This is a genomic window from Ponticoccus sp. (in: a-proteobacteria) (assembly GCF_048381735.1).
The window spans coordinates 169,943-225,564 of record NZ_JBLXGL010000005.1; the positions used below are offsets into that span (position 1 = coordinate 169,943).

Sequence of the window (55,622 nt, forward strand, 5' to 3'; positions counted from 1 at the left end):
GGTGAGTTCTGCCATGGGGCTGATTCCGTTCCTGCTTGCACCGCTGTTTAGCGGCGCGGGGCGCGGCGTCTGTGTCGGATTTCGACCCCTGCGGTGCCGCGAGCGACAGCAGGCCGCCCGAGGCCGGGCCCGCGACGGACCGCGTCCCGACATTGTTGGCCGGAACCAGGGAAATCGTAAGGGGGACGCCGCATTGTTCTGCGACAGCTGTCACCGGCGACGTCGCATGCCTCGCGCGTCAACGGCACCCCGCCCGGCCGGTCAGGCCCGACCCCGGCGGCACATTTTGCGCTGCTGTCGGCCTAATTTTCGGCCCTGCCGGCGGGGCGCCTTTACGGCTCTTGCGCGGTGCCGGTCGCCCGCGTATCGTGATCCACAAGTAGATATCGGAAAAGGCGCATCGTCATGGCGCCAGAGCGTCCCAAGGCAGCGGGCGCTTTCCCGAAACCGGTCGAGAGTCCCGCGCCTGAACGGCCCGATCCGAATGCGTTGTATGCCGCGCTGGATCTGGGCACCAACAGTTGTCGCATGCTGATTGCCCAACCCAAGGGCAGCCAGTTTCACGTGCTGGACAGTTTCTCGAAGTCGGTCCAGCTGGGCCAGGGGCTTGAGAAATACGGAAAACTCAGCCGCGCCTCGATGGGGCGGACGGTTTCCGCGCTGCGCGTCTGCCGGCAGAAGATCGAACGGCACAAGGTCTCGCGCATGCGGCTTGTGGCGACAGAAGCCTGCCGCCGGGCGCGCAATGCCCGCGAGTTCATCCGGCACGTCAAGGCCGAGACCGGCCTGAGCCTGGAAATTATCCAGCCCGAGGAAGAAGCGCGTCTTGCGATGATTTCCTGCGCGCCGCTGGTGTCCACCAAGACCGAGCAGCTGCTGGTTGTCGACATCGGCGGCGGGTCCACCGAGCTGGTGTGGATCGACCTCAGCCGGGTCGAGCCGCGCGAACGCCCGCGGGCGATCATGCGCCTGCATGCCGGGTTCCACCCGCCCGACAGCCCCTTTCCGACCGCGAAGGTGGTGGACTGGATCTCTGTGCCGCTGGGCGTGGCGACCCTGCGGGACCAGTTCTCGGATGTGGTGGACGACGCCGGGCGCTATGCGCTGATGAGCTGGTATTTCGAAGAAAACCTTGCGGAATTCAGCCCCTATCAGGATGAGCAGGCGCGGGAGGGGTTCCAGATCGTGGGCACCTCGGGCACCGTCACGACGGTCGCGGCCTCGCATCTGGGCCTGCGGCGCTACGACCGGACCAAGGTGGACGGGCTGCGCATGACCTCTGACCAGATCGAGGCGGTGATCCAGGGCTATCTTGAATTGGGTCCGGCCGGGCGGCGGCGGGATCCGCGCATCGGACCGGACCGGCACGCGCTGATCATGTCCGGCTCGGCGATCCTTCAGGCGCTTTTGCGGGTCTGGCCGACGGATCGGCTTTCGGTGGCCGACCGGGGGCTGCGCGAGGGACTTTTGTATGCGCAGATGTCGGCGGATGGCGTTCTGGAAGATGGGCCATTATAGAACGATTTTTCGGGGAAAATCGTACGGGGGGCGCTGCCCCCGTCCTTCGGACTCCCCCGGGATATTTTTGGACAGAAGAAACAGGGGGCCGGGATGGCAAAGGAGCCGAAGAACTCTTCGGGACGCGGGCAACGCGATCTGAAGGTCAAGGTCAAGACTGCGCGGGGGCGCAAGACCTCGTCGACGCGCTGGCTGCAAAGGCAGTTGAACGACCCCTATGTGAAGCGCGCGAGGCTTGAAGGGTATCGTGGAAGAGCGGCCTTCAAGATTCTGGAAATAGACGATAAATACAGGTTTTTGGTGCCCGGCGCCCGGGTGGTCGACCTGGGCTGCGCACCCGGCGGCTGGTGCCAGGTTGCGGTGCCGCGCGTCAATGCGCTTGGCGAGAAGAGCGGCAAGGCGCAGGGCTTTGTGCTTGGGGTTGACCTGCAGGCTGTCGATCCGATTGCCGGCGCCGAGCTGCATCAGCTCGACTTCATGGAGGACGGTGCCGACGACAAGGTGAAAGCCTGGCTTGGCGGGCGCGCGGATGTGGTGATGTCGGACATGGCGGCGGCCTCGTCGGGGCATAAGCAGACCGATCACCTGCGGATCATTTCGCTGTGCGAGGCGGCGGCGGAGCTGGCCTTCGACGTGCTCGAACCGGGCGGGACCTTCGTGGCCAAGGTGCTGGCGGGCGGCGCTGAAGGATCCCTGCAACAGATCCTCAAGCAGCGCTTCGCCAAGGTGGCGAATTACAAACCTCCTGCAAGCCGTTCCGATTCCTCGGAAAAGTTTGTCGTCGCCACGGGGTTCAGGGGCTGAGGGCCAGGGTCTTGACCCTTTGACCGGCGCGCGCTTCGGGCTGCGCGCCGCATTGGATCCCTGTGGCCCTGTGCTTTGCGACACCTTCGCGGCGCCGAAAAAGCCGCGCCGGGGATTGACCATTGCCCTGGCGGGCGGTCTGTTTCCGGCAGGCTGGTTGAGGAGAGGTTGGGTGGCGATGATAGCGATGCGGTGGTGGGCCTTCTGCGTCCTGACGGGATGCACCGCACTGGAGGCGCCGAATACCTCTATATCCGTTCCGGTGCGCAATCCGACCGCTTCGGTCGCGTCGCAATCCGACGTCACGGTCGGTCGGCTTTCCGGTTCCTGGTGGATCGTGCAGGGCGCCGGTGTGGCGCCGGGCGGCATGGTTCGGGTGGAGGCAGAGAGGATCGTTCTGGACGGCGTCGCCCTGCCGCTTCGCCCCTTGGGCGAAGGCCGGTTCCGCATGGGCGACGAGGTGGTCTGGGTGCATTGGCTGGACTTTGACAACCGGACGGCGGCCCTGGGCAACCCCGACGGCTCGCGGGTCTGGATCATGGATCGCATCGGTGATCCGGGGGAGAGGCTGGACGCCGCCCGCGACGTCCTGGCCTGGTACGGCTATGACGTGTCCCGGCTGGACGGGACGCCGCAATGAGAAAGCTGGCCTGCGTCATCGGCGGCGGCGTGATCGGGGGCGGCTGGGTGGCGCGTTTCGCCTTGATGGGCTGGGAGGTTCGGGTCTTCGATCCGGATCCGCGCGCCGCCGAGAGGATCGGCGCCGTCGTGAAAGGCGCAGAGCGGGCCTTGCCGATGCTGTTCGAGTCCCCCATGCCAAAGCCGGGAGGGGTGAGTTATCACGCGACGCTCGCCGAGGCGGTGCAGGGCGCCAGCTATATCCAGGAAAGTGTGCCCGAAGATCTGGACCTGAAAGTCAAAGTATTTCAGGAGGTTCAGCGCCATTGTTCATGTGATGCCGTCATTGCATCCTCGACAAGCGGTTTCCGACCGTCGCAGCTGCGCGAGGGGCTGGAGCGGCCCGGACAGCTTGTCGTGGCGCATCCCTTCAACCCGGTTTACCTTCTGCCACTGGTGGAGTTGGTTCAGGGCGCGAATGTCGATCCATACTTTGCTGATAAAGCAGAGGAAATTCTGACGGGTATCGGGATGTATCCGCTGCGGATCAGGTCCGAGATCGACGCTCATATCGCCGATCGGCTGCTGGAGGCGGTCTGGCGCGAGGCACTTTGGCTTGTGAAGGATGGTCTCGCCACGACGCAGGAGATCGACGACTCGATCCGCTATGGCTTCGGTCTGCGGTGGGCGCAGATGGGGCTGTTCGAGACCTATCGCATCGCCGGGGGCGAAGCCGGGATGGCGCATTTCCTGGAAAAGTTCGGTCCGGCCCTGAAATGGCCCTGGAGCAGGCTGACGGAGGTGCCGGACCTCGATGCGGACCTGGTGAAAACCATTGCGGATCAATCGGATGCGCAGTCCGGAAATCGGGGCATCCGGGATCTGGAACGCTTGCGAGACGACAACCTCGTGGCGATCCTGCGGGCGTTGAAGGGGCAGGGTGCGGCGGCGGGCAAGCTGTTGAAAGAGCAGGATGATCGCCTGCGTCGCCCGCTTGGCGACGGGGTGCCGCTGGTGACGGTGCGAAGAAAGGTGCCGGTCGACTGGACCGACAGCAACGGGCACATGAACGAGGGGCGCTACGGGCAGGTCTTCAGCGATGCCTCTGAGGCGCTGATGGCGCATGTCGGCGCCGATCAGGCCTATATTGCGGCGGGGAACAGCTATTTCACCGCTGAAACCAACATCAGGTATCGCGCGGAAACCCTTGCCGGAGAAGATATTATTGTCGAGACGCGTGTCGCGCTTGGTGCCGGGAAGAAGTTGCGCCTTTTGCATGAGATGAAGGGGGCCAATGGCGATCTGCGCGCCACCTGCGACCAGTTCCTGCTGCATGTATCGCTTCAGACGCGGCGCTCTTGCCCTCCACTGCCGGATGTCCGACAGAGGATAGAGGCCTTGGCCAGCCTGCATGACAGGGCGCGATGACCAAGGGGGAGCAACCGGTCAGAGCGGTGTTCTGGCCGGGCCGAAGGAGGAGACAACGACATGGATGACCGCGCCTTTCTGACGGGGCTGTTCGAGACGGCGGTTGCTGCCGCCGATCCGAAGAGGGCGCTGGCGCCCGTCTTGCCGGAAAAACCGAAGGGCCGCACCGTGGTCGTCGCGCTTGGCAAGGGCGCGGCGCAGCTGGCCGCGGCCTTCGAAGAGCTGTGGGAGGCGCCGGTCGAGGGGGTCGTCGTGACGCGCTACGGCTATGCGGCGCCCTGCCGCCACCTGCCGGTTCTGGAAGCGGCGCACCCGGTGCCGGACGCGGCGGGGGAAAAGGCGGCGCAGGCGGTTTTCGACGCGGTCGAGGGGCTGACGGAGGATGACCTTGTGGTCGCGCTGGTCTGCGGCGGCGGTTCGGCCCTGCTGCCCGCGCCGCCGGAGGGTCTGACGCTGGAGGACGAGCAGGCGCTGAACAAGGCCCTGCTGGCCTCGGGCGCGCCCATCGGCGTGATGAACGCGATCCGCAAGCATGTCAGCCGGATCAAGGGCGGGCGGCTGGCCGCCGCCTGTGCGCCGGCGCGGGTCGTCAGCCTTGTGGTCTCGGACGTGCCTGGGGACGATCCGGCGCAGGTGGCCTCGGGGCCGACGGTGCCGGATGCGGTGACCCGCGAGCATGCGCTGGCGCTGATCCGTGCCCGGGGCATTCGACTGCCAGAGCGGATCATGGCCCATATCGAGGGAGAAGGCGCCTCGGCCCCCTTGCCGGACGACCCGGTTTTTGCGCGCAACGAGGTCAGGGTCATTGCCTCGGCCCGGCTGTCGCTGGAGGCCGCGGCAGAGCGGGGCCGGGCGGCGGGGTTCGAGGCCGCGATCCTGTCGGACGCGATCGAGGGCGAGGCGGCGGATGTCGGCGCGGTCCATGCGGCCATCACGCGCGAGGTGGTCCTGCGCGACCGTCCCTTCACCAAGCCGGTGGTGATCCTGTCGGGCGGCGAGACCACGGTTACGCTGGGCGATACGCCGGGCCGGGGCGGGCGCAACACGGCCTTCCTGCTGGGCTTTGCCGAGGGCATCGAGGGGCTGGAGGGCATCACGGCGCTTGCGGCGGATACCGACGGGATCGACGGCAGCGAGGACAACGCCGGGGCCTTCGCCGACGGCGGGACGCTGGCGCGCATCCGGGAAAAAGGGCAGGATCCCCGGCGTTTCGTGCAGGATCAGGACCCTTACGGGGCATTCGATACCATTGGCGACATCTTCGCGCCCGGACCCACCGGGACCAATGTCAACGATTTCCGGGCGATCCTCGTGCGCGAGGCCTAGCCGTAGTCGTAGCCCAGTCGCGCCTCCAGCGTCAGGTCCAGCTGTGCGCGCAGAAAGGCTAGGTCATCCGCCGACAGCGTCTGCGGCGTCTCGGGGCGCTCTGCTACGGCGGGCCGGAACTTGGAGCCGAGGCGCCTGACGACCGGCCGGAAGGGCTGGGCCGGGGCGGGCAGGTCCAGGGCGGCGCTGACCGCATGGACAAAGCCCTCGGGGTTGGCCTGCGCCAGTTCCATCCGGCACAGCAGCACCGTGCAGCCGCGTTCCAGGTAGGACAGCAGCGCCTCCAGCTTGGTCCGGCGCAGGGCGAAGAGGTTGGCGAAGGCCTGCCCGGTCAGCGGGTGGCGGTCGTGTTGCAGGGGGCGCCCGGCGCCGCCCAGTGCGGCTACCTGCGGAAAATAGCGCGGATGGTCCGCGACCGTGGCCCATTCGGCGCGCAGGAACGCGTCAAAGGGCAGGCGCTGCATCGCCGCCGGGCAATGCCACGGCTTGGCGTGCATCGACAGGGCCCAGGCGCGGGCGTCGCGGAGGCAGGCCACCACCATGGTCTCTGCCGGGATCGCCGTCATCTGGGGAAAGCCGTGTTTCCAGCCAAGCTCTTCCGTCGGCTTCAGCGCCGTGTTGCGCCCCAGCAGGCGCTTGACCAGATTGGTGCCCGAAGACCGCTCTCCGAAGACCTGAAAGCGGGTCGGCGCGGTGTCCGTGCGCAGGATCTGAAGGCCTTGTTCCGCAAAGGCGGGGCTGAGGCGGCTGCTCATGTCGCGTCCTTTTTCGCGCAATCCTAGGTCTTCGCCGCATGGAAGGCGATTCCGTTCTGCGCTAGGCTGCGGCAAAACAAGGAGCCCTCGCATGCAATCCGACGTGGCCGCCGTGACCATGGTCCGCGACGATCCCTTCTTTCTGAAGGCCTGGCTGCGGCACTACGGCGGCCTGCTGGGTCGCGAGAACTGCACGGTCATCAACCACGGGCACGGCGCGGCGGTGGCGCGGCTGGCCGAGGGCTGCAACGTCATCGGCATACCCGGCGACCCGCATCCGAACTTCGACATGAAGCGGTGGCGGCTGCTGAACAATGTCGTGCAGGGGCTGCGCTGCTATTACCGGCACGTGATCGTGGGCGACGTCGACGAATTGGTGGTGGTCGATCCCGAGGACGGGCGCGACCTGCTGAGCTACCTGCGCGACACGCGTGGCAAGCGCATCCTGACGCCCTTGGGGCTGGAGGTGATCCACCGCACCGACCTTGAACCGGCGCCGGTGACGGACCGCATCCTGGGGCCGCGCCGCCACGTCCAGCTTGCGCCGCATTACTCGAAGCCCTGCATCGTCAGCCATGGCGCCAAGATCGCCCGGGGCGGGCATTTCACCCAGTACGACACGCTGCACACGCCGGTTGCGCTGTACCTGCTGCACCTGAAGTTCTGCGACTTCGACACCTATGTGCAGACCATGAACGCCCGCAACCGCGTCACCGAAGAGGTGGGGGCCAGCGTGCAGGAGGCCGCGATTGGGCGGCACTGGTTCGCCGAGGCGCGGGGCGAGGACCGGGCGGTGTTCGACGGGTTCCACGCGCAGGAGGTCCGCGAGGATTTTGACCTTGGCTGGGTGCGCAGGCGGATGCACCGATCCTGGGCGCCGCGCGGAGAGACCGGATACTGGGCCTTCAAGCGGCCCGATTACGCCGAACAATACCGTCTGCCCGAACGGTTCACCGGGTTGGTCTAGCGGCCGGAAGAGGCGACGAAGGACACCGTCTGGATACGGATGCCGGGGAGGGTGTCTTCCAGCGCGGCCCCGGCCTGCGACAGGACGGTCCGGGAATGCCCGTCCAGCATGCCAAAGCCCTGGGTCCAGAGGCTGGCTGGGGTGTAGAACAGCATCAAGGCGCCAAGCGCCCCAAGCAGGATGCCGCCCGAGTTTCGCTTCTTGTTGCCACCATGGAACAGCCAGCGCGCGATATGCAGCAGGATCATCACCGCCGAAGCGGCCAGAAGCACGGTCAGCCCGGCGAAGATCCACGGGTGATACTCTGTGGGCAGGCTGCCCTCTCGCAGCGATCCGGCGATGTGGTCTCGGCCGTTGGCGATTGCGGTGATCGTGTAGATCCAGCCGAAGCCCAGCAGCGTCGAGAGGGTGCGGCGGCGTGGCCTGCGGTCCTTCGCATAGGCCGCCTCGCCGTGGGTATGGAATTTCGGGTCCACGCGGCGCACGCGCAGCATGAAATCCGAGTGGGTCTGTTTCGTCAGGGTCCGTGCCATGCCCTTGGTCTAGGGGGCGATTCAGGCAAATTCAGGGTGGATCTGGGCGAAACCGCCGTAATCCACCGCCGCAATACGCAAAGTTTTAACCTTTTGCGCGTGACGCTGCGTGAGGCGCGGGCCGGATCGGGGTGAACACCCGACCCGGCCCGCCTGCGGTCAGGTGATCGCGTCCAGCACGCGCGCCCAGCTGCGAATGCCTTTCTGAAAGCTCTCGACGTCGTATTTCTCGTTCGGAGAGTGGATCTGGTCGTCGTCCTTGGCCCAGCCGACCAGCATGGTGTCCATGTCCAGGATGGTCTTGAAGTAGCCCGCCACCGGGATCGACCCGCCGCAGCCGGTGAAGGCGGCGTCGTGGCCCCATTCGGCGCCCAGCACCGCGCGCGCCTGTTCGAAGGCCGGGTGCTCGGTCGACATCTGCCCGGCCGGAGAGGCGCCGTGGCCGTGGAACTCTGCGGTCACATCCTCGGGCAGCTGCGCCTGCACCCAGGCGCGAAAGCTTTCGCGGATAGCGTGGGGATCCTGCTGGCCGACCAGCCGGAAGGACACCTTGGCCGAGGCCTTGGAGGGCAGCACCGTCTTGAAGCCGTCGCCGGTATAGCCGCCGATGATGCCGTTGACCTCTGCGGTGGGTCGCGACCAGATCATTTCCAGCGGGGTCTTGTCGGTCTCGCCCGCCGGTTGCGACAGGCCGACGCCGCCAAGGAAGGCGCCATGGTCGAAATTCAGCGCCTGCCACTGCTGCGCGATGTCCTCGGGCAGATCCGGCACGCCGTCATAGAAACCGGGCACCTGGATCCGGCCCGCCACGTCGTGCAGGTTGGCGAGGATCTTCGCCAGCACCCGGATCGGGTTGATCGCGGCGCCGCCGTACATGCCCGAATGCAGATCCTTGTCGGGGCCGGTCAGGGTGATCTCTTCGCCCAGAAGCCCGCGCAGCTGCGTCATGATCGCCGGCACGCGGGATTCAAAAAGGCCGGTGTCGCAGATCAGCGCGAGGTCGGCCTTCAGCTCTTCCGCGTTCTCCTTGAGGAAGGGGATCAGCGAGGGCGACCCGCTTTCTTCCTCGCCCTCGAAGAAGAAGGTGATGCGACAGGGCAGGGTGCCGTTGACCTCTTTCCAGGCGCGGCAGGCCTCGACGAAGGTCATCAGCTGGCCCTTGTCGTCGCTGGCGCCGCGTCCGCGGATCACCCGGCCCTTGGGCGTTTCCTCGATGGCGGGGTCGAAGGGATCGCGGTCCCACAGTGTCAGCGGGTCCACCGGCTGCACGTCGTAGTGGCCGTAGAACAGCACATGCGGGCCGTCCCCGGGCACATGGCCCACGACCATCGGGTGGCCGGGGGTCGGGCGCTTCTCGGCGGCGATCCCGAAAGAGGCAAGGTCGGCCACCAGCCAGTCTGCGGCGCGGTCGCATTCCGCCTTGTAGGCCGGGTCGGTCGAGATCGAGGGAATGCGCAACAGGGCCATCAGCCGGTCCAGCGCGGCGGGCATGTCGGCGTCGATACGCGAAAGGGTGGCGTCGAGGGTCATCATCTGCTCCGGCGTTTTTGGTTTGACCGGACCCTAACAGGGCGGCGCCTGCTGTCCAGTGGACGGACTGTTGACGGACCGGCGCTGCCGGTGCGCGGCGGGGAAACCCGCCGAGCGGCCCCGTGCCCATGCTGCGACAGCCCGGGTTTCCCGCCCGCGGCGCGGTGCCGGGCGGCGCGCGCCCTGCCGGGTGTCGCCGTCATTCGAATCGCGGCCTCCGGGGTGGCGGGGCAATCCTGTTTCCGATATGCGCCTTTTCGCGCGGACCCGCGCCAATGGTCGCAAGTCCGGCTCCAGGCACTTGACCTGGATCAAGGCTGCGACGGAAGGTCCGAGGGCAAAGAGGTGGACAGACAAAAGCCTTGGCTTTAGTTATTCACGAAGCTGAATGCGGATCAACCACCCGCAGGCAAAGGGCCATTGCAGCGCAGGGCCCGAAGAACTGGAAGGACGCGCGCGATGGACTATACGGCGAAGCTGGACGAGGCCCTGAACCGCCTGCACGAAGAAGGCCGCTATCGGACCTTCATCGACATCGAGCGGACCAAGGGTCAGTTTCCGCATGCCATCCGCCGCAAGTCCGACGGGACCGAGCAGCCGATCACCGTCTGGTGCGGCAACGACTACCTTGGCATGGGCCAGCACCCGGTTGTTCTGGAGGCCATGCACGAGGCCATCGACGCCACCGGCGCCGGGTCGGGCGGCACGCGCAACATCTCGGGCACCACGGTCTATCACAAGGGGCTGGAGGCAGAGCTTGCCGACCTGCACGGCAAGGAAGCCTCGCTGCTGTTCACCTCGGCCTACATCGCCAACGACGCGACGCTGTCGACCCTGCCGAAGCTGTTCCCCGGCCTGATCATCTATTCGGATGAGCTGAACCACGCCTCGATGATCGAGGGCATCAAGCGCAACGGCGGCGCCAAGCGCATCTTCAAGCACAACGATCTCGACGACCTGCGGGCCAAGCTGGAAGCCGACGATCCCGAGGCGCCCAAGCTGATCGCCTTCGAATCGATCTACTCGATGGACGGCGATTTCGCCCCGATCGAGGCGATCTGCGATATTGCCGATGAATTCGGTGCGCTGACCTATATCGACGAGGTGCACGCGGTGGGCATGTACGGCGCGCGCGGCGCCGGCGTGGCCGAGCGCGACCGCCTGATGCACCGGCTGGACATCATCAACGGCACGCTGGCCAAGGCCTATGGCGTGATGGGCGGCTATATCGCCGCCTCCGAGAAAATGTGTGACGCCGTGCGGTCTTATGCGCCGGGCTTCATCTTCTCGACCTCGCTGGCCCCGGCGCTGGCCGCCGGTGCGCAGGCCTCTGTCGCCTTCCTCAAGACCTCTGCCGGTGCCAAGCTGCGCGAGGAACACCAGACGCAGGCGAAGATCCTCAAGACCCGGCTGAAGGCCATGGGCCTGCCGATCGTCGATCATGGCAGCCATATCGTGCCGGTCATCGTGGGCGATCCCAAGCACACCAAGCTGATGTCCGACATGATGCTGGACGGCTACGGCATCTACGTGCAGCCGATCAACTTCCCCACCGTGCCGCGCGGTACGGAGCGTCTGCGCTTCACCCCGTCCCCGGTGCATGGCCCGAAAGAGATGGATCACCTGGTTCACGCGATGGATGAACTCTGGAGCCATTGTGCGCTGAATCGTGCCGAAATGGCGGGCTGACCCCTGTAAAACCTGTCATGAACCTTGCGGTGTGGTAAGCTTGTCGTAATAAGCGGGCTACGCGAGTCGCTGTCCGTGGACAAGAACACGGGCAGTCACGGAAGTTGGGGAAGATGGGGCAGTCTCGCATGATTGGGCGCATGACCCAAAAACGCACCGATCCGGAGGACACGTCACAGCAAAGCTTTGACGACTACACGATGCGTCTGGGCGATGTCATGCGCGGCGAGCGGGCGACGCTGGGCAAGTCTCTGCTGGACGTCCAGAGAGAGCTTCGGATCAAGGCCAGCTACATCGCCGCCATCGAGAACTGCGACCCCTCCGTCTTCGATACTCCCGGTTTCATTGCCGGTTACGTCCGCTCTTACGCGCGCTATCTGGGCATGGACCCGGACGAAGCCTTTGCGCATTTCTGCGCCGAAAGCGGCTTTGCCGTTGCGCATGGCATGTCGCAGAAGGCCTCGACCATCCGCAAGGCCGATGCCGCCGATGTGACAGAGCGCGGGGGCCGGGCGCGCAATCCGCTGAGCGAACCGCTCATGCCCTTCGCCCCGGCCTCGGACGGGTTTCTCGCGAATATCGAACCGCGTGCCATCGGCTCTTCGCTGGTGCTGATCGGGCTGATCGCCGGGATCGGCTACGGCGGCTACGCGGTGCTGCAAGAGGTCCAGCGCGTGCAGCTGGCCCCAGTGGACCAGACCCCCGTGGTCCTGAGCGAGCTGGACCCGCTGGATGCGGCGATCTCGCCCTCCGCCGCGCGCACAACCGAAGACGCCATGGCCGGTGTCTTCACGCCGCCCACGACAGAGGCCTTCGACCGGCTCTATCGCCCGCAGGCGCTGGACGTGCCGGTTCTGGTGGCCCGCGATGCGCCGATCTCGACGCTGGATCCCGAAGGCGTGGGTGTCTTCGGCGGCTCTGCCGCCGGTCTGCCGCGGGTTCAGGACAGCACCGTCGGCGCTGCTGCTCTGGCCGAGTCGCTGGTGGCGGGGGGCGCGCCGGGGGCCGGGGCGGCCGGTCCGCTGGCAGGGGCGCAGGGTGTCATGGTCGTGGCCGCGCGCCCGGCCTGGGTGCAGATCAAGGACGAAGGCGGCCGGGTCCTGTATTCCCGCGTCATGAATGCGGGCGACAGCTTTGCCGTGCCGCGCGACGCCCGCGCACCCGAGATCCGGGTGGGGGAATCCGGCGCCGTCTATTTCACCGTAAACGGCACCACCTACGGCCCGTCCGGTAGCCGGGGCACCGTGACCTCGGGCATCTCGCTGGCCGCCGCCGACCTGACGCAACGCTACCGGCCAGCAAGGCCCGGCGCCGACGACGATCTGATGTCGGCACTGGTTGCCCTTGATCTTCAGGCGCCGACCGCCGTTGCCGCGGCCCGGCCCGCGCCCGAACCGGTGCTGCGGATCAAGTCCCCGTCAGAGCCGTCGCCCGCGCTGCGCCCGCAGCATTTCGCGCAATACGCGCCGGCGGAACCGGTGGTCCCGGTTTCCCAGCCAGAGCCCGCGCCGACCGCTGCCATCGCGGCGGCACAGCGTCCGGTCAACCCGCTGCCGCAGGTCATGGGCACCCCGGGCCGGCAGGCCGCACCGCGGCCCGATGCCCCGGTGCAACAGGCCGACGCCCGTCGCGACGTCCCTGCACAGGTGGCAGAGGCACAGCCCGAACGTCAGGTGCCGCAGGTCACTGCCACACCGGCGCCGGGCATCACCGTCGTCGCCACCGCCGCCACATGGGTCGAGGTCTCGCTGCCGTCGGGGCAAAAGATCTTCGCCGCCGAAATGCAGCCCGGCGACACCTACAAGGTGCCGCAGACCGCCGAAGCGGCCCGGATCTTCTCGGGCAACGCGGGCGGGGTCTATTTCGCGATGAACGGCCAGACCTACGGACCCTATGGCGAAAGCGGTCAGTTCGGGCGCGATCTGCAACTGGCCTCCTCGGACATCACGCAGCGCCTGCAGGTCGCCGACCTGAGCCAGAACCAGACCCTGGCCAGGGTCGTGGCAGAGCTGAACCTGCAGTCGCAACTGCCGCCGCGCTGATGCGCGGGGGCCCTGCGTTCGGGGCAAGCCCGACACATCTGGCGTGTGACACCTTCGTGACAGCAACCCCGTGACCCCGCGCCGCGCTTGAAGCGCATGGGCGGGGCCGCTACCTATGCCGCAACGGGCGCAGCCCATTCCGACCGAGAGGACGAACCGTCATGAGCCTCAATCCCGTCCGCCCCTGGCGCAATATCTACCGCCGCAAGTCGCGCCAGATCATGGTGGGCTCTGTCCCGGTGGGCGGCGACGCGCCGATTTCGGTGCAGACCATGACGAATACCGTCACCACCGACATTCCGGGCACCATCGCGCAGGTGCAGGCGGCGGCGGAGGCCGGGGCCGATATCGTGCGGATCTCGGTGCCCGATCAGGATTCGTCCCGGGCGCTGAAAGAGATCGTGCGCGAAAGCCCTGTGCCGATCGTCGCGGACATCCATTTCCACTACAAGCGCGGGATCGAGGCCGCCGAGGCCGGCGCCGCCTGCCTGCGCATCAACCCCGGCAATATCGGCAGCCAGGAGCGGGTGCGCGAGGTCATCAAGGCGGCGCGCGATCACGGTTGTTCCATGCGCATCGGCGTCAACGCCGGTTCGCTGGAAAAGCACCTGCTGGAGAAATACGGCGAGCCGTGCCCCGATGCCATGGTCGAAAGCGGCATGGATCACATCAGGATCCTCGAGGACAACGATTTCCACGAGTTCAAGATCTCGGTGAAGGCCTCGGACGTCTTCCTGGCCGCCGCCGCCTACCAGGGCATCGCCGAGGCGACGGACAAGCCCATCCACCTTGGCATCACCGAGGCGGGCGGGCTGACCTCTGGCACGATCAAAAGCGCCATCGGCCTGGGCAACCTGCTGTGGATGGGCATCGGCGACACGATCCGCGTCTCGCTGTCTGCCGATCCGGTCGAAGAGGTGAAGGTCGGCTACGAGATCCTGAAGTCGCTGGGCCTGCGCCATCGCGGGGTCAATATCATCTCTTGCCCCAGCTGCGCGCGGCAGGGGTTCGATGTCATCAAGACCGTCGAGGCGCTGGAACAGCGGCTGGAACATATCAAGACACCGATGTCGCTGTCGATCATCGGCTGCGTGGTGAACGGCCCCGGTGAGGCGCTGATGACCGACGTGGGCTTCACCGGTGGCGGCAATGGGGCGGGCATGGTCTATCTGGCGGGCAAGGCCAGCCACAAGATGACCAACGACCAGATGATCGAGCATATCGTCGAAGAGGTCGAGAAGAAGGCCGCCGAGATCGACGCCCGCGAGGCGGCGCAGGCGGCGGAGTAGGGGAAGGCCCTTCGAAGGGCCTTCCGAAACGCTCTTCGAAGAGCGTTGAACGCCGCTTCCAAGCGGCTTTGTCTCACTCGGACAGGTAGCGTTCCAGCACGAAGGCGGGCATGTGGCCCCGGATCAGCCGGTCCGACATGACGTAGGCGGGCAGATCCTCCAGGGCCAGGGCCTCGTGCAGCGCCGCAGCTGCGGGGGCGCCGGTGTCGTGCAGGGCAACCGGATGGCCCAGAGATTCCAGTTCTGTCCGGGCCGTGGCGCAGTCCGCACATCCGGGACCGACGAAAAGCGCGATCCGTTCCGCCTGCGGAAACAGCGCGCCCGCGTGCGCCGCGATCCGGTCGAGGTCGCGCTCGCGGTCCTCGGCATAGAGGTCGCCGGTCACCACCGGCACCTCGGCGGCGCGCAGGGCGTCGATGCGCTCGCGCAGGCTGTCCTGCGCCGAGGCGGCCCCCGCAAGGGCCGCCAGCATGAGTGTCAGGCGCAGGATCATTCCGCGCGCAGCTGCGCAACGATCTGTTGCATGCCCTGAAGCGGCACGTAGCCCCGCACCATCTGGTCACCGAAGACGAAGCTGGGTGTGCCGTTGATCTGCATGTCGATCGCCAGTTCGCGGGTCTCGGCGATGCGGCGCTGGACCTCGTCGCTGTCCATCTCGGCGGCGATGGCGTCGAAATCCAGCCCGAGCGTTGTCGCCATGCGGCTCAGCTGGGGCTCTCCCGGCGCGCCTTCCAGCGCGATCAGCGCGTCGTGCACCGCCTTGTAGGCCTCGTCGCCGGCGACGATCTGTGTGGCGATGGCGAATTTGGACGAGAGCACCGAGGCCTCTCCGAGGATCGGGAATTCCTTCACGATCAGGCGGATGTTGCCGTCTGCCGCGATCAGCTCGTCGACCTCGGGCTGGGCCTTGCGGCAGTAGCCGCAGCGGTAATCCATGAACTCGACCACCGTCACGTCGCCCTCGGGGTTGCCGCCCACCCAGGAATAGCCGTCATTCAGCAGCCGGTCGAGATTGTCCGAGACCAGCGAGTCGTCGGCGGCGGCCTGCTGGGCGGCCTGCTGTTGTTCCAGCGCGGCGACCGCATCCATGATCACCTGCGGGTTCTCCATCAGGTAGGCGCGGACCTGGGCGCCGAAGGCGGCGCGCTGGTCTTCGGTCATGGCGTCGAAGTCAAAGCTGTCCTGCGCGAAGGCGGGCGCGGCGAGAAGGCTCAGCGCCGTGGCGGTGGCGGTCAGGGAAGGGCGTGTGAACATGGGGGACTCCGAATGGTTGAAGGTCAGTCTACAGGGTTGGCGGCGCGATCAAAATGGCCGGGCCGCGGATCATTTCGCGCGTTTGGCGGCGATCAGCACATCGTCGGCGCGCTGCCACGCAGACGAGCCGCGCGGCAGGGCGCCAAGCGCGCGCTTGGCGTGCAGTTCGGCATCCTTCATGCGGCCCATCAGGGCGTAGCGCTCTGCCGTCACGACAGAGGCCATGGCCAGCTGGCCGGTCTGCGCATAGGCGACCGCGAGGTCGCGCAGGATGCGGGCGTCGCGAAAGTCGCGCGCGCGGGCCTGTTCCAGTGCCTGCAGGGCGCCCTTGGGGTTGCCGGCGGCAAGATGAGCGCGGCCCAGCCCGCCGAGGATCAGCGGTTCGCGCGGGGCGCGTGCGGCGGCGGCCTGATAGACCTGCACGGCGGCGCCGAACTGCCGCGATTCCAGCAGGATCTGGCCCTTGAGGTCCAGGAAATAGGCATCGCCCGGGCGGATCGCCAGCGCCCCGTCGATGGCCCGCAGCGCCTTGGACAGGTTCGACTGCCGGTGCCAGGCGACGGCCTCGCGCATCAGAGCGATGTCGCGGCTGCCCGAGGCGTCGAGCCGCCGCAGGGTCCAGTCCGGCGCCCGTTTGAAGGCCGAGAGCTTGCCGCTGGCGCGCTGGAACCAGTAGTTCGCCGTGGCGTCCTCGGGGATGCCGGTATGGCCCGCAATCATCCCCTCGACGGCGCGCAGCCGGTCGCGGGTCAGCGGGTGCGTCCGCATATAGGGGTCCTGCCGCCCGAGGCTCAGCGCCTCCTGCCCGCGAAAGAGGTCCAGCACCTCCTTCGCGCCGACGGGATCGGCCCCGGCCCGCAGCATGTAGCGTACCGAGGCCGCATCGGCGGCGGCTTCCTCGGCCCGGGTGTGGCTGAACAGCCGCCGCATGGCGGCGCTGTTCGAGCCGATGGCGATCCCGGCGGCCGCATCGGTCGATCCGGCGGCGGCGGCGGCCACCGACAGCAGCATGCCGAGGCCCGCGGCGGTACTGGCGTTGCGGACGTTCGACATGCGCCGGGTGATATGGCCATTGGCGATATGCGCCGCCTCGTGGGCGATCACCGCCTGAAGCTCGCGCGCGCTGCCCAGCCGCATGATCAGGCCCGAGTGCAGGAAGATGTGCCGCGGGTCGGTCACGAAGGCGTTCAGGCTGCCGTTGTCGATCACCATGATCTTCACCCCCGACGACCCCAGCCCCGCCGCCGAGAGGATCGGCGCGGCAATCTGCTGAAGCGCGCGTTCCATGTCGGCATCGCGCAGAAGAACCGTGGCGGCGCGCGCGGGCAGGGTGGACAGCACAAGCAGCACCACGAGGGGCAACAGCCGAAGGAGAGACATTGACGCGGGGCTCCTGTCGCGGATAGGCGGACGGTATTCCGGCGCACAGTAGAGAGGCAGGCATGCGGAATTCAAGACGCGGTTCGGTCGATCCCTTCATCGTGATGGATGTCATGGAAGAGGCCCGCCGCCTCGAAGAGGCGGGGCGGTCCATCGTCCACATGGAGGTCGGCCAGCCCGGCACCCCGGCACCCGCAGGCGCCCGCGCCCGCGTGGCGGAGGCCATGGCGCAGGGCGCGCTTGGCTACACGGTCTCACTGGGGCTTCCGGCCCTGCGGCAGAGGATCGCGGCGCTTTACGGCGACTGGTACGGCGTGGACCTCGATCCCGGGCGGGTGGTGGTGACCAATGGCTCCAGCGGGGCCTTCCTGCTGGCTTTCACGGCCTTTCTGGACGCGGGCGACCGCATGGCGCTTGGCACGCCGGGTTACCCGTCCTACCGGCAGATCCTGCGGGCGCTGGACATCGAGGCGGTGGAAATCCCCGCCGCCGACGAGAACCGCCTGCAACTGGTGCCGGGCGATCTTGCCGGGGTGGACTATCAGGGGCTTCTGGTGGCCTCGCCGGGCAATCCCACCGGCACCATGCTGGATCGCGATGCGCTGGCCGCGCTGATCGGGGACGCGCAGGGGCGCGGCGCCTGCTTCTTCTCGGACGAGATCTACCACGGCATCGAATACGAGCGCAAAGCCGTCTCGGCGCTGGAAATCTCGGACGAGGTCTGCGTGATCAACTCGTTCTCGAAATACTTCTCGATGACCGGCTGGCGGATCGGCTGGATGGTGGTGCCCGAGGACCGGGTGCGCCATGTCGAGCGGCTGGCGCAGAACATGTTCATCTGCGCGCCCCATGTCAGCCAGGTCGCGGCGCTCGGCGCACTCGACTCCATCGAAGAACTCGAGGCGAACCGCGCCGTCTATGCCGCCAACCGCAAGCGCATGATCGAGGGCCTGCCCGCCGCGGGCTTCGACCGGATCGCGCCGCCCGACGGTGCCTTCTACGTCTATGCCGATGTCAGCGCGCTGACCGACGACAGCCGCGCGCTGGCCAGCGAGATCCTGAACGAGGCCGGGGTGGCAGTGACGCCGGGGCTGGACTTCGACCCGGAACGCGGCGCCCGGACGCTGCGGTTTTCCTACGCTCAGGGCACGGCGGAAATCGAAGAGGGGCTGGCGCGGCTTTCGGATTTCATGGCGCGGCGCGGCCTGGGCAAGGCCTGACCCGGCGCCCTGGTTGATGCGTGCATTGGCCCGGGCGGGGTGGTATCGTCGGGGCCAAATCACCGGGAACCGGGGCGGATGAGCAGAGCATTCCTTTACCTTTTGGCGCTTGGCCTCTGGGCCGCGCAGGCCGTGGCGCAGCCCGTGTCCGGCCTTGCCCGGTTCGAGGCCGGGCAGGTCAGCGACATCAGGGGCGGCGTTGCCGTGGACCTGGACCTCAGCCAGGGCGTGCCCTGGCGGCTGTTCACCCTCGACGAACCGCGGCGTCTGGTGCTGGATTTCCGCGAGGTCGACTGGACCGGCGCAGACCCGGAAGAGATGGCCCAAAGCGACAGCGTCGAGGCGCTGCGCATGGGGCCCTTCCAGTCGGGCTGGTCGCGGATGGTGGTGGATCTTGCGGAGCCGCTGGCGATCAGCAGCGCCTCGATGCGGGTCGACCGGGACAGCGGGCGGGCGGAACTGCGCCTGGCGCTGTCTCCGACCAGCGAGGAGGCCTTTGCCGAGGCCGCCGGGGCGACCGCGGACCCGGCCTGGGAGGGGCGCAGCCCGACCGCGCGCCGCACGGCGCCCCGGCAGCCCGGCGACCCGGTTGTCATCGTGCTGGACCCGGGACATGGCGGCATCGACCCTGGCGCAGAGCGCGACGGCGTCAACGAGGCCGACCTGATGCTGACCTTCGCGCAGGAATTGCGCGAGGTGCTTTTGCGGGCCGGGAACTACCGGGTGGCGCTGACCCGGACCGAGGATGTCTTTGTCTCGCTGGAGGCCCGGGTGGCCCGGGCCCATGACGCTGGCGCCGACCTGTTCATATCGCTGCACGCCGATGCGCTGGCCGAGGGCGCGGCGCATGGCGCGGCGGTCTATACCCTTGCCGAAGAGGCCTCGGACGCGGCCTCTGCCGCCCTTGCCGAGCGGCACAACCGCGACGACCTGCTGGGCGGGCTGGACCTCTCGGGCTCTGACGACCGGGTGGCGCAGGTGCTGCTGGATCTGGCGCGGGTCGACAATACCCCCCGTTCGCAGGCCCTGGCAGAGCATCTGGTGGATGGCATCCGCACTGCGCTGGGGCATGTCCACAAGGACCCGATGCGCCAGGCGGGCTTTTCGGTGCTGAAAAGCGCGGACATCCCCTCGGTGCTGATCGAACTGGGGTTCCTGTCGACGGCGCGCGACCTGAAGAACCTGCAGGATCCGGCCTGGCGTGCGGGCATGGCCGCGGGTATCCGCGACGGCATCGCCGCTTGGGAACTGGAAGACGCGGCGCTGGCGCGGTTGCGGCGGCAATAGGGGCGTTTCGGATCGGGATGCCGCCGGGGCCGGGCGGCGCGCGCGGGCCGAAGCGGTGTCACCCGGGGCCGGGCGGGGAGGGGGCTCTGCCCCCGCTGCGCTCCCCCGGAGGTATTTGGACCAAGAAGAAACATGGGGCGCGGCAGCCCGGTCGGGTGGTCGGTGCCCTGCCTCGCGGCGGGCGCAGCGGGGTCGGCGGTCTCTTGCGTGATCGTGTTTTGACGGCGGGCGAGGCTGGATATATGCAGGCGACAACGGGATTTCCGGGGGTTCACGCGTGACGCGATTCATCTTTTCTTTCTTCGGGGCGATCTTCGCGGTCGTGACCATGGGCGCCATGATGGTGGCGCTGACCGTCGGCGCGGTGTTCTGGATGTACGGGCGCGACCTGCCCAGCCACGAGCATCTTGCGCAATACACGCCGCCGACGATCAGCCGGATCTTCAACGGCGAGGGACGGGTGATCGACGAATTCGCACAGGAGCGGCGGCTGTTCACCCCGGCGGCGCAGATCCCCGACATGGTCAAGCACGCCTTCATCTCGGCCGAGGACAAGAACTTCTACAACCACCAGGGCTATGACATTCGCGGGATCGTCGCCGCCGGCGTGCAGGCGGTGCAGTCGCGCGGGCGCGATGTGCGCGGCGCTTCGACGATCACCCAGCAGGTGATGAAGAACTTCCTGCTGTCCGGGGACCGGCGGGCCGAGCGCAAGATCAAGGAGATCATCCTGGCCAGCCGCGTCGAAGAGGCGCTGTCGAAAGAGAAGATCCTCGAGCTGTATCTGAACGAGATCTTCCTCGGGCAGAACGCCTATGGCGTCACCGCCGCCGCGCAGGTCTATTTCAACAAGTCGCTGGGCCAGCTTGCCCCGCACGAGGCGGCCTTTCTTGCCGCCCTGCCCAAGGCGCCCTCGTCCTTTCACCCGGTTCGCAACAAGGAGCGGGTGACCGACCGGCGCAACTTCGTGCTGCGCGAGATGTACGAGAACGGCTATATCGACGAGGCCACCTACCAGGCCGAGCGGGCGCTGCCGCTTGCCACGGTGCAGAACGGCGATTACGAGCCCTACCAGCGCTCGCTGCCGCCGCGCGACTATTTCACCGACGAGATCCGCCGCCAGCTGAGCCGCGACTTCGGCGAGGACCAGTTCTTCTCGGGCGGCTATTCCGTCCGGGCGACGCTGGACCCTGACATGCAGGAAGAGGCGGCACGCTCGCTGCGCATCGCGCTGGAGGATTACGACCGCGGGCTGGGCCGCTGGCGCGGTACCGGCAAGACCATCCCGGTCGAGACGCTGGGCGAAGAGGCCGCGTGGCGCGCCGCGCTGGCGGATGTGCGCGTGGCGCGCGACATCGTCCTGCCGCATCCCTGGCATGCGGCCGTGGTGCGCGAGGTGCGCGAGAATTCCCTGCTTCTGGGCATCGAGGACGTGCCGCTGGACGATCCGCGCGGGATGGAACTGCCGCGGTCGGACACCAACTGGTTCTCGGGCAGCCTGTTCGACAATTTCGAAGCGGGCGACGTGATCCATGTGCGCCAGATCACCGAAGACGGCAGCGGCGGTTTTGTCCGCTGGTCGCTGCGGCAGGTGCCGGGCGTGCAGGGCGGCTTCATGGCGATGGACGTCCATACCGGCCGCGTCATCGCCATGCAGGGCGGCTTCAGCTACCAGCACTCGGTCTTCAACCGCGCCACGCAGGCGATGCGCCAGCCCGGGTCCAGCTTCAAGCCCTTCGTCTATGCCTCGGCGCTGGACTCGGGCTATACCCCGGCCACGATCATCGTCGACGCCCCCATCGAGATCAACACGCCGCAGGGTGTCTGGCGGCCCAAGAACGCCTCGCACCGCTTTTACGGGCCGACGCCGCTGCGCACCGGCATCGAGCAGTCGCGGAACCTGATGACCATTCGCCTGGCCCAGGAGGTCGGCATCGACACCGTCGGCCGTTATGCCGAGAAGTTCGGCGTCTACGAGAACATGGGCCGCAACCTTGCCAATGCGCTTGGCGCCGACGAGACGACGCTGTTCAAGATGGTGGCCGCCTACGCCATGTTCGCCAATGGCGGCGAGCGGGTCGAGCCGACGCTGGTGGACCGGGTGCAGGACCGCTATGGCGCCACGGTCTACAGCCACGACGCCGCCGAGGGAAACCGGCGGGTCTGTGTCGACTGTGACGATCCCAACATCGCCCCGGGCCGCAGCCCGCGCATCGTGAACGAGCGTGAGCGCATCATGAACGCAGTGACCGCCTATCAGCTGACCTCGATGATGCAGGGCGTGGTGGAACGCGGCACCGCGCGCAGTGCGGTCAACCTGTCGGTGCCCACGGCGGGCAAAACCGGCACCACCAACGATTCGAAGGACGTGTGGTTCCTGGGCTTCACCTCGAACATCGTCGCCGGCTGCTACATCGGCTACGACACCCCCCGGCCGCTGGGCCGCGGGGCCTCTGGCGGGCGTTTCTGCGGGCCGGTGTTCCAGCGGTTCATGCAGAAGGCTGTCGCGGAATATGGCGGCGGCGCCTTCAAGGTGCCGGCGGAATGCGAGTTCATCAAGATCGACCGCTTTTCCGGTGCGCGGCTGTCTGACAGCGCCTCAGGGCCGAACGTGGTGTCCGAATGCTTCCGCTTCGGCGAAGAGCCGATCTTCGGCATCCAGTTCGACGGCGGTTTCGCGATCTCCGGCAGCTTCGACCTGATCCGCCCCGAGGGCGGCAGCGCGGCGCGCGAGGTCACCACCTCGACCGGCGAGAAGGCCATCGTGGGGCCCAAGGCGGGCTTCGGCACGCTGTCCTCCGGCGGTTTGTACTGAGACGGATGGGGGCCGCCCCCGGGCGTGGGCCCGGGGCGGCGCGACCGGGTGCGACCGGACAAGACGCTGTCCTGAGGCGGTGGCAGTCTGCGCTGGGATCGACCCGCCGTGTGCGCCGCCACGGCCTGCGTGATGGGCCGGGGCAGGGCGGTCTGCAAAGGGAAGGCTGACCTTCCGCGCATCCGGTCCGACCCCGGTCTTTGGCCGTCCGCCCCCTTGCGCGATCCGCTGGCTGCCCTGCATGCGCGCTCTGCGCTTGCCCGTCCGCTGGCGCCTTGGTATCACGCGGCACTCAGGACGTCTGAACAGGAACCCTCCCATGCGCGCCGAAGCCCAGAACAATGTCGAGAAGATCCAGAAATCGCTGGACCTGCTCAAGCAGCGGCTGGGCTGGGAGACGGCGCAGCACCGGCTGGAGGAATTCGACGCGCGGATGGAGAACCCCAACCTCTGGGACGATCCCGCCAATGCGCAGAAGCTGACGAAGGACCGGCAGGCGCTGGTTTCGGCGATGGAGACCTACAGCAACCTCAAGCAGGAGCTCGAGGATCAGGTCGAGCTGATCGAACTGGGCGAGATGGAAGAGGACGAGGAAGTCGTTTCCGAGGCCGAGGCGGCGCTGAAGGCGCTGGTGGAAGTCGCCGCCAAGAAAGAGCTCGAGGCGCTGCTGGACGGCGAAAGCGACGGCAACGACGCCTTCCTGGAAATCAAGGCCGGCGCCGGCGGCACCGAGGCCTGCGACTGGGCGCAGATGCTGGCGCGCATGTATGTCCGCTGGGCCGAGAAGCGCGGCTTCGAGGTGGATCTTCAGGAAGAACAGGCGGGCGCCGAGGCGGGCATCAAGTCCGCAACCTACCAGATCAAAGGGCCGAACGCCTATGGCTGGCTGAAGTCGGAATCGGGCACGCACCGGCTGGTGCGGATCTCGCCCTTCGGCAAGGGTACGCGTGAGACCTCTTTCGCCGCCGTGGGCGCCTATCCGGTGATCGACGACAATATCGAGATCGAGGTGAATCCCGCCGAAATCCGCATCGACACCTTCCGGTCGTCCGGCGCGGGTGGACAGCACGTCAACACAACCGACTCGGCGGTGCGGATCACCCACCACCCGACCGGCATCGTGGTGACGAGTTCCGAGAAATCGCAGCACCAGAACCGCGACATCGCCATGAAGGCGCTGAAATCGCGGCTGTACCAGCTGGAACTGGACCGCCGCAACGCCGAGGTGAACGCCCTGCACGAGGCCAAGGGTGACGCGGGCTGGGGCAACCAGATCCGGTCCTACGTGCTGCAGCCCTACCAGATGGTGAAGGACCTGCGCACCAGCTACGAGACGGCGGACACCCAGGGCACGCTCGACGGCAACCTCGATCCCTTCATGGAAGCGACACTGGCGCTTCAGGTCTCCGGCAAGAGCCGGGCCGACGCCCGCAGCGAGGATTGACGGCGCCTGGGCGGGGAAATCCTTTGGAAAGGATTTGAAAATTCCATCGATGGAATTTGCCCGCGCCCGCGGCCCATGTGCGTCGGAAGCCACCAGCGGCGCGGGACACAGCCTTTCCGGGCAAGGCAAACATCTGCCGGCCCTCGGGCTTGCGCAATGACCCTGTCCGCCTTTTACTGCCCCACGTGATGACAACTCGTGCAGGGATGAGGCCCGATGCCCGATACGCCCAAACCCGGAGTGCCCGACCTGGGACCCGTATCGCCCGCGCTTCTGCGCGAAGCCCTGCGCCGTGGCTGGCGCGATCTGCTTCGGGCACCGGGCTACGCGGTCTTGTTCGCGGGCTTCTACGTCGCGGCGGGCTGGCTCATGACGCTGGTGACCTGGGCAACGGGGCAAAGCTACTGGCTGGTCTTCGCGGCCATCGGCTTTCCGCTTTTCGCGCCCTTCGCCGCCGTGGGCTTCTACGACATCAGCCGCAGGCTGGAACAGGGGCGCCCGCTGGAGCCGGGCCAGATCCTGTCGGTCGTGGCGCGCCAGTCAAAGCGGCAACTTCCGTCGATCAGCGCCATCATCATCGTGGTCTTCCTGTTCTGGTTCTTCCTTGCCCATATGATCTTTGCGCTTTTCTTGGGCCTGTCGGTGATGACCAATGTCTCGAGCAGCTTCGAGATCTACCTGACGGCCAACGGGCTGACGATGCTGGCGGTCGGCACGGCGGTGGGCGCGGGCTTTTCCGTGCTGCTCTACATGATCACGGTGCTGTCCCTGCCGCTGCTGCTGGACCGCGAGGTGGATTTCGTCACCGCGATGGTGACCTCGTTCCAATATGTGCAGGCCCATGCCGTGACCATGCTGGGCTGGGGCGCCTTCATCGCGGTGGTGACGCTGGTGTCGATGTTGCCGGGTTTCCTGGGGTTGTTCCTGACGCTGCCGCTGTTCGGCCACGCGACATGGCACGTCTATGACATGCTGGCCTATGGCAGGACGCCCGCCCCTGCGGGCGTGACCGCCTGAGGCCTTCAGGCGAAGGGCTCGCCGACCTTCAGCAGCGTGCGGTGGTAGGGCAGCAATTCCGAGGCAGCGCAGAACCCGGCGGCGCGGGCGACCGGCAGGACATCGGCCATGGCGTGCCCTAGATACTCGTAGACCAGCCGTTCGACCCGGCGCCCGGCGACGTTCTCGCGCACCGTGCGGGCGACATAGCCGACCCAGAAGTTGTTCTCGAAGCTGGGCACCCGGGCGAGGTAGTTGAAGGTGGTCGTGGTTGCGCCCCTGCGGCTGACCAGCGCCGCAACGCCCTCTTCCTGCGCCAGTACGGGGCCGCGGAACTCTCGCGTGGCGGGGGTGGTGGGCAGGCCCTGCCGGGCCATGGCGTCGCGTGCCTCGAACCCCTTCAGGAAGGTGTGGTCCTTGTTGCGGTAGACGAAGATCAGCCCCTGCACGTAGCGCGTTTCGTCCGAGAAGCTGCGCCGTGAAAAGCGGTAGAACCCCGAGGGCAGCTCCTTTTCGGGCAACACACCGGCAGTTGCGCCCATGAAGTCGACGACCGCGGGGTGGAGCAGCAGGCTGTCGCCGCTGGCGGTCACCTCCTCCACCGGCTCCAGCAGGATGCGGGCGTCGACGCTGAAATAGGTGCAGATGCGGTGCAGCACGTCGGGGCGCGGAAAGCTCTCGCCCGAAAGGTAGCGATTGTACTGTGTCCGGTTGATGCCGAGGTCCCGACACAGGGCCGAGATCGACGCGGCCTGCTTGGACAGCTGACGCAAATTCGCACCAAGCACAGAGCGGAGATCCGCCGGGCTGGGGCTACTGCTGTGGGAAGCTGTGGCGTTCACCGGCATGACGTGTACTCTTTTGGTTGAGGAGTCACCGGCTTGCACAGCCAATACACTCCTTTCGGCCGCGTTTGGGTAAAAGCTGATCCTGCTTGGCGTCACTGGTGATGCGTACTGGCGCCAATTTTGCGCATCAGAGACACAAAAATCAAGAAGCCGGCGCGGAAAAAGTCATACACAGCGATCGGGATTTCATTCACCCTGATCGCACAACCTTTTGGAACGGGTGAAAAATGTCGGACCAAATGATGGGCGTTGTTCTCTGGGCGGATGCTCACGACCGTAGGGCCGTGATCTGGTGCGAGGATCACGGAAATCTGGCCTACTATACCGCGCCGAACCAGACAGCGCATGATGGCGAGTGCCTCGACGCGGGCGACCTGATCGCCTTCGATATCCGCGAAGAGCACGATTGCCGCCTTGCGCGGAACCCGCGCCGCATGAACGCGGGCTTCGCACCCTATCTGGCACATGATCTTTCGGGCGTTCGGCGGACCACGGCCGATATGGCACCGGGTGGCAACGTCCTGCCCTTCGTCAAGCGCGCGGGCTGAGGCAGGCAGGGCAGGGCAGCGATCCCTGTCGCGCGTCTTGCAGGGCGCCGGGGCGACATCTGCCCGGCGCCGGGATCCGACAGCGCCTAGAGCGCCGTCAGGCTTTCGGCAAAGCGCGCGGCTTTCGCGCGGTACGATGCGGCGGACCGGCGCAATCCTTCGATGGCGGCCTCGTCCAGCTGCCGCACAACCTTGCCCGGCATCCCCATGACAAGCGAGCCGTCGGGGATCTCGCGGCCCTCGGGGATCAGCGCGCCCGCGCCGATCAGGCAGTTGCGGCCGATCTTGGCGCCGTTCAGCACCGTGGCCCCCATGCCGATCAGAGAGTTCTCGCCGATGGTGCAGCCGTGCAGCATGGCCTTGTGGCCGATGGTGCAGCCCGCGCCGATGACCAGCGGATGCCCCATGTCGGTGTGGCAGACCACGTTTTCCTGAAGGTTCGTGCCCTCTCCGACGCGGATTTCCTCGTTGTCGCCGCGCAGCACCGCGCCGAACCAGATCGAGGCGCCCGCCTCCAGCACCACGCGTCCCATGACATGGGTGCCGGGCGCCACCCAGGCATCCGCGGCGACCTGCGGCGAGACGCCGTCGAAAGCATACAGGGTCATTGGTCTCCCTCCTCGAATTCCGCCTGAAGGCTGCGGACGTGATCCAGCAGCCCGGGCTGTTGCGTCCGCCGCAGCCGGGCGGCGGTGACGATGCTTTTCAGCCGCTCTTCGGTGCGGTCCAGATCCTCGTTCACCAGAACGAAATCGTAGGAGCCCCAGTGGCTGATCTCGTCCCAGCTTTTCTGCATGCGCCGGTCGATCACCTCGGCGTCGTCCTGCGCCCGCGCCTCCAGCCGCCGTTTCAGCTCGGCGATGGAGGGCGGCAGCAGGAAGATCGACAGCGTGTGCAGCGCCAGTTCAGAGTTCGTCATCTGCTGCGCACCCTGCCAGTCGATGTCGAAAAGCACGTCCTTTCCGGCGATGATCGCATCGCGCACCGGCCCCTTGGGCGAGCCGTAGAAATTGCCGAAGACATGCGCGTGTTCCAGCATCTCGCCCTGGCTGACCGCCTTCTTGAAGGCGCTCTCGGACATGAAGTGGTAATCCTCGCCGTCCACCTCTCCGGGGCGCGGCTTGCGGGTGGTGGCCGAGACGGAGAAGTTGATCGAGGGATCCCAGGACCGCAGGCGGCGGGCCAGCGTGGATTTCCCCGCGCCCGAGGGCGAGGACAGGATGATCAGAAGGCCGCGACGCGACGCCATGGGCTTACTCCACGTTCTGGACCTGCTCGCGCATCTGGTCGATGACCGTCTTCAGCGCCAGCCCGGTCGAGGTCAAGGTTGGATCGCCGCTCTTGGAGCACAGCGTATTGGCTTCGCGGTTGAATTCCTGGCAGAGGAAATCCAGCTTGCGGCCCACCGCTCCATCCTCGGCCAGCAGGGCGCGGGCGCGGGTCACATGGGCGCGCAGGCGGTCGACTTCCTCGGTCACGTCGGCCTTGACGGCGATCAGCGCCAGTTCCTGCGCCAGCCGCGCCTCGTCGACGCCCTCGGCGTTCTCCATCACGCGGGCCAGTTGCGTCCGCAGCCGTTCGCGGGCCTGCGGCATGCGCGCCTCGGCGGCCTCTGCCGCCTCGTCCACCAGCCGCGCGATCTCGTCGAACTGGCCCTGCAGGATCGCGGTCAGCGCGGCGCCCTCGGCGCGGCGGGCGGCGATGAACTCCGCCAGCGCGGCCTCGAAATCCGACAAGAGCAGGGCGCGGATCCGGGCTACGTCGACCTCGGCGGCTTCGCTGGTCAGAACCCCGCGCAAGGCGACGATATCCGCAGAGGTCGAGGGCGCCAGCGACAGGCCCCGGGCCATGGCGGCCTCTTCGATCTCGTGCATGGCGGTCAGCAAAGCCTCCAGCTGCGCGGCATCCAGGCGTTGCGCGCCCTCGGTCCCGTCAGAGGCCAGCTTCAGCCCGATCTGCACATTGCCGCGATCCAGGGCTTTCGTCGCCAGCGCACGCACCTGCGGCTCCAGCCCTTCGACCCAGTCGGGCAGGCGCAGGCGCAGGTCCAGCCCCTTGCCGTTGACGCCCCGCATCTCCCAGGTCCAGGTCAGGCCAAGGCCCTGACCCTGCCGGCTGGCGAAGCCCGTCATGGATTGCCGCATCTCGTCTCCTTCGTTGCGGTTGGGCCTAGCGGCTCTGCAACCACAAGACAAGTCCATGAAGAGGGCGTTAACCTCGCCCGGACAAATGAGGCGAAAACTTGGTGCAAATCTGGTAGTAATACTTTCGTAACGAAGTTTAAGCAGGGTGGTGGCAGGGGGCTCACCTACCCGCACCCGAGAGGAGCGGATCGTGTTGGGCAAAGGTGGAAACGATCATGGAAGCGATCACGGGATCGTCTCGATGACAGAGCGCGAAAAGCGGCGGCGGCTGGCCCCGCTGCGGCAGGTCGAAGCCTACTGGCACGGCCTGAGCGCCGAGAACCGGGTGCCGCTGCGGTCGCAGATCGACCCGCGCGGCATGGAAGACGCGCTGGAATACGCCTTGCTGATGGAACGCATCGCGCCGACCATGGCCAAGGTCCGTGTCGCCGGTTCCCATCTGAACGACCTGATGGGCATGCAGATCGCCGGCATGCCGCTGTCCTCGCTGATTGCCCCGTCCGACCGGGACCGCTTTGGGCAGGCCGTGCAGCATCTCTTCGACGATCCGGCCATCGTGCGCCTGAGGCTGACGGCAGAGGGCGGCTTCGGCAAGCCCGACATGGAGGCCGATATGGTGCTGCTGCCGCTGCGCTCGGATTTCGGCGACCTGTCGCGGGGGCTGGGCGCGCTGATCAGCCATGGCCGGATCGGGCGCACGCCGCGCCGCTTCCTGATCACCGGAATCGAGGTTCTGCCGGTGACGGGGCAGGGGGCGGCGGAGCCTGCGCCGGTCGAGACGGACGCAGCAAAGCCCGCCCCCGCGTTCCGGGAAGAGGGCGCGCCCTTCCGGCACCGGCATCCAGCCGCGATGGCAACCAAATCCTGCGCGTCCCGCCGGGGGCATCTGCGGCTGGTCGTGGACAACGACAACTGAGGGGCGCCCCGTACCCGTGACCCGGTTCGGGGTCGCCTTCGGGCTGGCCCCGGTTCTCGGGCGGGCGCCGTCCGGCTGGCCGCGATGGCGCAGCGCTGCGACCGGGGCATCCGGTCGCTACGGACATCCGGCGGAAACCAAAAGGGCGCCGGGTTTCCCCGTGCGCCCCGGCACTGTTTCTCTGTCAGCCTGTTACAGCCGGACGTTGACCTTTGAGGCCTCTGTACAGGCGGCAAGCTGCGTCAGAAGCGTGTCGGGCATCACCCGCGCCTCATGTTCGATGTCCGGCTCGTTGTCGGCCAGGTCAGAGGCGTGTGGCACCCCGCCCAATGCCGCCGCCAGACCGATCAGCGCGACCAGAGCCGCCGCCTTGCACAGTGTGAAATCCCGATAGAATAGATTGCGTGCCATCCCTGGCCCTCCCGGGGTCCCTTGCCCCACCTGCTTTTGGGTGCAAATCACCCTGTTTCTGTGTCATCAGGATCACAAATTTGACCCTTTCTGGCAATTCACAAACATGAGCGCATTGTTGCAATTGACTCTCTGCGCACAGGTCGGCGCGCATGCGCGCACCTGCCGGCAAAATACCGCGCAATAATCGCAAAGAAAAAACGCCGCGCGGGACAGATTTTTCGGGTGCGCCCGGTTGACCTGCCCGGACCCCGGTCATAATGTCTCGACGCGGAGTAAAGGAGCCTGAACAGGTGATCACGCTAGTCGTCATCGTAGGGAAAGCGCGCATGGGCCGGTAACGGTTTCCCAGATGAGGACCCATGCGCCCCCGCCAGACCGGACGGGGGCTTTTTTATACCCGCTAAACGCAGTGTCGGAGATGGAGATGAACCGATGACACGTCAGATGACCGGAGCGAAAATGGTGGTTCAGGCCCTGAAGGATCAGGGTGTGGACACGGTATTCGGCTATCCCGGCGGCGCCGTTCTACCCATCTACGACGAGATCTTTCAGCAAAACGACATCAAGCACGTTCTCGTCCGTCACGAACAGGGCGCGGTGCACGCCGCCGAGGGCTATGCCCGCTCGACCGGCAAGCCGGGTGTCTGCCTCGTGACCTCTGGACCCGGCGCCACGAACGCCGTCACCGGCCTGACCGATGCGCTGATGGATTCCATCCCGCTGGTCGTCCTGACCGGGCAGGTCCCGACCTTCATGATCGGCTCTGACGCCTTTCAGGAGGCGGACACCATCGGCATCACGCGGCCCTGCACGAAACACAACTGGCTGGTGAAAGAGACCGACAAGCTGTCGGGCACCATCCACGAGGCCTTTCACGTCGCCACCTCGGGCCGTCCCGGTCCGGTGCTGATCGACATCCCCAAGGACGTGCAGTTCGCCAGCGGCCAGTATACCCAGAAAGCCAAGGCCAAGACCTCGCATTACATGCCGCAGGTCAAGGGCGACCCCGAGATGATCCAGGCGCTTGTCGAGGCGCTGGAAGTGGCCGAGAAGCCGGTCTTCTACACCGGCGGCGGCGTGATCAACTCTGGCCCGGCGGCCAGCCAGCTGCTGCGCGAACTGGTCGAGGCGACGGGTTTTCCGATCACCTCCACGCTGATGGGGCTTGGCGCCTATCCGGCGAGCGGCAAGGCCTGGCTGGGCATGCTGGGGATGCACGGGCTTTACGAGGCCAACCTCGCCATGCACGGCTGTGACCTGATGATCAACGTGGGCGCGCGTTTCGACGACCGCATCACGGGCCGCATCGACGCCTTCAGCCCGAACTCGAAGAAGGCCCATATCGACATCGACCCCTCGTCGATCAACAAGGTGATCAAGACCGATTTCCCCATCGTCGGCGATGTGGCCCATGTGCTGGAAGACGTGCTGCACCTGTGGAAATCGCGCGGTCGCAAGGTTAACCGCGAGGCGCTGGCCAAGTGGTGGACCCAGATCGAGAAGTGGCAGAAGGTCGATTGCCTGAAGTACAAGCCGTCCGAGGGCGCGATCCGTCCGCAGCACGCGCTGGCGCGGCTGGAGGCGCTGACCAAGGGCCGTGACCGCTATATCTGCACCGAGGTCGGCCAGCACCAGATGTGGGCCGCGCAGTACCTGGGCTTCGAGGATCCGAACCGCTGGATGACCTCGGGCGGTCTGGGGACGATGGGCTACGGCTTCCCGGCCTCCATCGGCGTCCAGATGGCGCACCCCGAAGCGCTGGTGATCAACGTGGCGGGCGAGGCCTCGTGGCTGATGAACATGCAGGAGATGGGCACGGCGGTGCAGTACCGCCTGCCGGTCAAGCAGTTCATCCTCAACAACGAGCGTCTGGGCATGGTGCGCCAGTGGCAGCAGCTTCTGCACGGCGAGCGCTACTCGCAAAGCTGGTCCGAGGCGCTGCCGGACTTCGTCAAGCTGGCCGAGGCCTTTGGCGCCAAGGGCATCCAGTGCTCGGACCCGGCGGATCTGGACGACGCGCTGATGGAGATGATCGAGCACGACGGCCCGGTGATCATGGATTGCCTCGTCGAGAAGCACGAGAACTGCTTCCCGATGATCCCGTCGGGCGAGCCGCACAACAAGATGCTGCTCGGCGACGCCAAGGCGACCAACGCGATTGCCGGCAAGGGCGCGGTGCTGGTCTGATCGGACTGGCATGAAGGATAAACGCCCGGGCTTCGGCCCGGGCGTTTTCATGTGTGTGGGGCCGATTGGTCCGGCTTTTGGCCCGGGGCCGGTGTCGGCAGTCCGGGATCGGGCGGCGTGGGGTCGCGGCCCGTTGGACGTGTCCCCTTTGATTTGACGGTGTCCACGCGGACTTGCGCAGCAAGCGATCCGGCCTCAGCCCGGGCAGAGCCAGGCCGTCAGCTGCGTTTCCAGCCTGTTCTCCACATTCTGGCTGCTGTGAAGCGCACAAAAGCTGAAGGCGATCGAGCTGATGCAGAAGGCCTGAATGCCCTCTGACAACAATTCGGGCGAAACATCCTGCCTGAACCGGTCTCTGTCCAGCTTCTCGATGAGAATGCGATCCAGCCTGACCAGCGACTCCGCGATTTCGCCGATTTCCTCGACCTTCAGCGCCCCTGACAGGCGCAGGTATAGGTCGAAGACATAGCGCTCGCTGGATATGAAGGCCAAATAGGGCATCAGGCCCGCCACCACGTCCGCGACGCTCTGGAATTTCGGGGCCGTTTCCATCCCGTCAAGCAGCGCGTTCAGGCGCTCGGCGATCAGGATGTCCATCAGGGCGTCTTTGTCTTTGAAATGAGAAAAGAACGTGCCCTTGGCCATTCCCGCCGCCGAGACGATGTCTTCGACGCGCAGCGCGCCATAGCCGACGGCAGAGGCCTTTTCCCGCGCCAAACTTAAAAGCGTCTCTCTGGTTCGAATGCTTCTGGCTTGCCTGGCGCGCGTCATGGAATTTTCACTAATGCAAATATTGACCGTGGTCAACATTGTCCGTATGAAAAGTGACCACGGTCATTTATTGGATCATCATCGATGAAGAAACGAATATTCGTCCTGAACGGGCACCCGGGCGGAACCTCGCTGTCAAAGCGGCTGTCCGAGGCCTACGCGCAGGCCGCGACCAAGGCAGGTCACGACCTGCGGCTAACCCATCTGCACGATCTCACGTTCGATCCCGACTTTGGCGAGGGCAGCTACAAGACCCTGAAACCGCTGGAGGACGACCTGCAGGCGGTCGCGGCCGACCTGGAGTGGAGCGAACATGTCGTCCTGTTGACCCCGATGTGGTGGGGTGGTGTTCCGGCCAAGCTGAAAGGCCTGTTCGACCGCGTTCTTCTGCCCGGCTTTGCCTTCGATCCGCGCCAGAAACGGCTGGGGCTGCCCAAGCCGCTTCTGGCCGGTCGGACCGCGCGGCTGATCATGACATCCGATACCCCGGACTGGTTCTTCCGGCTTGCCTATGGGCGGGCGATGGTGCGCCAGCTGCGCGCGCAGGTCTTCGGCTACGTCGGGATAAAGCCGTTGCGCGTCACGCATTTTTCAGAAGCCAGCCATCCGGCGCCGAAAGTCGTCGAGAGATGGTCGGACGCGGTGGCCGCGCTGGGGCGTGCCGCCCGCTAACCCTTTGGAAATGTTTCAGGTCCGCGCGCCGGTGTCCTCCGGGCCCCCGCGCCCTGCACAATGTAGAGACGCCTCATGGTAAAAATTGTAAAACGACTTCTGCTTTGGCTCACAGGCGCCTTGGCGGCGCTGATTGCGGTCTATTCCCTGCGCTATTTGTTTCAGGGGGCCGATGCGGTGGACGCACTGGCCGAAACAGATGCGTTCTTCAACAGCCTGTCCGGGCAAATGGGCAGCTTCTGGACCGAGTTCGCGGCCCATCAGAAGCCGCTTTACCATCAGCATGAGTTTACCCTCGTCGGGCATATTGCAGGGGCCTCTATCGCCCTGTTGGTCGGGATGGTTCAGTTTGTGCCCTATGTTCGGGACAACATGCCGCTGCTGCACCGCGCGTCGGGATATCTTTACACGTTTACGGCGGTACTCGGATTGGGGCTTGGGGCCTATGTTTCTGCCGCTTTGCCCATGGAGGGCGGCCCCAAGGCCATCGTTGCCAATATCCTTGGCGGATGCCTGGGCATTGCCTTCATCGTGATCGCCTTCTTCCGCATCCGGCAGGGTCAGTATGAAAAACACGGCCAGTGGATGCTGAGAAGCTACGCGATCCTGATGGCAATCCTGACGGTCTATCTTCTGGTCACGCTATTTGCCGCGATGGGTATGGACTCCATGCTTGGCCTCACGCTGGCGCATATGGTCTGTTTCCCGATCAACCTCGCCATTGCCGAGATGATCATCCGGACATCCCCTCAGAGCTTCCGTGCAGGGGCGCAACCCGCGCAAACCGGCGCGAAGCTTGGGGTCGCGGCAATCTGACGGTCGTGAAATGACGGACGCGCGGCGCCTCGACAGGGGCCGCGCGTCCGGACGCAAGGCAGAGCCTTTTCGCGACGTTTGCCGCTTTCGGACCGGGGCCGGTCAGCGCCTGGCGGGAAGGGCGCGGGCGCGCGGCTTTGCCGAGTCCGGCGCGGCGGTCACTCCAGCGGCAGCAGGATGGTGACCGTCGTGCCTTCGCCCCTAGTGCTGTCCACCCGCATTCGCCCGCGGTGGCGGTTGACGATATGTTTCACGATGGCAAGTCCAAGCCCCGTGCCGCCTTTTTCGCGAGAGCGGTGGCTGTCCACGCGGTAAAAGCGTTCCGTCAGGCGGGGCAGGTGGATCGCCTCGATCCCCGGTCCGGTGTCCGCCACCACCAGCTGAACACCGCGTCCACGCAGGCGCGGCTCGTAATCCGGGGCGCTCAGCCGCACGATGACAGTGGCATCGCCGCCCGCGTATTTGATGCCGTTCTCCACGAGGTTCGTCAGCACCTGCCGCAACTGGTCCGGATCGCCGGGCACGCGCACCGGCTCGTCGGGCAGCTCCTGCACCAGCGTGACCCCGGCGTCAGAGGCAATCGTCGTCAGGCCGTGCAGCGTCGCGCGCACCAGATCGCCAAGGTCGACCGGGTCAGAGGGGCGCACGCGCTCTTCGGCTTCCACCCGGCTCAGCGACAGAAGGTCCGCCACCAGCCGCACCATGCGCTGCGCCTCGCCCTCCATGATGTCCAGAAACCGCGCCTGTCCGGCCGGGTCGTTGCGGGCCGGGCCCTTGATCGTCTCGATGAAACCGATCAGCGCGGTCAGCGGCGTGCGCAGCTCGTGGCTGACGTTGGCGACGAAGTCGCGGCGCATCTGCACGGTCTGTTCGAGATGCGAGACATCCTCGAAGCTGACCACCACGCCGGTGCCACTGGCCAGCGGAAGCGGCACCACCAGCACCCGGTAGGTCATTTCCTGCCGCGCGTTCAGGCTCAGGAAATCGGTGCGCCGCGCGGTGCCGTCACGCAGGCAGCCTTCGATGGCATCCAGCAGGTCGGGCTGCCGAAGGGCGGTGATGAAGTGGCGCTCGACGATTTCGCGGCCCAGAAGCGCCCGGGCCGGGGCGTTGGCGGCGCCGATGCGCTCGTCCCGGCGGATGATCAGCGCCGGCAGCGGCATGGCCTCGAGCATATGGTCGGCGGGAACCTGCATCGGGCTCAGCCTGCCACGGCCCGCGCCGCAGCGAGGCCGTCGGCGAAGGTAGCCAGAAGTGCCCGGGGATCCTCAAGGCCGACCGAGACCCGGAAGAAGCCTTCGGAGATGCCCAGTGCGGCCCGGCCTTCGGGCGTCAGGGCCCGGTGCGAGGACGAGGCCGGGTGCGAGAGCGTCGTGCCCACGTCGCCCAGCGTCGGTGCAAAGGCGATGCCCTGCGCGGCGGTCGTCAGTGCATTGGCGGCGGCGCGCCCGCCGGCGATCTCGAAGCTGACCATGTTGCAGCCGCGTCCTTTCAGCAGAGACTGGGCGCGCGCGGCCTCGGGGTGGTCGGCGCGGGTGGGGTAGAGAATGCGGGTCACGCCGGGGGTTTCGGCCAGCATGTCCGCAAGCCGCTGCGCGGTCTCCTGCGCGCGGGCAAAGCGCAGGTCGAAGGTGGCAAGGCCGCGCTCCGCCAGCCAGCAGTCGAAGGGGCTGGCGGTCATTCCGGTGGTGACGGCGAAGACGCGCAGGCGCTCGTTCAGGGCGCTGTCCCTCGCCGCAACCCAGCCCAGCGTCGCGTCAGAGTGCCCGGCCAGCAGCTTCGTGACCGAATGCAGGACGATATCGGCGCCATGCTCGAAGGGCTTCACGGCGCTGGGGGTGGTAAAGGTGTTGTCCACCACCAGCAGCACACCCTTGTCGCGGCAGAGGGCGGCGATGCCGTCGAGGTCGGCGATCCGCAGCGTCGGGTTCGAGACGACCTCGATCAGCACCATGCGGGTTTCCGGGCGGATCGCCTCGGCCACTGACTCGGCGCGGGTGACATCGACGAGGGAGGTCGTCACGCCCATGCGCGGCAGGTCCTCGGCCATCATCCGCAGCGAGCGGCCATACAGCTGGTTGCCGCCGATCACGTGGTCGCCGGTCCGGGTCAGGCCCAGCAGGACGGCGGCGACGGCGGCCATGCCAGAACCGGTGACAATGCCGTTTTCGGCGCCTTCCATGGCGTCGATGCGGCGGGCCAGCATCTCGGCGTTGGGGTGGCCTTCGCGGGCATAGGTAAAGCCCTGCGTGGCGCCTTCGTATTGCGCATCAAGGCTGTCGGGCGTGTCAGAGGCATAGACGACAGAGGGCATGATGCCGGGCACCACCGGGGAAGAGACACCGGCGAGGGGCACGACGGGGCGTTGCAGGGTCTTCTTCACGGGCGGCTCTCCTTCGGGCGTGTTGGCGCATAGCTGCCGTGTCGGGAAGGCGGGCGCAAGGGGGATGCGGCGACGGCTGACCCGGAGGAGCGGAAAGGGGCGCGACGGTCAGAGGACAAGACAAGGGCTGCGTCGGCCCGTGGGGGGGGCGCAGTCGGGTGTGCCCTGGGGGCACTAGGGGGGCTTGTGGGCCTGGAGGGCGGCGCCCACCCGTTGCGGTCTGTGTGTTGGGCTGCGCACGCGGGTTCCGCCCGACGGCAGGTCGGGCAGCGCCGTCCCGCCCCTCTGAGGCGGCGCTTGTGCGCCACCCGCGCAGGACGGCGCAGCCCTTGTCGCTGATCGGCGAGGAAACGGGGCGCAGTGGATTTTGCGGTGCGCTTCGTGGCCCGCGTGGGCGCCACGACTCAGCCCGTCATGCGTTACGCGCCGCGGCTCAGCGCGGCTGGCTTGTTATGCGCCGCGGCTCAGCGCGGCGACGCCCGTCCGGGCCACTTCCATCAGGCCCAGCGGCCGCATCAGGTCGGCAAAGGCATCGATCTTGTCCGGCGTGCCGGTCAGTTGGAAGACAAAGCTCTCCAGCGTCGAATCGACCACATTGGCGCGGAAGATATCCGCCAGCCGCAGCGCCTCGACGCGCTTTTCGCCACCGCCCTTGACCTTGAACAGCGCCAGTTCGCGCTCGACAGAGCCACCCTCGACCGTCAGGTCGTGCACGTCGTGGACAGAGACGATCCGGCCAAGCTGCGCCTTGATCTGCTCGATCACTTGCGGGGTGCCGCTGGTGACGATGGTGATGCGGCTCAGGTGGCCCTCGTGGTCGACCTCGGCCACGGTGAGGCTGTCGATGTTGTAGCCACGCCCCGAGAACAGGCCGATCACCCGCGCCAGCACGCCGGGCTCGTTTTCCACCAGAACGGCGATGGTATGGGTTTCGGTCACGTCCGAGAAGCTGGGCCGCAGGTTATAGGCGGAATGCTTCGACGATCCCTTCTTGATGTTCAGTGCTGACATGTCCCGGCCCCTTCTCGATACTGGCCGGGTCCTGCGCCGCCCGGCGCCCCGGCGACGGACTGCTTAGACCGGATCATGCGTGAAGACCAGTCTTTAAGGGGGCCGTAGAGGCTGCTTTCCCCGGATTCACCGGGTCTGCCGGTCTCGCCCGACCATGGCCGGGGTCAGGGCCCCCTCGCATGGGCCGGGGATGCGCCGCCTTGGACAGAACGGGCGAAGCCGCTGCGCTATCCTGCTCTCGTCCCGGGCGGGGCGGCGGAGCGGCCTGTTGCCCGTACTGCGCCGGTCGATACCTTCCTTGCCGGGCCGGGCCGGGCCGCTGCAAGGCCATCGGATCCGCGCCGGGGCGCATTCGGGCGCGGGGCAGGGCGCCGAGGTGTGGTCCCATGTCAGCCAAGGCCGCCCTGCACCCTGCGGTGGCGCAGAGCACTCAGGCGCAACCATAGGGTGTAGGGCTTGCCACCCGGGCGGCAATCCGGGCCGCCAATCTGACACTGTCATAAAATCGTTACGCAAGTGTCACAAAAGCTTGGTCCGCCGGGTCTAGGCGTCACACCCGGAGATCACCGGTTCGGTGATCGATTCCGAAAAGATACCTGGATGGAGTTTTCCACATGTCTGTCAAACTGACCGCCTCCGCTCTGGCGATTGCCGCCGTCGCAGCAACCTCTGCCGCTGCCCGCGACAACGTGCAGGTCGCCGGTTCCTCGACCGTGCTGCCCTATGCCTCGATCGTGGCCGAAGCCTTCGGCGAGAACACCGACTTCCCGACGCCGGTCGTTGAATCGGGTGGCTCCTCCGCCGGTCTGAAGCGCTTCTGCGAAGGCGTGGGCGAGAACACCATCGACGTCGCCAACGCCTCGCGCAAGATCCGCGAAAAGGAAATCGAAGCCTGCGCGGCCAACGGCGTGACCGACATCATCGAAGTCCGCATCGGCTATGACGGCATCGTCTTCGCCAGCCAGCAGTCCGGCCCCGCCTTCACCGCTTTCGAACCGGCCGACATCTACAACGCCATCGGCTCCAAGGTCATGAAAGACGGCGAACTGGTCGACAACGCCAACACCACCTGGGACGAGTTCAACGGCGACCTGCCCGCCGTCGAGATCGCCATGTTCATCCCCGGCACCAAGCACGGCACGCGCGAAGTCTTCGAAGAGAAGGTCCTGCTGCCCGGCTGTGAAGCAACCGGCGCCATGCAGGCGATGATCGACGGCGGCATGTCCGAAGACGACGCCGAGGACGCCTGCCTGGCCGTGCGCACCGACGGCAAGTCGGTCGACATCGACGGCGACTACACCGAGACGCTGGCACGCATCGACAGCAACACCAACGGCATCGGCGTCTTCGGCCTGGCGTTCTACGAGAACAACACCGACAAGCTGAAGGTCGCGACCATGTCCGGCGTCGAGCCCACCACCGAGAGCATCTCGACCGGCGAATACCCCGTGTCGCGCCCGCTGTTCTTCTACGTGAAGAAAGCCCACATCGGCGTGATCCCGGGCCTGAAGGAATACGCCCAGTTCTTCGTCGCTGACGAGCTGGCAGGCCCCTCCGGCCCGCTGGCCAACTATGGCCTCGTGTCCGACCCCGAGCTGGCAGCCACCCAGGCCGCCGTCGAAGCAGAAGAGACCATGTCCTCGGGCATGTAATCCGGTCTGACGACCACGGGGGCGGCGCATTCCGCCGCCCCCAATTTCCATCACGGACCGTTACCGAAAAGGAATACGGGGGGCATATGCCGATTTTCTGGCTCATCTTAATCGTGCTCGCGATCGCCGCGACCGGCTTTGTCATCGGGCGCAAGCGCGCCCTGCAAAGCGTCGGGGGCGACGGGCGCCGCCTGCATTCCCTGCCGGGCTATTACGGCTACAATGTCGTGCTCAAGGCCATCGTGCCGGCCTTCCTGCTGATGATCGTCTGGCTGCTGGTGCAGCCGCTGGTCGTGAGCAACAGCGTGTCGGGCATGATCCCCGAAGAGGCCGCGCAGACCGCCGGCAGCCAGAGCCTGGTGATGTCCGAGATTCGCCGCCTGTCGAGCGGGCTGGACGCCGTGACCGGCATGGGGCTTCTGTCCGAAGAGGCCGCCCGCGACCCCGGGGCCGATCCCGAAGCCATCGCGCAGACGCTGCGGGACGCGGGCCAGATCGTGACCTCCGAGGTGACGACGCCGATCCTCAACGCGGCGCAGCGGTTCCGCGGGCTGAACGCGACCGGCAACCTTGCCATGAGCGCGCTTGTCGTCCTTGTGGCGCTGGCCGGTGCGCTGCTGGCGATCCGCGAGACAAACCCCGAGTTCCGCGCCCGCAACACCGTCGAGCAGGGCGTCAAGGCGCTGCTGATCGGGGCCGCCTCGATCGCCGTCCTGACCACCATCGGCATCGTGCTGTCGCTGGTCTTCAACACCGTCGAGTTCTTCCGGCTGTACCCCGCGACCGATTTCTTCTTCGGCACCGAATGGGCGCCCAGCTTCTCGGGCCGGGGCGGGTCTTCCCAGCTTGGCATTATCGCGCTGCTCTGGGGCACCTTCTACATTTCCATCGTCGCGCTGGCGGTGGCCGTGCCCATCGGCCTGTTCGCGGCGGTCTACCTGTCGGAATACGCCTCGCCGCGCGTGCGGTCCTTTGCCAAGCCCATGCTCGAAGTGCTGGCCGGTATCCCGACCATCGTCTACGGCCTCTTTGCCCTGCTGACGGTCGGCCCGCTTCTGATGAGCGTCTTCGGTCGCGAGGGCTTTGGCTGGATGCAGTCCGGCACCGCCGTCATGACCGCCGGTCTGGTCATGGGCATCATGCTGATCCCCTTCGTGTCCTCGCTGTCCGACGACATCATCAACGCCGTGCCGCAGGCCATGCGGGATGGCAGCTACGGCCTGGGCGCCACCAAGTCCGAGACCATCAAGCAGGTTGTCCTGCCCGCCGCCCTGCCGGGCATCGTGGGCGCCGTCCTGCTGGCCGCCAGCCGCGCCATCGGTGAGACCATGATCGTGGTGCTGGGGGCAGGGGCCGCGGCCCGGCTGTCGCTCAACCCCTTCGAGGCCATGACCACCGTCACCGCCAAGATCGTCAGCCAGCTGACCGGCGACGCCGATTTTGCCTCGCCCGAGGCGCTGGTGGCCTTCGCGCTTGGCATGACCCTTTTCGTCATCACGCTGGGGCTGAACGTCTTCGCCCTTTATATCGTGCGCAAATACCGGGAGCAGTACGACTGATGTCCGATCTCAGCCTTCACGACGGCGGCAGCGCTCCGCGCCGCTCTTCGATCCACTCTGTCAACGCCCGCACGAAGAAGCGCAACGCCTCGGAAAAGCGGTTCAAGGCCTATGGCATCGCCGCGATCTGCGTGGGCCTGTTCTTCCTGGTGGTGCTCGCCGCATCGATCCTGTCGAACGGCACACGGGCCTTCACCCGCACCGTGGTCTCTGTCGACTTCACCCTGACGCAGGAACAGTTCGACGCCGCCGAGGGCACGCTTTTCAAGACCAAGGCCTATTCCGACTACTTCATCGCCGCCGTGCAGCAGAAGCTGCAGGAGGACGGGGTCCAGATCGCCTTTGACGAGGCCACCATCGAGCGCATGATGGGCAAGGTCGGCTCTGCCATCCGCGAGCATTACACCGCAAACCCCGGCGACCTCGGGCAGGCGGTGGCCTTCAGCCTGCCGACCTCCAGCCGCGTCGACGGCTACTTCAACGGCCGCGTGACCCGCGAGACGATGGAAGACAGCCGCTTCCTGATGGCCGCCGACCTCGACCTTGCGGACGCGCTGTCCGAGGCGGGCGTGATCACGTCAGAGTTCAACTGGCCCTTCATCACCGGCGCGGACTCGGGTGTGGACAACCCCGGCGGCGCGGGCATCGGCGCCTCTGTCATCGGCTCGTTCTTCATGATGCTGGTGGTGCTCTTCCTGTCGCTGCCCATCGGCGTCGCGGCCTCGATCTACCTCGAGGAATTCGCGCCGCAGAACAAGTGGACCGACCTGATCGAGGTGAACATCTCGAACCTCGCCGCCGTGCCCTCTATCGTCTTCGGTATCCTCGGCCTTGCGGTGTTCATCCAGTTCATGCACCTGCCGCAGTCGGCGCCGCTGGTCGGTGGTCTGGTGCTGACGCTGATGACGCTGCCGACGATCATCATCTCGACCCGTGCCTCGCTGAAGTCGGTGCCGCCCTCGATCCGCGATGCGGCGCTGGGGGTCGGGGCCTCGAAGATGCAGGCGGTGTTCCACCACGTCCTGCCTCTGGCGATGCCCGGCATCCTGACCGGCACCATCATCGGCCTGGCGCAGGCGCTGGGGGAAACCGCACCGCTGCTGCTGATCGGCATGGTCGGCTTTGTCGCCCGGGGCTATCCCGACGGCTTCCTGCAGGGCTTCGTGGAACCCAACTCTGCCATGCCCGCGCAGATCTACACCTGGGCGGCACGCTCTGACGCGGCCTTCTACGACAAGGCCTGGGGCGGCATCATCATCCTGCTGATGTTCCTGCTGACCATGAACATCATCGCCATCATCCTCCGCCGTCGCTTCGAGCGCCGCTGGTAACCACCCCCAGCCAAGGGCCGCGCAGACGCGGCGTTGGTAACCCGAACCGGGAGAGGTATATGAATATGTATGACGCACCGCACACGACGGAGAGAACCGTGACGCAGAACGACGTGAAGATCGCCGCCAGGGGCGTGCAGGTCTACTACGGCGACACCCATGCCATCAAGGACGTGAATGTCTCCATCGAGGACAAGACCGTGACCGCCTTCATCGGTCCCTCGGGCTGTGGCAAGTCGACCTTCCTGCGCTGCATCAACCGGATGAACGACACCATCGACATCTGCCGCGTCGAGGGCGACATCCTGATCGACGGCGAGGATATCTACGACAAGCGCGTCGACCCGGTGCAGCTGCGCGCCAAGGTCGGCATGGTGTTCCAGAAACCGAACCCCTTCCCGAAGTCGATCTACGACAACATCGCCTATGGCCCGCGCATCCACGGGCTGGCCAAGAACAAGGCCGAGCTTGACGAGATCGTCGAAAAGTCGCTGCGTCGCGGCGCCATCTGGGACGAGGTCAAGGACCGTCTGGACAAGCCCGGCACCGGCCTGTCCGGCGGCCAGCAGCAGCGCCTGTGCATCGCCCGCGCCGTTGCCACCGAACCCGAGGTCCTGCTGATGGACGAACCCTGCTCGGCGCTCGACCCCATCGCCACGGCGCAGGTCGAGGAACTGATCGACGAGCTGCGCAGCCAGTATTCGGTGGTCATCGTGACCCACTCGATGCAGCAGGCCGCGCGCGTCAGCCAGAAGACCGCCTTCTTCCATCTCGGCAACCTTGTCGAGTTTGGCGAAACCGGGAAGATCTTCACCAACCCCGAAGATCCCCGCACCGAAAGCTACATCACGGGACGGATCGGATAATGAGCGACCTGAAGCAGCATATCTCCAGCGCCTTCGACCGCGACCTCGAAGGCATCCAGGCGCAGATCATGAAGATGGGGGGCCTCGTGGAGGCCGCCATCCAGGGCGCCGCCAAGTCGCTGGACACCCGCGATCAGGAACTGGCCGAAAAGGTGCGTCAGGGCGATGCCGTCATCGACGCGCTCGAAGAGGCCCTTCAGGACGAGGCCGCCCGTGTGATCGCGCTGCGCGCCCCCTCGGCCATCGACCTGCGCGTGGTGCTTTCCGTCATGCGCATGTCGGCCAACCTCGAACGCATCGGCGATCTGTCCAAGAACATGGCCAAGCGGACCGGCGTTCTGGTGCAGCTGCACCAGGTTGGCGGCACCGCCACCTCGCTGCGCCGCATGGCGCGCGAGGTCGAGCTGATGCTCAAGGACGCGCTCGACAGCTACATCCAGCGCGACACCGCGCTGGCCGCGGACGTGATCGAGCGCGACCGCGACGTCGACGAGATGTACAACACGCTGTTCCGCGAGTTCCTGACCTTCATGATGGAAGACCCGCGCAACATCACCGCCTGCATGCATCTGCATTTCATCGCCAAGAACATCGAGCGCATGGGCGACCACGTCACCGCGATCGCCGAGCAGGTGATCTTCCTGACCACCGGCGAAAAGCCCGACGAACAGCGCCAGAAGGCGGATCTGACCTCGTCGGACCTCAGCCTTTCGCCGCAGCACGAGGCCTGACGCCTTGAGCAACGACCAACCCACGGTCCTCGTCGTCGAGGACGAACCGGCACAGCGCGAAGTCCTGTCCTACAACCTCGAGGCAGAGGGCTTTCGCGTGGCCCGCGCCGAGAACGGCGAGGAGGCGATGATCCTCCTTGCCGAGGAAAGCCCGGACATCATCGTGCTGGACTGGATGCTGCCGAATGTCTCGGGCATCGAGGTCTGCCGCCGCATCAAGACGCGGCCCGAAACCCGCAACGTGCCGATCATCATGCTGTCGGCGCGCTCGGAAGAGGTGGACCGCGTGCGCGGGCTGGAAACCGGCGCCGACGATTACGTGGTCAAGCCCTACTCGGTGATCGAGCTGATGGCGCGGGTGCGCGCCCAGCTGCGCCGCACCCGCCCGGCGGCGGCGGGGCTGCGGCTGGAGTATGAAGACATCGTGCTGGATGCCGAAACCCACCGCGTGACCCGCAAGGGCAAGGAGCTGAAGCTTGGCCCGACCGAGTTCCGGCTGCTGTCCACCTTCATGGAGAAGCCGGGCCGCGTCTGGTCGCGAGAGCAATTGCTGGACCGGGTCTGGGGCCGCGACATCTATGTCGACACCCGCACCGTCGATGTCCACATCGGGCGCCTGCGCAAGGCGCTTGGCCAGCACGGCGGCGCCGACCCCCTGCGCACCGTCCGCGGCGCGGGCTATGCCCTGGGGTGAGCATCGGGTCGCGCCTTCGGCGCGATGAAAGGTCCGGGGGACCTTTCAAGATGCGAACGGGCGGAGCCCCGGGGCCGGCTCGCGCCTTCGGCGCAACGGTTGAGATGCGGGGAAGGCGCTTCGAAGCGCCTTCCGTCCCGCCCCATGGCCCCAGTGGTTGAAAACCGGGCAGGTTGGCGAAGAGCCAAGAGCCAGCCAGTCGGGGGCGGAACCGGTGGTTTTTCGGAGCGCCGCAACCGTCGATCCCCCAAGGCTCAAGACAAATCCCTCCGGATGTGTCGGGGCAGGGCGCTCAGCCCCCATTCTCGCCAACCGGGACACGGCCCCCGTTCCGCTTTCGCGGCGTGGCCTGCGGGGCAGTGCCGGCTGTGCCAATCCGCGCGCCACGGCCTTGACCGACCCTTTCGCCGCGTCATCTTCTGCCGGGGACTCCCGGACAAAAGGCCGCCTGCATGACCCGTCTTCTCTGCGCCGCGATGGCGCTGTTTCTTTCGATCACTGCCGCCGCCGCGCATGAGGTCCGGCCCGCCATCGCAGACCTAGAGACCGAGGGCCGCGTCCTTTCGCTGGTGCTGCGGCTGACGGCGGAGCCGCTGCTGGCGGGCGTCGATCTGGAAGGGGTCGAGGACACCAACGACACAGCCGGATCGGGGGCCGTGGACGCGTTGCGCGCGCTGGCGCCCGCCGAACTCACGGCCCGCGTCGAAGCGGAGCAGGACAGGCTTCTCGGCCCGGTCTCCGTCACTTCGGATGGTTCGGCGGTGCCGCTGAGCCTGGACCGGGTCGAGGTGGATGACATTGCAAACCCCGAGCTTCCGCGCGAGACCCGGCTGTTTCTCGGCGGCACCCTGCCGGAAGGTGCCGGGAGGCTGGTGGTCACCTGGCCCGCGCAATACGGCACGCTGATCCTGCGCCAGCAGGGGGTCGAGGCGGGGTTTACCGGCTACCTGACCGGCGGTCCCTCCGAGCCGATCACCCTTGCGGGTGGCGATGCCCCCGGCGGGGTCGAGACCTTCCTCGGCTATATCCCCGTGGGCTTCGAACATATCCTGCCCATGGGGCTGGATCACATCCTTTTCGTGCTGGGGCTCTTCTTCCTCTCGACCCGGCTGGGGCCGCTGCTCTGGCAGGTCTCGGCCTTCACGCTGGCGCATACGGTGACGCTGGCGCTGGGGGCACTCGGCCGTGTCACGATCCCCGGCAGCATCGTCGAGCCGATCATCGCCGCCTCGATCGTCTATGTCGCGGTCGAGAACATCTTTGCCCATGGGTTGCACCGCTGGCGCCCGGTGGTGATCTTTGTCTTCGGCCTGCTGCACGGGCTGGGCTTCGCCAGCGTTCTGGGGGAATTCGGGCTGCCCGCCGGCCAGTTCCTTCCGGCGCTGATCGGCTTCAACCTGGGGGTGGAACTCGGGCAGCTGACGGTCATCGCCATCGCCTTCCTGCTGGTGGTGCTGGCCCAGCGGGTCGATGCGCTGCGGGTCGATCCGCGCACCGGGCAGGTGGTCTACGGCGTGCTGGCCCTAAGCTTCCTGGCGCTTGGATTCCTGCTGGACGGCCCGGGTTTTGTCCAGAGGATGGGCGCGGGGGCGCCGGTCTTCCTGTGGCCGCTGGCGGGGCTGTCGGTGCTGTGCCTGCTGTCGGCAAGCTTCGTCGACCGCCTGCATGCCTACCGCCGCTTCGTCGCCGTCCCGGCCTCTGCCGCCATCGCCCTTGTCGGGGCCTACTGGGTCGTGGAGCGGGTTTTCCTGTAGCGCCGGGCGTCTGCGGCCCGGGTGGAGGGGGCCCGGGCGGAGGGGGCTCTGCCCCCGCTGCGCTCCCCCGAGGGTATTTGAGGGACCAGAGAAGCAGGGGGCGGCGCCGAGGTTTCGCGGGGCCTATGCGACGCCCTGTTTTGGGGTGCCGCCCGGCGGCACAGGCTGGATTTGCGCTTGCCTTCGGGCGCGCCATGGTCTAATGGCGCGCTCACGAACCCCGCAGGCGGGGGCGGGCCCATTGGACAGACATCCCCAGGGGTCCACCGGTTGAGGCATCAGCCTTGATCCCCCGCCGAGGCATGAAACCGGAAAGGATAGAAGGCATGGCTCTTCCCGAGTTCACCATGCGCCAGCTGCTTGAAGCAGGCGTGCACTTTGGCCACCAGACGCAGCGCTGGAACCCCCGCATGGGCGAGTTCATCTACGGTGCGCGCAACGGCATCCACATCATGGACCTGACGCAGACCGTCCCGATGCTGGACGCCGCGCTGAACGCGATCCGCGACTGCGTTGCCAAGAACGGCCGCGTGCTGTTCGTCGGCACCAAGCGCCAGGCCGCGCAGCCGATCGCCGAGGCGGCCGAGAAATGCGCCCAGTACTACATGAACCACCGCTGGCTGGGCGGCACGCTGACCAACTGGCAGACCGTCTCGCAGTCGATCAACCGCCTGCGTCAGATCGACGAGACGATGGAAGGTGGCGCCGAGGGTCTCACCAAGAAAGAGCGTCTGGGCATGGAGCGTGACCAGCAGAAGCTGCAGGCTTCGCTGGGCGGCATCCGTGAGATGGGCGGCGTGCCGGACATGCTGTTCGTCATCGACGTCAAGAAAGAGGCTCTGGCCGTTGCCGAAGCCAACAAGCTGGGCATCCCGGTTGTCGCCATCGTCGACACCAACTGCTCGCCCGAGGGTGTGGATTACATCATCCCCGGCAACGACGACGCGGCCCGCGCCATCGCGCTGTACTGCGATCTCGTGTCCCGCGCGGCCCTGGACGGCATGACCGGCCAGATGGAAGCCGCCGGCGTGGACATCGGCGCCTTCGAAGAGGCCCCGGTCGAGGAAACCCTCGCCGAGACCGGCGAGACCGCCTGATCCCGCTGTCGCGAAAGCGATACATCTGCGTGACAAGGCAAGGGGGCCCGGGGCCCCTTTGCCGCCCCGCAAGACAGACATGAGGAGAGCCAGCACATGGCAATCACCGCATCCCAGGTGAAAGAACTGCGCGAGATGACCGGCGCAGGCATGATGGACGCCAAGAAGGCACTGGTCGAGAACGACGGCAACATGGATGCCGCCGTTGACTGGCTGCGCACCAAGGGCCTTGCCAAGGCTGCCAAGAAGTCCGGCCGCACCGCGGCAGAGGGCCTTGTGGCCGTCGCCATCGATGGCGGCACCGGCGTTGCCGTCGAGGTGAACTCGGAAACCGACTTCGTTGCCAAGAACGCGGGCTTCCAGGAAATGGTCGGCGGTATCGCCAAGACCGCCCTGACCGTCGACAGCACCGAGGCGCTGGCCGATGCTCCGCTGAACGGCAAGCCGGTCAGCGAGAACATCACCGACGCGGTCGCCAAGATCGGCGAGAACATGACCCTGCGCCGGATGGCCAAGGTCACTGGTGATGTGGTCGCATCCTACATCCACAATGCCGCCACCGATGGCATGGGCCAGATCGGCGTGCTGGTCGCGATGAAGGGCGGCTCGGAAGAGTTCGGCCGTCAGGTCGCCATGCACATCGCCGCCGCGAACCCTGCCGCGCTGAACGAGTCCGAGCTGGACGCATCGGTCGTCGAGAAAGAGCGTCAGGTTCAGATCGACATCGCGCGCGAGTCCGGCAAGCCCGAGCAGGTCATCGAGAAGATGATCGAAGGCCGCATGAAGAAGTTCCTCGCCGAGATCACCCTTGTCGGTCAGCCCTTCGCGCTGAACCCCGACCTGACAGTGGAGCAGGCCGCCAAGGAGGCCGGTGCCGAGATCACCGGTTTCGTGCGCATGCAGGTCGGTGAAGGCATCGAGGTCGAGAAGGAAGACTTCGCAGCCGAGGTGGCCAAGGCCGCTCAGGGCTGACACCGGTCCGGTACGGCGGAGAAAACAGGGCGCGGGGGAAACCTCGCGCCTTTTTCCGTGCCTGACGGGGCAGGGGCCGCGCGTCCCGCGGCCGTAGCGGCAGGGGCATACCCAGCCGCGCAACGGAAGGTTTGGCGCCGGTCCTGCCTGTTTCGGAAAAAAGAGCCGGTCCCGGCAAGCGGTCACGCGGGTCGGACTGGCGGGGGTTGCGCCCGTTCAGGGATCGGGGCCCCCGGAACGAGACATTGGGGATGATGTCCAGGGACCCCGAAGGGGATGCTGACTTGGTGGCGCGGTAATTGCACCACCAAGCCAGCCCGGCTTGCGCCGATGATGAGACTCCAGAGCCCGGAAATCCACGGGTTGGCGCCCCTTCGTTCCATGGCCAAAGCCACCACTCACGGAACGGGTTCAGATTGACCGCTTCCGCGATTCAAAGGAAGTCCGGATTTCCTGACCAACCGGTAAAAGAGGTGAATTCACGGGGGATTAACGCAGCTTACCCGGTTGGACCTGTCATAATTAGCAGGGCTTTCGGACGAAGGGCTCGGGCCGCGCCGCCTCGCGACGACCGGGGCGATTCACGCCTCGATGATGAACATCTGGTTGTGGAACGCGGCCTTGGCCACGGCCTGCGCGGTGGTCTCGACGTTCAGGGTTTCCCGGGCAAGGCGCAGGTGCTTTTCGATGGTGGCCTGGGTCAGGCCCATGATCTGCGCAATGTCCTGCATGGTCTTGCCGTCTCCGACCCATTCCAGCGCCTCGCGTTGGCGCGGCGTCAGGTTCTGGTTCGGCAGCGGAACGGGCAGGGTGAGGATCTTCAGATGCGCCAGGTTGTTGCACAGCACGATATCCGGCCCGTGTTCCGCCCAGATGGCATCCGCCTGGTCCTGGTTCATCTCGGCCCGGGTGGTCAGCGAGATCGCGCCCTTGGTACGGTGCGACACGGACTTGAAGCTGATGGTATAGCCCGCATGGACCTTGTGGGTCAGGTTGAAGGCCACGACCTTCTGCGCAAGCTCGTCCAGCGTGCCCTTGTTGATCTGCTCGGCCAGCGCGCGCCAGCTGCAATGGCCCTCGTTCTCCAGCGCCCAGCGAACCATGGGCGCATATTTATAAAGTCCGTCCTCGACAAAACCCTTGCGATAGGCCGCCGTGTGGTTCGACAGTACGACGAAGTCGTTGGGATCGCCAAAGGAGGTCGCGGTCATGAAGCGCGTGAAGCCGTAGATCAGACGGTCGAAACCATAGCCATCCATGCGCTGGCAGTGCATGGACCACAGGTCTTCGACCGTGGCGGCATTGGTGAGCGCAATCAGGTATTCCCTGAGATCCTCCTTCATCACGCCGCTCCGAGATGCGCGGCCAGCGCGTCGATGGCCAGGATATAGCCCTGGGCGCCGAAGCCCGCGATGACCCCAATCGCCACCGGAGAAATGAAGGACCGGTGCCGGAATTCCTCGCGCGCATGGACGTTTGAGAGGTGAAGCTCAACCACCTTGGCCTCGGCGCCCTTGATGGCATCCATCAGCGCGATCGACGTGTGCGTATAGGCGCCGGCGTTGAAGACGATACCGTCATGGGTGCCGCGCGCGTCCTGGATGGCGGTCACCAGAGCGCCTTCGTGGTTGGACTGGGCACAGGCGATGTCGATGCCACGGGCCTTGCCATGGCTGCGGCACATCTCTTCGACATCGGCGAGCGTGGTGTGACCGTAGATTTCGGGCTGGCGCGTGCCGAGCAGGTTGAGGTTCGGCCCGTTGAGGATAAGGATGGATGTCATTGGAGGCTCCGGAAAACTTGGCGGGACGGTAAAGGCCGGATCACGGCACTGTCCAGCGCCTAAAACCGGTCGGTCCGGGACGGTGACCCTTCAGACACGAAGGCGCTGCGGTCAAGAGATCCTCGCGGGCGGCGCGATATGGGCGCGCGCATGACCGGAGCACTGAGGGGCGCGGCGAGGCCGAAACCACGGCGGTGCCAGTCCGTGTCTTGATCCACTATTTACATAATAACGATTATCAGATGTATGGGTTGGTTGGGTGAAGGTGCAGGTTCGGGCCGATATTCCCCCATTAGGACAACGCCCTAAAGGGTTTTGTTGAACCTTTTTCATTGCGCACGGAAAGCCTTTGAAGACGACCGGACCGCTGCAGAGTGTGGCGAAGCCAAGAACCGGCTCCCGCAGGTTACAGATCCGCCCTCAGGTCCGACATGGGACCGGCTTCCCGGACGAAAAGACAGGCCCATGCTGTCGCTGCCTTGACCCCCTGCGGGTGTCCGGCGGCATGCGCTTGCCGCCGGTATGCTGCCGGTGGACCATCACCGCCTCGCGGCCAGGAAGGCCGCCGCGCCGACACCGGTCCAGACATTCCGGGCGGTCGGGCTGTCCCCGTGGTTGGTGCGGATCACCATGCCCGATACCGCCGTGGCGCGCGGCACAGCGCGCACTGATGGCGGCGAACAGCCCCAACCGGCGCCTGTCTCAGGCCATCTGCGAAACCGTCTCGGGATGCGCCGCGACCCGCTGGCCCGTGGCGCTGTCGAAGACATGGGCGCGGGTCAGGTCGGGCCGCAGGCCGACGGTCTCTTCCATCCCCTCGACCGCGCGGCGCGGCGCGGTGACCACAAGGCGGCCCGCGTCGGTATCGACGTGCAGGGTCACGTCGGAACCGGTCATCTCTGACAGGATCACCCGTCCCTGCAGCCCCTGCCCCGCTGGCGCCAGCGCGATCATGTCGGGCCGCAGGCCCAGTGTCACGTCCCGCGCACCCTGCCAGCCCGGCATATCCCCGGCGAGCAGGAAGTTCATCGGCGGCTGGCCGAGGAACCCGGCGACAAAGCGGTTCGCGGGCCGGTCGTAGATCGCGGCGGGCGTGTCGAACTGTTGCAGGTGGCCGCCATGCATGACGGCAACGCGGTCGGCCATGGACAGCGCCTCTGTCTGGTCGTGGGTCACGTAGACCAGCGTCGCGCCGACCGTGCGGTGCAGCGCCTTGATCTCGGACCGCATCTCGACCCGCAGCGCATTGTCGAGGTTCGACAGCGGCTCGTCCATCAGGAAGACACCAGCGTCCCGCGCCATGGCACGGCCCATGGCGACCCGCTGCCGCTGCCCGCCCGAGAGCGCGCCGGGCTTGCGGTCAAGGTACGGGTCCAGGTGCAGCATCCGCGCCACCTCTTCGGCGCGCGCTGTGCGGGCGGCGCGTTTCATCCCGCGCAGCTCCAGCCCGAAGGCGATGTTCTCGCGCACCGTCATATGGGGATAGAGCGCGTAGTTCTGAAAGATCATGGCGATGTCGCGGTCGCGCGGCGCGATCTCGTTCACGCGGCGCCCGCCGATGGCGATTTCGCCCTCTTCACAGGTCTCCAGCCCGGCGATCATGCGCAGAAGCGTGGACTTGCCGCAGCCCGAGGGGCCGACGATCACCACGAATTCTCCGGCGCGGATGTCCATCGACACGCCGTGCAGCACCGGGGCGCCACCGGCATAGCTCTTGCGGATGTCGCTGAGCGTGATGCCGGTCATGCCGCCGCCCCCCGGTGCAGGGCGCGGCGCGCGATGGCAAGGCTGGGCCGGTCGGTGGTGAAGACCTTGATCCCCAGCGCCAGGGCCCGGTCGATCTGCGCCGCCGTATGCGCGGCGAAACAGCCGAAATCCAGCCCGGCCTCGCGGATCTGGCGCATCAGCGCGGCATCGGCGATGTCGATCGGCACGGCGATCTCGGGGATGGCATGGGCCTGCGCCAGCTCGATCACCCCGGCCGTTCCGACCTGCCGCAGCACGGCGGGGCTGACCAGCCACAGCCGGGGCCGGTCGGTCAGGCGCGCCAGCGCGTCCTGCGTCTCGATCAGGAAGGACGAGAAGGTGGTGCGGTGCAGCATGCCCTCGGCCTCCAGCACCGCCAGCGCCGGTTCGATCAGGCCGCGGTAGGCGCGGCCCTGCGCGTCGGGCTTGAACTCGCAGCGGAAATCCACGTGGCTGTCGCGGTAGAGCGCGCAGAGCTCGGCCAGCGTCAGCGGGTGGCCGCCCGCGCCGAAGTCGATCACCGCGGCGCGGACCTGGGCCTCTGTCAGCTCGGCGATGGCGCCACGGGTGTCGGTGGTGCGGTCCAGCGTGGCGTCGTGGTGCACGATGATCGCCCCGTCACGCGTCGGGTGCAGGTCGAATTCGACCTCGTCCACGGCCATTGCGGCGGTGGCGCGAAAGCCCTGCGGGGTGCTGTCGCCGAATTCCAGCGTGCCGCCGCGATGCGAAGCGATGCGGGTCATGCTCTGCCCTTTCTCTTGGGTCATTTGACCGCTCCCATGGTGATGCCGCGCACCAGATGGCGCTCGACCGCAAGGAAGCCGATCAGGATGGGAAGGATGGTGATGGTCGAGGCGGCCATGACGAGCGGCCAGTTAATGACGTCCTCGCCGGGGTTCTCGCGATAGAGCTTGGCCAGACCGATCTGAAGCGTGTAGAGATCGCTGTCGCTGATCGCCACCAGCGGCCAGATGTAGTTGTTCCACTCGGCGATGAAGATATAGAGCCCCATCGACAGGATTGCCGGGCGCGCCAGCGGCACGATCACCCGCCAGAGCACCTGTAGCGGCGTGGCGCCGTCCATATAGGCGGCCTCGTCCAGCGCGCGCGGGATGCCCCGGATGTACTGGCGCAGGAAGAAGGCCGCGAAGCCGTTGGAAATGGCGGGCAGGATCAGGCCCGCGTAGGTGTCCAGCAGGCCCACGCGGGCCAGCGTCAGGTAGTTCGGGATCAGCGTGATATGGCCGGGGATCATCAGCGTCGCGACAACCGCGGCAAACAGGAAATCGCCGCCGGGAAAGGCGAAGCGCGCAAAGGCGAAGGCCGCCATGACCGCCAGCGCCAGACCGCCCAGCGTCACCACCCCCGACACCAGCAGGGAGTTCAGCAGGTAGCGCAGGAAGTCGTATTGCCCGAAGGCGGTGCGGTAGTTGTCCAGCGTCAGCACGGGGTCGCCGGCATAGTAGCTGTCGACCGTCAGGACCGACATCCAGATGGTGTAGAGCACCGGCGAGAGGAACAGCAGCCCCGCCACAAGCGCGGCGCCGGTCCAGAGCGTCTCAGGCTTCATAGTGAACCCTCCGACCCAGAACCCGGGCCTTGAAGATGGCCAGCGCGATCAGCAGCACGAAGAGCAGCACGGCGATGGCCGACCCCTGCCCGATGTCGAACAGCGTAAAGCCGACGCGGTAGAGCATATTGACGATCATGTCGGTGGCGCCCGCCGGGCCGCCCCGGGTCATGACATCGACGACGGTGAAGACCTGGAAGGCCTCGATGACAGAGATCACCAGCAGGAAATAGGTGGTCGGCATGACCAGCGGCACGGTCACGCGGCGGAAGACGTGGAAGCGCCCGCCCCCGTCGACATCCGCCGCGTCGTACAGATCGTTCGAAATCGCCTGAAGCCCGGCAATGTAGAGCACGATGTCGTAGCCCAGCTGCTTCCAGGTGTTGACCAGCACGATCACCCAAAGCGCCAGTTGCGGGTTTTGCAGCCAGTAGACCTTGGGGATGCCGAAGGCCGCGAGAGCGGCATTGATGACCCCGTAGTCGGTGGCGAAGAGCCACGAGAAGACCACCGCGATGGCCACGGTCGAGGTGACCGAGGGCAGGAACAGCGCGCCGCGCAACAGGCGCTGCGGCAGGGCCTCGCGCACGAGGTAGCTGGCAATGGCCAGCGCCAGCGCCAGCCGCAGCGGCACCGAGATCAGCGCGAAGATCCCCGTCACCCGGACGGCGTTCCAGAACTCGGACGAGGACAGCACCAGCCGGTAGTTTTCCATCCAGACCCAGGGCTTGCCATCGGTCAGGAAATCCCACTCGCGAAACGACAGGTTCACGCTGGACAGGATCGGCAGGTAGGTGAAGACCGCGATGAAGGTCAGAAGCGGCGCGATCAGTAGGTAGGGCGTCAGGCGGCGGGACATCGAAGGCTCCGGTCAGGGGCCGGACCCGGGGCGCGGGTCCGGCAATGGGCGCTGTGGCCTCAGTTGGTGCGGGCGGCTTCGTTGCGGGTGCGCGTGGCGAAGTCGGTCAGCGCCTCTTCCGCGCCGCGCTGGCCCAGCGAGATCGCCTGCCAGACGTCGTATTCGCTGGCCCGCATCCATGTGACCACCGGCGGACGCGGACGGCCCCGGGCGACGTCCAGCTGCTCGATTGCCACGGTGATGCCCGGCTCGCCTTCCAGCGCCTTGGCGGCGAGGGGTTGTTCTGCGGTGTTCCGGTTGATCGGCATGTAGCCGGTGCCCGCGAACCACTTGGCGTTGGATTCCGCACCGGCGGCGAAGCTGATGAACTGGTAGGCCGCGTCTTTGACCGCGTCGTCAGAGGTCGACAGGATGCCGATCCCGGCCCCGCCGATGGGTGCCGCGCAGGTCTTGTTGCAGGGCATCGGCAGCACCAGCAGGTCATCCCCCAGCGCGTCCTTCGACCGGCGGTAGTTGCCGGTGGAGTTCATCATCATCGCGGCCTTGCCCGCGAGGAAGGCATCGCGGCCGTTGTTTTCCTTGGACACGCCGTCGACAGAGGCGACCTTGTGCTCATGCACCAGCGAGGCCATCCATTCATAGGCTTCGATGGTATTGGGCGCGTCGATCAGGATCTCGCCCGAGACGCTGTCGATCAGGTCGCTGTCGTTGGCCATAATCAGACCCCAGCGGGCGAACTGGCCCGGTGCGGCCATGCCGAAGATGCCCTCGCCGCCCAGCTCTGCCTGCACGGTCTGCGCGGCGGTCAGGATCTCGTCGAAATCGGTCAGCGGCGGGATTTCTTCCATGCCTGCCTCTGCGAACAGCGCGGTGTTCACGTAAAGCACCGGCGTCGAAGAGTTGAAGGGCACGATGAAGTTCTTGCCCTCGTAGACGCCGACCTCGCGGGCGAAGTCGAACAGGTCGTCCTTCAGCGGGTCCGCGTCGAGGTAGCCGGTCAGGTCGGTCAGCACGCCGCGATCCGCGAACAGGCCGTAGCGCGTGACCTCCATGATCACCGCGTCGGGGGCGCGGCGCGCCGGGATGGCGGCCTGAAGCTTGGTCACGATGTCGTTGTAGTTGCCGATGTGCTGGGCATCGATCTCGATGCCGGGGTTCGCGGCCTCGAAGTCGGCGACGATCTCGTCGAGGACGGCGCCGCTGTCGCCGGAGAAGCTGTGCCAGAACTCGACGGTGACGTCGGCGGTGGCGGTGCCCGCCGTCAGGGCCAGCAGGCTGGTGGCAAGGGCGGTCTTGAGCGTATCGAACATGGGGGTCTTCCTTTTGTTCGCTGCGTTGGGGTTGGGTGGTTTCTTGTTGTTATGACGGGCGCGCCTACTGCCATTCGGGCGGCAGCGCGGCGC

Annotated in this window: 52 protein-coding genes (2 of these 52 running past the window's edge); 28 read left to right on the forward strand and 24 right to left on the reverse strand. The window is 66.6% G+C overall.

Annotation, left to right across the window (positions count from 1 at the left end; translation table 11 throughout):
* Window positions 1–15, reverse strand: partial view of a virulence factor gene (locus ACN5KJ_RS11650; RefSeq protein ID WP_418594112.1) — the 5' portion only. 282 nt of this gene lie to the left of the window's left edge; only the first 15 of its 297 coding nucleotides appear in the window; it begins with the start codon at window positions 13–15; its stop codon lies off the left edge, out of view.
* Window positions 16–405: 390 nt separating this feature from the next.
* Here ACN5KJ_RS11650 and ACN5KJ_RS11655 point away from each other — a divergent pair, with 390 nt between their 5' ends.
* The 5 genes from ACN5KJ_RS11655 (at window position 406) to ACN5KJ_RS11675 (ending at window position 5,694) form a co-directional block, all read left to right on the forward strand.
* Window positions 406–1,518, forward strand: a complete 1,113-nt coding sequence (locus ACN5KJ_RS11655) for a Ppx/GppA phosphatase family protein (RefSeq protein ID WP_418594114.1) — start codon at window positions 406–408, stop codon at window positions 1,516–1,518.
* A 93-nt stretch (window positions 1,519–1,611) separates the two neighbouring features.
* Window positions 1,612–2,322 (forward strand): RlmE family RNA methyltransferase, encoded by a 711-nt coding sequence (locus tag ACN5KJ_RS11660; RefSeq protein ID WP_418594115.1) that lies wholly within the window; start codon window positions 1,612–1,614, stop codon window positions 2,320–2,322.
* Between the two features lie 178 nt (window positions 2,323–2,500).
* A complete protein-coding gene (locus ACN5KJ_RS11665; protein ID WP_418594206.1) occupies window positions 2,501–2,962 on the forward strand; it encodes a lipocalin in 462 nt (153 codons plus the stop codon).
* Entirely contained in the window at window positions 2,959–4,368 is a 1,410-nt protein-coding gene (locus ACN5KJ_RS11670; RefSeq protein WP_418594116.1) for a carnitine 3-dehydrogenase, read from the forward strand. The genes ACN5KJ_RS11665 and ACN5KJ_RS11670 overlap by 4 nt, the downstream gene beginning before the upstream one ends.
* 60 nt (window positions 4,369–4,428) lie before the next feature.
* Complete coding sequence (locus ACN5KJ_RS11675) at window positions 4,429–5,694, forward strand: glycerate kinase type-2 family protein (protein WP_418594118.1); 1,266 nt, start codon at window positions 4,429–4,431, stop codon at window positions 5,692–5,694.
* On the opposite strand, the gene ACN5KJ_RS11680 is transcribed toward ACN5KJ_RS11675, so the two are convergent.
* A complete protein-coding gene (locus ACN5KJ_RS11680; protein WP_418594119.1) occupies window positions 5,691–6,449 on the reverse strand; it encodes a hypothetical protein in 759 nt (252 codons plus the stop codon). The genes ACN5KJ_RS11675 and ACN5KJ_RS11680 overlap by 4 nt on opposite strands.
* A gap of 91 nt (window positions 6,450–6,540) precedes the next feature.
* On the opposite strand from ACN5KJ_RS11680, the gene ACN5KJ_RS11685 reads away from it, so the two are divergent.
* Window positions 6,541–7,416 carry a hypothetical protein gene (locus ACN5KJ_RS11685; protein WP_418594121.1) on the forward strand — a complete coding sequence of 292 codons (876 nt, stop codon included), beginning with the start codon at window positions 6,541–6,543 and terminating at the stop codon, window positions 7,414–7,416.
* Here the strand turns inward: ACN5KJ_RS11685 and ACN5KJ_RS11690 are convergent.
* Together ACN5KJ_RS11690 and ACN5KJ_RS11695 are read right to left on the reverse strand one after the other, a co-directional pair.
* Entirely contained in the window at window positions 7,413–7,949 is a 537-nt protein-coding gene (locus ACN5KJ_RS11690) for a hypothetical protein (protein ID WP_418594122.1), read from the reverse strand. The genes ACN5KJ_RS11685 and ACN5KJ_RS11690 overlap by 4 nt on opposite strands.
* Before the next feature lie 159 nt (window positions 7,950–8,108).
* Window positions 8,109–9,479: a M20/M25/M40 family metallo-hydrolase gene (locus ACN5KJ_RS11695; protein WP_418594208.1), complete on the reverse strand. Its 1,371-nt coding sequence runs from the start codon at window positions 9,477–9,479 to the stop codon at window positions 8,109–8,111.
* 459 nt (window positions 9,480–9,938) lie between these two features.
* On the opposite strand from ACN5KJ_RS11695, the gene hemA reads away from it, so the two are divergent.
* From hemA to ispG, 3 genes are all read left to right on the forward strand, one after another.
* Window positions 9,939–11,168, forward strand: a complete 1,230-nt coding sequence (hemA, locus tag ACN5KJ_RS11700) for a 5-aminolevulinate synthase (RefSeq protein WP_347167726.1) — start codon at window positions 9,939–9,941, stop codon at window positions 11,166–11,168.
* A 140-nt stretch (window positions 11,169–11,308) separates the two neighbouring features.
* Window positions 11,309–13,210 (forward strand): RodZ domain-containing protein, encoded by a 1,902-nt coding sequence (locus ACN5KJ_RS11705; RefSeq protein ID WP_418594124.1) that lies wholly within the window; start codon window positions 11,309–11,311, stop codon window positions 13,208–13,210.
* Window positions 13,211–13,371: 161 nt separating this feature from the next.
* Window positions 13,372–14,499, forward strand: coding sequence for a flavodoxin-dependent (E)-4-hydroxy-3-methylbut-2-enyl-diphosphate synthase (gene ispG, locus ACN5KJ_RS11710; protein WP_418594126.1), 1,128 nt, complete (start codon window positions 13,372–13,374; stop codon window positions 14,497–14,499).
* 73 nt (window positions 14,500–14,572) lie between these two features.
* Here ispG and ACN5KJ_RS11715 read toward each other — a convergent pair whose 3' ends face one another.
* The 3 genes from ACN5KJ_RS11715 to ACN5KJ_RS11725 form a co-directional block, all read right to left on the reverse strand.
* Entirely contained in the window at window positions 14,573–14,992 is a 420-nt protein-coding gene (locus ACN5KJ_RS11715) for a hypothetical protein (protein ID WP_418594127.1), read from the reverse strand.
* Entirely contained in the window at window positions 14,989–15,753 is a 765-nt protein-coding gene (locus tag ACN5KJ_RS11720) for a DsbA family protein (RefSeq protein WP_418594128.1), read from the reverse strand. The genes ACN5KJ_RS11715 and ACN5KJ_RS11720 overlap by 4 nt, the downstream gene beginning before the upstream one ends.
* Before the next feature lie 69 nt (window positions 15,754–15,822).
* Window positions 15,823–17,133: a M48 family metalloprotease gene (locus tag ACN5KJ_RS11725; RefSeq protein WP_418594130.1), complete on the reverse strand. Its 1,311-nt coding sequence runs from the start codon at window positions 17,131–17,133 to the stop codon at window positions 15,823–15,825.
* Between the two features lie 62 nt (window positions 17,134–17,195).
* Here ACN5KJ_RS11725 and ACN5KJ_RS11730 point away from each other — a divergent pair, with 62 nt between their 5' ends.
* The 5 genes from ACN5KJ_RS11730 (at window position 17,196) to ACN5KJ_RS11750 (ending at window position 24,916) form a co-directional block, all read left to right on the forward strand.
* Entirely contained in the window at window positions 17,196–18,353 is a 1,158-nt protein-coding gene (locus ACN5KJ_RS11730) for a pyridoxal phosphate-dependent aminotransferase (RefSeq protein WP_418594132.1), read from the forward strand.
* A gap of 78 nt (window positions 18,354–18,431) precedes the next feature.
* A complete protein-coding gene (locus ACN5KJ_RS11735) occupies window positions 18,432–19,640 on the forward strand; it encodes an N-acetylmuramoyl-L-alanine amidase (RefSeq protein ID WP_418594133.1) in 1,209 nt (402 codons plus the stop codon).
* Between the two features lie 277 nt (window positions 19,641–19,917).
* Entirely contained in the window at window positions 19,918–22,455 is a 2,538-nt protein-coding gene (locus ACN5KJ_RS11740; protein ID WP_418594135.1) for a penicillin-binding protein 1A, read from the forward strand.
* A 319-nt stretch (window positions 22,456–22,774) separates the two neighbouring features.
* Window positions 22,775–23,899 carry a peptide chain release factor 2 gene (gene prfB, locus ACN5KJ_RS11745; RefSeq protein ID WP_418594137.1) on the forward strand — a complete coding sequence of 375 codons (1,125 nt, stop codon included), beginning with the start codon at window positions 22,775–22,777 and terminating at the stop codon, window positions 23,897–23,899.
* A gap of 216 nt (window positions 23,900–24,115) precedes the next feature.
* Window positions 24,116–24,916: a DUF2189 domain-containing protein gene (locus ACN5KJ_RS11750; RefSeq protein WP_418594138.1), complete on the forward strand. Its 801-nt coding sequence runs from the start codon at window positions 24,116–24,118 to the stop codon at window positions 24,914–24,916.
* A 5-nt stretch (window positions 24,917–24,921) separates the two neighbouring features.
* Here ACN5KJ_RS11750 and ACN5KJ_RS11755 read toward each other — a convergent pair whose 3' ends face one another.
* Window positions 24,922–25,683 carry a helix-turn-helix domain-containing protein gene (locus tag ACN5KJ_RS11755; RefSeq protein ID WP_418594140.1) on the reverse strand — a complete coding sequence of 254 codons (762 nt, stop codon included), beginning with the start codon at window positions 25,681–25,683 and terminating at the stop codon, window positions 24,922–24,924.
* A gap of 299 nt (window positions 25,684–25,982) precedes the next feature.
* Here ACN5KJ_RS11755 and ACN5KJ_RS11760 point away from each other — a divergent pair, with 299 nt between their 5' ends.
* Window positions 25,983–26,291 carry a hypothetical protein gene (locus ACN5KJ_RS11760; RefSeq protein ID WP_347167717.1) on the forward strand — a complete coding sequence of 103 codons (309 nt, stop codon included), beginning with the start codon at window positions 25,983–25,985 and terminating at the stop codon, window positions 26,289–26,291.
* Window positions 26,292–26,377: 86 nt separating this feature from the next.
* On the opposite strand, the gene ACN5KJ_RS11765 is transcribed toward ACN5KJ_RS11760, so the two are convergent.
* From ACN5KJ_RS11765 to ACN5KJ_RS11775, 3 genes are read right to left on the reverse strand one after another with little or no spacing between them, the layout of a single operon-like run.
* The gene (locus tag ACN5KJ_RS11765) at window positions 26,378–26,899 is read right to left on the reverse strand and encodes a gamma carbonic anhydrase family protein (RefSeq protein WP_418594142.1); all 522 of its coding nucleotides are present in this window, start codon (window positions 26,897–26,899) and stop codon (window positions 26,378–26,380) included.
* Window positions 26,896–27,540 (reverse strand): guanylate kinase, encoded by a 645-nt coding sequence (gmk, locus tag ACN5KJ_RS11770; RefSeq protein ID WP_206566009.1) that lies wholly within the window; start codon window positions 27,538–27,540, stop codon window positions 26,896–26,898. Before gmk ends, ACN5KJ_RS11765 begins: the two co-directional genes overlap by 4 nt.
* Window positions 27,541–27,544: 4 nt before the next feature.
* Window positions 27,545–28,435: a YicC/YloC family endoribonuclease gene (locus ACN5KJ_RS11775; protein WP_418594144.1), complete on the reverse strand. Its 891-nt coding sequence runs from the start codon at window positions 28,433–28,435 to the stop codon at window positions 27,545–27,547.
* A 190-nt stretch (window positions 28,436–28,625) separates the two neighbouring features.
* Between ACN5KJ_RS11775 and ACN5KJ_RS11780 the strand changes: the two genes are divergently transcribed.
* Window positions 28,626–29,351, forward strand: a complete 726-nt coding sequence (locus ACN5KJ_RS11780; RefSeq protein ID WP_418594146.1) for a PAS domain-containing protein — start codon at window positions 28,626–28,628, stop codon at window positions 29,349–29,351.
* 192 nt (window positions 29,352–29,543) lie between these two features.
* On the opposite strand, the gene ACN5KJ_RS11785 is transcribed toward ACN5KJ_RS11780, so the two are convergent.
* Window positions 29,544–29,762, reverse strand: a complete 219-nt coding sequence (locus ACN5KJ_RS11785; protein ID WP_418594147.1) for a hypothetical protein — start codon at window positions 29,760–29,762, stop codon at window positions 29,544–29,546.
* Between the two features lie 435 nt (window positions 29,763–30,197).
* On the opposite strand from ACN5KJ_RS11785, the gene ACN5KJ_RS11790 reads away from it, so the two are divergent.
* Window positions 30,198–31,952 carry an acetolactate synthase 3 large subunit gene (locus ACN5KJ_RS11790; RefSeq protein ID WP_347167712.1) on the forward strand — a complete coding sequence of 585 codons (1,755 nt, stop codon included), beginning with the start codon at window positions 30,198–30,200 and terminating at the stop codon, window positions 31,950–31,952.
* Between the two features lie 195 nt (window positions 31,953–32,147).
* On the opposite strand, the gene ACN5KJ_RS11795 is transcribed toward ACN5KJ_RS11790, so the two are convergent.
* Window positions 32,148–32,723 (reverse strand): TetR/AcrR family transcriptional regulator, encoded by a 576-nt coding sequence (locus ACN5KJ_RS11795; RefSeq protein ID WP_418594149.1) that lies wholly within the window; start codon window positions 32,721–32,723, stop codon window positions 32,148–32,150.
* An 84-nt stretch (window positions 32,724–32,807) separates the two neighbouring features.
* Here ACN5KJ_RS11795 and ACN5KJ_RS11800 point away from each other — a divergent pair, with 84 nt between their 5' ends.
* Both ACN5KJ_RS11800 and ACN5KJ_RS11805 read left to right on the forward strand, forming a co-directional pair.
* Complete coding sequence (locus tag ACN5KJ_RS11800; protein ID WP_418594150.1) at window positions 32,808–33,395, forward strand: NAD(P)H-dependent oxidoreductase; 588 nt, start codon at window positions 32,808–32,810, stop codon at window positions 33,393–33,395.
* Window positions 33,396–33,470: 75 nt separating this feature from the next.
* The gene (locus ACN5KJ_RS11805; RefSeq protein ID WP_418594152.1) at window positions 33,471–34,211 is read left to right on the forward strand and encodes a DUF2306 domain-containing protein; all 741 of its coding nucleotides are present in this window, start codon (window positions 33,471–33,473) and stop codon (window positions 34,209–34,211) included.
* A 158-nt stretch (window positions 34,212–34,369) separates the two neighbouring features.
* On the opposite strand, the gene ACN5KJ_RS11810 is transcribed toward ACN5KJ_RS11805, so the two are convergent.
* The 3 genes from ACN5KJ_RS11810 to ilvN all read right to left on the reverse strand — a co-directional run bounded on the left by ACN5KJ_RS11810 (window position 34,370) and on the right by ilvN (window position 37,605).
* Window positions 34,370–35,407 (reverse strand): sensor histidine kinase, encoded by a 1,038-nt coding sequence (locus tag ACN5KJ_RS11810; RefSeq protein WP_418594154.1) that lies wholly within the window; start codon window positions 35,405–35,407, stop codon window positions 34,370–34,372.
* Window positions 35,408–35,412: 5 nt separating this feature from the next.
* On the reverse strand, window positions 35,413–36,525 hold the full coding sequence (locus ACN5KJ_RS11815) for a trans-sulfuration enzyme family protein (protein WP_418594210.1): 1,113 nt from the start codon (window positions 36,523–36,525) through the stop codon (window positions 35,413–35,415).
* 519 nt (window positions 36,526–37,044) lie between these two features.
* Window positions 37,045–37,605: an acetolactate synthase small subunit gene (gene ilvN, locus ACN5KJ_RS11820; protein WP_023850684.1), complete on the reverse strand. Its 561-nt coding sequence runs from the start codon at window positions 37,603–37,605 to the stop codon at window positions 37,045–37,047.
* A 614-nt stretch (window positions 37,606–38,219) separates the two neighbouring features.
* Between ilvN and ACN5KJ_RS11825 the strand changes: the two genes are divergently transcribed.
* The 9 genes from ACN5KJ_RS11825 to tsf all read left to right on the forward strand — a co-directional run bounded on the left by ACN5KJ_RS11825 (window position 38,220) and on the right by tsf (window position 48,261).
* A complete protein-coding gene (locus ACN5KJ_RS11825) occupies window positions 38,220–39,257 on the forward strand; it encodes a substrate-binding domain-containing protein (RefSeq protein WP_418594156.1) in 1,038 nt (345 codons plus the stop codon).
* An 86-nt stretch (window positions 39,258–39,343) separates the two neighbouring features.
* Window positions 39,344–40,816 carry a phosphate ABC transporter permease subunit PstC gene (gene pstC, locus ACN5KJ_RS11830; RefSeq protein WP_418594157.1) on the forward strand — a complete coding sequence of 491 codons (1,473 nt, stop codon included), beginning with the start codon at window positions 39,344–39,346 and terminating at the stop codon, window positions 40,814–40,816.
* Window positions 40,816–42,147: a phosphate ABC transporter permease PstA gene (pstA, locus tag ACN5KJ_RS11835; protein ID WP_418594158.1), complete on the forward strand. Its 1,332-nt coding sequence runs from the start codon at window positions 40,816–40,818 to the stop codon at window positions 42,145–42,147. Before pstC ends, pstA begins: the two co-directional genes overlap by 1 nt.
* Before the next feature lie 65 nt (window positions 42,148–42,212).
* Window positions 42,213–43,013: a phosphate ABC transporter ATP-binding protein PstB gene (gene pstB, locus ACN5KJ_RS11840; RefSeq protein WP_418594212.1), complete on the forward strand. Its 801-nt coding sequence runs from the start codon at window positions 42,213–42,215 to the stop codon at window positions 43,011–43,013.
* Window positions 43,013–43,744 (forward strand): phosphate signaling complex protein PhoU, encoded by a 732-nt coding sequence (gene phoU, locus ACN5KJ_RS11845; protein ID WP_418594160.1) that lies wholly within the window; start codon window positions 43,013–43,015, stop codon window positions 43,742–43,744. The genes pstB and phoU overlap by 1 nt, the downstream gene beginning before the upstream one ends.
* Before the next feature lie 4 nt (window positions 43,745–43,748).
* Window positions 43,749–44,438, forward strand: coding sequence for a phosphate regulon transcriptional regulator PhoB (phoB, locus tag ACN5KJ_RS11850; protein WP_347167703.1), 690 nt, complete (start codon window positions 43,749–43,751; stop codon window positions 44,436–44,438).
* A gap of 452 nt (window positions 44,439–44,890) precedes the next feature.
* On the forward strand, window positions 44,891–46,192 hold the full coding sequence (locus tag ACN5KJ_RS11855) for a HupE/UreJ family protein (RefSeq protein ID WP_418594162.1): 1,302 nt from the start codon (window positions 44,891–44,893) through the stop codon (window positions 46,190–46,192).
* 326 nt (window positions 46,193–46,518) lie between these two features.
* Window positions 46,519–47,289, forward strand: coding sequence for a 30S ribosomal protein S2 (rpsB, locus tag ACN5KJ_RS11860; RefSeq protein ID WP_418594164.1), 771 nt, complete (start codon window positions 46,519–46,521; stop codon window positions 47,287–47,289).
* 96 nt (window positions 47,290–47,385) lie between these two features.
* A complete protein-coding gene (gene tsf / locus ACN5KJ_RS11865; RefSeq protein WP_418594166.1) occupies window positions 47,386–48,261 on the forward strand; it encodes a translation elongation factor Ts in 876 nt (291 codons plus the stop codon).
* A 581-nt stretch (window positions 48,262–48,842) separates the two neighbouring features.
* On the opposite strand, the gene ACN5KJ_RS11870 is transcribed toward tsf, so the two are convergent.
* From ACN5KJ_RS11870 to ACN5KJ_RS11905, 8 genes are all read right to left on the reverse strand, one after another.
* Window positions 48,843–49,604 (reverse strand): helix-turn-helix transcriptional regulator, encoded by a 762-nt coding sequence (locus ACN5KJ_RS11870; protein WP_418594168.1) that lies wholly within the window; start codon window positions 49,602–49,604, stop codon window positions 48,843–48,845.
* A complete protein-coding gene (gene aroQ, locus ACN5KJ_RS11875; protein ID WP_418594170.1) occupies window positions 49,604–50,044 on the reverse strand; it encodes a type II 3-dehydroquinate dehydratase in 441 nt (146 codons plus the stop codon). Before aroQ ends, ACN5KJ_RS11870 begins: the two co-directional genes overlap by 1 nt.
* A 702-nt stretch (window positions 50,045–50,746) precedes the next feature.
* A complete protein-coding gene (locus ACN5KJ_RS11880; RefSeq protein ID WP_418594172.1) occupies window positions 50,747–51,790 on the reverse strand; it encodes an ABC transporter ATP-binding protein in 1,044 nt (347 codons plus the stop codon).
* Complete coding sequence (locus ACN5KJ_RS11885) at window positions 51,787–52,557, reverse strand: glycerophosphodiester phosphodiesterase family protein (protein WP_418594173.1); 771 nt, start codon at window positions 52,555–52,557, stop codon at window positions 51,787–51,789. Before ACN5KJ_RS11885 ends, ACN5KJ_RS11880 begins: the two co-directional genes overlap by 4 nt.
* Entirely contained in the window at window positions 52,554–53,360 is an 807-nt protein-coding gene (locus ACN5KJ_RS11890) for a carbohydrate ABC transporter permease (RefSeq protein ID WP_418594174.1), read from the reverse strand. Before ACN5KJ_RS11890 ends, ACN5KJ_RS11885 begins: the two co-directional genes overlap by 4 nt.
* The gene (locus ACN5KJ_RS11895; RefSeq protein WP_418594176.1) at window positions 53,350–54,219 is read right to left on the reverse strand and encodes a carbohydrate ABC transporter permease; all 870 of its coding nucleotides are present in this window, start codon (window positions 54,217–54,219) and stop codon (window positions 53,350–53,352) included. Before ACN5KJ_RS11895 ends, ACN5KJ_RS11890 begins: the two co-directional genes overlap by 11 nt.
* A 59-nt stretch (window positions 54,220–54,278) precedes the next feature.
* On the reverse strand, window positions 54,279–55,529 hold the full coding sequence (locus ACN5KJ_RS11900) for an ABC transporter substrate-binding protein (RefSeq protein ID WP_418594177.1): 1,251 nt from the start codon (window positions 55,527–55,529) through the stop codon (window positions 54,279–54,281).
* A gap of 64 nt (window positions 55,530–55,593) precedes the next feature.
* Window positions 55,594–55,622 carry the 3' portion of a MurR/RpiR family transcriptional regulator gene (locus ACN5KJ_RS11905; RefSeq protein WP_418594178.1) on the reverse strand. It continues 847 nt past the right edge of the window, so 29 of the gene's 876 nt are visible here — the last part of the coding sequence; the start codon falls outside the window, past its right edge; the stop codon is at window positions 55,594–55,596.

Coding starts and splice junctions, on each gene's coding strand:
- ACN5KJ_RS11655 (WP_418594114.1), top strand. CDS start 406: ATGGCGCCAGAGCGTCCCAAGGCAGCGGGCGCTTTCCCGAAACCGGTC.
- ACN5KJ_RS11660 (WP_418594115.1), top strand. CDS start 1,612: ATGGCAAAGGAGCCGAAGAACTCTTCGGGACGCGGGCAACGCGATCTG.
- ACN5KJ_RS11665 (WP_418594206.1), top strand. CDS start 2,501: ATGATAGCGATGCGGTGGTGGGCCTTCTGCGTCCTGACGGGATGCACC.
- ACN5KJ_RS11670 (WP_418594116.1), top strand. CDS start 2,959: ATGAGAAAGCTGGCCTGCGTCATCGGCGGCGGCGTGATCGGGGGCGGC.
- ACN5KJ_RS11675 (WP_418594118.1), top strand. CDS start 4,429: ATGGATGACCGCGCCTTTCTGACGGGGCTGTTCGAGACGGCGGTTGCT.
- ACN5KJ_RS11680 (WP_418594119.1), bottom strand. CDS start 6,449: ATGAGCAGCCGCCTCAGCCCCGCCTTTGCGGAACAAGGCCTTCAGATC.
- ACN5KJ_RS11685 (WP_418594121.1), top strand. CDS start 6,541: ATGCAATCCGACGTGGCCGCCGTGACCATGGTCCGCGACGATCCCTTC.
- ACN5KJ_RS11690 (WP_418594122.1), bottom strand. CDS start 7,949: ATGGCACGGACCCTGACGAAACAGACCCACTCGGATTTCATGCTGCGC.
- ACN5KJ_RS11695 (WP_418594208.1), bottom strand. CDS start 9,479: ATGACCCTCGACGCCACCCTTTCGCGTATCGACGCCGACATGCCCGCC.
- hemA (WP_347167726.1), top strand. CDS start 9,939: ATGGACTATACGGCGAAGCTGGACGAGGCCCTGAACCGCCTGCACGAA.
- ACN5KJ_RS11705 (WP_418594124.1), top strand. CDS start 11,309: ATGACCCAAAAACGCACCGATCCGGAGGACACGTCACAGCAAAGCTTT.
- ispG (WP_418594126.1), top strand. CDS start 13,372: ATGAGCCTCAATCCCGTCCGCCCCTGGCGCAATATCTACCGCCGCAAG.
- ACN5KJ_RS11715 (WP_418594127.1), bottom strand. CDS start 14,992: ATGATCCTGCGCCTGACACTCATGCTGGCGGCCCTTGCGGGGGCCGCC.
- ACN5KJ_RS11720 (WP_418594128.1), bottom strand. CDS start 15,753: ATGTTCACACGCCCTTCCCTGACCGCCACCGCCACGGCGCTGAGCCTT.
- ACN5KJ_RS11725 (WP_418594130.1), bottom strand. CDS start 17,133: ATGTCTCTCCTTCGGCTGTTGCCCCTCGTGGTGCTGCTTGTGCTGTCC.
- ACN5KJ_RS11730 (WP_418594132.1), top strand. CDS start 17,196: ATGCGGAATTCAAGACGCGGTTCGGTCGATCCCTTCATCGTGATGGAT.
- ACN5KJ_RS11735 (WP_418594133.1), top strand. CDS start 18,432: ATGAGCAGAGCATTCCTTTACCTTTTGGCGCTTGGCCTCTGGGCCGCG.
- prfB (WP_418594137.1), top strand. CDS start 22,775: ATGCGCGCCGAAGCCCAGAACAATGTCGAGAAGATCCAGAAATCGCTG.
- ACN5KJ_RS11750 (WP_418594138.1), top strand. CDS start 24,116: ATGCCCGATACGCCCAAACCCGGAGTGCCCGACCTGGGACCCGTATCG.
- ACN5KJ_RS11760 (WP_347167717.1), top strand. CDS start 25,983: ATGATGGGCGTTGTTCTCTGGGCGGATGCTCACGACCGTAGGGCCGTG.
- ACN5KJ_RS11765 (WP_418594142.1), bottom strand. CDS start 26,899: ATGACCCTGTATGCTTTCGACGGCGTCTCGCCGCAGGTCGCCGCGGAT.
- gmk (WP_206566009.1), bottom strand. CDS start 27,540: ATGGCGTCGCGTCGCGGCCTTCTGATCATCCTGTCCTCGCCCTCGGGC.
- ACN5KJ_RS11775 (WP_418594144.1), bottom strand. CDS start 28,435: ATGCGGCAATCCATGACGGGCTTCGCCAGCCGGCAGGGTCAGGGCCTT.
- ACN5KJ_RS11785 (WP_418594147.1), bottom strand. CDS start 29,762: ATGGCACGCAATCTATTCTATCGGGATTTCACACTGTGCAAGGCGGCG.
- ACN5KJ_RS11790 (WP_347167712.1), top strand. CDS start 30,198: ATGACACGTCAGATGACCGGAGCGAAAATGGTGGTTCAGGCCCTGAAG.
- ACN5KJ_RS11795 (WP_418594149.1), bottom strand. CDS start 32,723: ATGACGCGCGCCAGGCAAGCCAGAAGCATTCGAACCAGAGAGACGCTT.
- ACN5KJ_RS11800 (WP_418594150.1), top strand. CDS start 32,808: ATGAAGAAACGAATATTCGTCCTGAACGGGCACCCGGGCGGAACCTCG.
- ACN5KJ_RS11805 (WP_418594152.1), top strand. CDS start 33,471: ATGGTAAAAATTGTAAAACGACTTCTGCTTTGGCTCACAGGCGCCTTG.
- ACN5KJ_RS11810 (WP_418594154.1), bottom strand. CDS start 35,407: ATGCAGGTTCCCGCCGACCATATGCTCGAGGCCATGCCGCTGCCGGCG.
- ACN5KJ_RS11815 (WP_418594210.1), bottom strand. CDS start 36,525: ATGCCCTCTGTCGTCTATGCCTCTGACACGCCCGACAGCCTTGATGCG.
- ilvN (WP_023850684.1), bottom strand. CDS start 37,605: ATGTCAGCACTGAACATCAAGAAGGGATCGTCGAAGCATTCCGCCTAT.
- ACN5KJ_RS11825 (WP_418594156.1), top strand. CDS start 38,220: ATGTCTGTCAAACTGACCGCCTCCGCTCTGGCGATTGCCGCCGTCGCA.
- pstC (WP_418594157.1), top strand. CDS start 39,344: ATGCCGATTTTCTGGCTCATCTTAATCGTGCTCGCGATCGCCGCGACC.
- pstA (WP_418594158.1), top strand. CDS start 40,816: ATGTCCGATCTCAGCCTTCACGACGGCGGCAGCGCTCCGCGCCGCTCT.
- pstB (WP_418594212.1), top strand. CDS start 42,213: ATGTATGACGCACCGCACACGACGGAGAGAACCGTGACGCAGAACGAC.
- phoU (WP_418594160.1), top strand. CDS start 43,013: ATGAGCGACCTGAAGCAGCATATCTCCAGCGCCTTCGACCGCGACCTC.
- ACN5KJ_RS11855 (WP_418594162.1), top strand. CDS start 44,891: ATGACCCGTCTTCTCTGCGCCGCGATGGCGCTGTTTCTTTCGATCACT.
- rpsB (WP_418594164.1), top strand. CDS start 46,519: ATGGCTCTTCCCGAGTTCACCATGCGCCAGCTGCTTGAAGCAGGCGTG.
- tsf (WP_418594166.1), top strand. CDS start 47,386: ATGGCAATCACCGCATCCCAGGTGAAAGAACTGCGCGAGATGACCGGC.
- ACN5KJ_RS11870 (WP_418594168.1), bottom strand. CDS start 49,604: ATGAAGGAGGATCTCAGGGAATACCTGATTGCGCTCACCAATGCCGCC.
- aroQ (WP_418594170.1), bottom strand. CDS start 50,044: ATGACATCCATCCTTATCCTCAACGGGCCGAACCTCAACCTGCTCGGC.
- ACN5KJ_RS11880 (WP_418594172.1), bottom strand. CDS start 51,790: ATGACCGGCATCACGCTCAGCGACATCCGCAAGAGCTATGCCGGTGGC.
- ACN5KJ_RS11885 (WP_418594173.1), bottom strand. CDS start 52,557: ATGACCCAAGAGAAAGGGCAGAGCATGACCCGCATCGCTTCGCATCGC.
- ACN5KJ_RS11890 (WP_418594174.1), bottom strand. CDS start 53,360: ATGAAGCCTGAGACGCTCTGGACCGGCGCCGCGCTTGTGGCGGGGCTG.
- ACN5KJ_RS11895 (WP_418594176.1), bottom strand. CDS start 54,219: ATGTCCCGCCGCCTGACGCCCTACCTACTGATCGCGCCGCTTCTGACC.
- ACN5KJ_RS11900 (WP_418594177.1), bottom strand. CDS start 55,529: ATGTTCGATACGCTCAAGACCGCCCTTGCCACCAGCCTGCTGGCCCTG.